The sequence below is a fragment of the Flavobacterium sp. S87F.05.LMB.W.Kidney.N genome, assembly GCF_004366435.1.
Lineage (GTDB): Bacteria > Bacteroidota > Bacteroidia > Flavobacteriales > Flavobacteriaceae > Flavobacterium.
This window is the reverse complement of the sequence record NZ_SODX01000006.1, coordinates 230,686-288,356: the sequence shown is the minus strand read 5'-3', so window position 1 is coordinate 288,356 and position 57,671 is coordinate 230,686. Positions and strand designations below refer to the sequence as shown.

At 32.7% G+C, this 57,671-nt stretch carries 57 protein-coding genes and 1 tRNA gene (2 of these 58 only partly in view); 33 read left to right on the top strand and 25 right to left on the bottom strand.

Annotation, left to right across the window (positions count from 1 at the left end):
- A protein-coding gene (locus tag EDB96_RS18480; protein ID WP_134142501.1) for a TonB-dependent receptor plug domain-containing protein crosses the window boundary here: on the top strand, positions 1-589 show its end. The gene continues 1,265 nt to the left of window position 1, outside the view; 589 of the gene's 1,854 nt are visible here — the last part of the coding sequence; its start codon lies off the left edge, out of view; its stop codon occupies positions 587-589.
- A 3-nt stretch (positions 590-592) separates the two neighbouring features.
- Positions 593-1,627 carry a YncE family protein gene (locus EDB96_RS18475; RefSeq protein ID WP_134142499.1) on the top strand — a complete coding sequence of 345 codons (1,035 nt, stop codon included), beginning with the start codon at positions 593-595 and terminating at the stop codon, positions 1,625-1,627.
- A gap of 79 nt (positions 1,628-1,706) precedes the next feature.
- Here EDB96_RS18475 and EDB96_RS18470 read toward each other — a convergent pair whose 3' ends face one another.
- Positions 1,707-3,164 carry a S41 family peptidase gene (locus EDB96_RS18470; protein WP_057117774.1) on the bottom strand — a complete coding sequence of 486 codons (1,458 nt, stop codon included), beginning with the start codon at positions 3,162-3,164 and terminating at the stop codon, positions 1,707-1,709.
- 167 nt (positions 3,165-3,331) lie between these two features.
- On the opposite strand from EDB96_RS18470, the gene EDB96_RS18465 reads away from it, so the two are divergent.
- From EDB96_RS18465 to EDB96_RS18445, 5 genes are all read left to right on the top strand, one after another.
- Entirely contained in the window at positions 3,332-3,841 is a 510-nt protein-coding gene (locus EDB96_RS18465; RefSeq protein WP_057117773.1) for an RNA polymerase sigma factor, read from the top strand.
- Positions 3,828-4,292: a hypothetical protein gene (locus EDB96_RS18460; protein ID WP_057117772.1), complete on the top strand. Its 465-nt coding sequence runs from the start codon at positions 3,828-3,830 to the stop codon at positions 4,290-4,292. The genes EDB96_RS18465 and EDB96_RS18460 overlap by 14 nt, the downstream gene beginning before the upstream one ends.
- Positions 4,293-4,307: 15 nt before the next feature.
- Positions 4,308-4,835 (top strand): DUF4252 domain-containing protein, encoded by a 528-nt coding sequence (locus tag EDB96_RS18455; protein WP_057117771.1) that lies wholly within the window; start codon positions 4,308-4,310, stop codon positions 4,833-4,835.
- Between the two features lies 1 nt (position 4,836).
- Positions 4,837-5,376: a DUF4252 domain-containing protein gene (locus tag EDB96_RS18450; protein WP_057117770.1), complete on the top strand. Its 540-nt coding sequence runs from the start codon at positions 4,837-4,839 to the stop codon at positions 5,374-5,376.
- A gap of 140 nt (positions 5,377-5,516) precedes the next feature.
- Positions 5,517-6,059 carry a hypothetical protein gene (locus tag EDB96_RS18445; RefSeq protein WP_134142498.1) on the top strand — a complete coding sequence of 181 codons (543 nt, stop codon included), beginning with the start codon at positions 5,517-5,519 and terminating at the stop codon, positions 6,057-6,059.
- Positions 6,060-6,120: 61 nt separating this feature from the next.
- Here the strand turns inward: EDB96_RS18445 and carB are convergent, their stop codons facing one another.
- Together carB and rpmH are read right to left on the bottom strand one after the other, a co-directional pair.
- Complete coding sequence (gene carB, locus EDB96_RS18440) at positions 6,121-8,976, bottom strand: carbamoyl-phosphate synthase large subunit (protein ID WP_057117768.1); 2,856 nt, start codon at positions 8,974-8,976, stop codon at positions 6,121-6,123.
- Positions 8,977-9,124: 148 nt separating this feature from the next.
- Positions 9,125-9,286 (bottom strand): 50S ribosomal protein L34, encoded by a 162-nt coding sequence (gene rpmH, locus EDB96_RS18435; protein ID WP_008464848.1) that lies wholly within the window; start codon positions 9,284-9,286, stop codon positions 9,125-9,127.
- Between the two features lie 167 nt (positions 9,287-9,453).
- Between rpmH and EDB96_RS18430 the strand changes: the two genes are divergently transcribed.
- Entirely contained in the window at positions 9,454-9,969 is a 516-nt protein-coding gene (locus EDB96_RS18430; protein WP_057117767.1) for a hypothetical protein, read from the top strand.
- A 60-nt stretch (positions 9,970-10,029) separates the two neighbouring features.
- Here EDB96_RS18430 and EDB96_RS18425 read toward each other — a convergent pair whose 3' ends face one another.
- The gene (locus EDB96_RS18425; RefSeq protein ID WP_057117766.1) at positions 10,030-10,527 is read right to left on the bottom strand and encodes a hypothetical protein; all 498 of its coding nucleotides are present in this window, start codon (positions 10,525-10,527) and stop codon (positions 10,030-10,032) included.
- Between the two features lie 158 nt (positions 10,528-10,685).
- Positions 10,686-11,345 carry a hypothetical protein gene (locus EDB96_RS18420; protein WP_057117765.1) on the bottom strand — a complete coding sequence of 220 codons (660 nt, stop codon included), beginning with the start codon at positions 11,343-11,345 and terminating at the stop codon, positions 10,686-10,688.
- 290 nt (positions 11,346-11,635) lie between these two features.
- Between EDB96_RS18420 and EDB96_RS18415 the strand changes: the two genes are divergently transcribed.
- Positions 11,636-11,938: a GNAT family N-acetyltransferase gene (locus EDB96_RS18415; RefSeq protein WP_230406408.1), complete on the top strand. Its 303-nt coding sequence runs from the start codon at positions 11,636-11,638 to the stop codon at positions 11,936-11,938.
- Here the strand turns inward: EDB96_RS18415 and EDB96_RS18410 are convergent.
- The 5 genes from EDB96_RS18410 to EDB96_RS18390 all read right to left on the bottom strand — a co-directional run bounded on the left by EDB96_RS18410 (position 11,935) and on the right by EDB96_RS18390 (position 18,257).
- Positions 11,935-13,365: an anion permease gene (locus EDB96_RS18410; protein WP_134142497.1), complete on the bottom strand. Its 1,431-nt coding sequence runs from the start codon at positions 13,363-13,365 to the stop codon at positions 11,935-11,937. The two genes, EDB96_RS18415 and EDB96_RS18410, sit on opposite strands and share 4 nt — an antisense overlap.
- A 20-nt stretch (positions 13,366-13,385) precedes the next feature.
- Positions 13,386-14,543, bottom strand: a complete 1,158-nt coding sequence (locus tag EDB96_RS18405; RefSeq protein WP_134142496.1) for a porin — start codon at positions 14,541-14,543, stop codon at positions 13,386-13,388.
- Positions 14,544-14,770: 227 nt separating this feature from the next.
- The gene (gene abc-f, locus EDB96_RS18400; RefSeq protein WP_057117762.1) at positions 14,771-16,405 is read right to left on the bottom strand and encodes a ribosomal protection-like ABC-F family protein; all 1,635 of its coding nucleotides are present in this window, start codon (positions 16,403-16,405) and stop codon (positions 14,771-14,773) included.
- A 261-nt stretch (positions 16,406-16,666) separates the two neighbouring features.
- A complete protein-coding gene (locus EDB96_RS18395) occupies positions 16,667-17,842 on the bottom strand; it encodes a GlmU family protein (protein WP_134142494.1) in 1,176 nt (391 codons plus the stop codon).
- 160 nt (positions 17,843-18,002) lie between these two features.
- Positions 18,003-18,257, bottom strand: a complete 255-nt coding sequence (locus tag EDB96_RS18390; RefSeq protein WP_011921626.1) for a type B 50S ribosomal protein L31 — start codon at positions 18,255-18,257, stop codon at positions 18,003-18,005.
- 252 nt (positions 18,258-18,509) lie between these two features.
- Between EDB96_RS18390 and EDB96_RS18385 the strand changes: the two genes are divergently transcribed.
- The 5 genes from EDB96_RS18385 to EDB96_RS18365 all read left to right on the top strand — a co-directional run bounded on the left by EDB96_RS18385 (position 18,510) and on the right by EDB96_RS18365 (position 24,742).
- On the top strand, positions 18,510-19,040 hold the full coding sequence (locus tag EDB96_RS18385) for a DUF4199 domain-containing protein (RefSeq protein ID WP_134142493.1): 531 nt from the start codon (positions 18,510-18,512) through the stop codon (positions 19,038-19,040).
- A gap of 8 nt (positions 19,041-19,048) precedes the next feature.
- On the top strand, positions 19,049-20,005 hold the full coding sequence (locus EDB96_RS18380; protein ID WP_057117759.1) for a glycosyltransferase family 2 protein: 957 nt from the start codon (positions 19,049-19,051) through the stop codon (positions 20,003-20,005).
- An 86-nt stretch (positions 20,006-20,091) separates the two neighbouring features.
- Positions 20,092-21,819 carry a phospho-sugar mutase gene (locus EDB96_RS18375; protein ID WP_134142491.1) on the top strand — a complete coding sequence of 576 codons (1,728 nt, stop codon included), beginning with the start codon at positions 20,092-20,094 and terminating at the stop codon, positions 21,817-21,819.
- A gap of 266 nt (positions 21,820-22,085) precedes the next feature.
- Entirely contained in the window at positions 22,086-23,915 is a 1,830-nt protein-coding gene (locus EDB96_RS18370) for an ABC transporter ATP-binding protein (protein WP_134142490.1), read from the top strand.
- A 125-nt stretch (positions 23,916-24,040) separates the two neighbouring features.
- Positions 24,041-24,742, top strand: a complete 702-nt coding sequence (locus EDB96_RS18365; protein ID WP_134142488.1) for a DUF2971 domain-containing protein — start codon at positions 24,041-24,043, stop codon at positions 24,740-24,742.
- 139 nt (positions 24,743-24,881) lie between these two features.
- Here the strand turns inward: EDB96_RS18365 and EDB96_RS18360 are convergent, their stop codons facing one another.
- The 3 genes from EDB96_RS18360 to EDB96_RS18350 all read right to left on the bottom strand — a co-directional run bounded on the left by EDB96_RS18360 (position 24,882) and on the right by EDB96_RS18350 (position 29,847).
- Complete coding sequence (locus EDB96_RS18360) at positions 24,882-25,601, bottom strand: hypothetical protein (protein ID WP_057117755.1); 720 nt, start codon at positions 25,599-25,601, stop codon at positions 24,882-24,884.
- An 89-nt stretch (positions 25,602-25,690) separates the two neighbouring features.
- Positions 25,691-28,156: a carboxypeptidase-like regulatory domain-containing protein gene (locus tag EDB96_RS18355; protein ID WP_134142486.1), complete on the bottom strand. Its 2,466-nt coding sequence runs from the start codon at positions 28,154-28,156 to the stop codon at positions 25,691-25,693.
- Between the two features lie 11 nt (positions 28,157-28,167).
- Positions 28,168-29,847 (bottom strand): M23 family metallopeptidase, encoded by a 1,680-nt coding sequence (locus EDB96_RS18350; RefSeq protein WP_134142484.1) that lies wholly within the window; start codon positions 29,845-29,847, stop codon positions 28,168-28,170.
- Positions 29,848-30,027: 180 nt separating this feature from the next.
- Between EDB96_RS18350 and EDB96_RS18345 the strand changes: the two genes are divergently transcribed.
- From EDB96_RS18345 to rny, 3 genes are all read left to right on the top strand, one after another.
- Positions 30,028-30,318, top strand: coding sequence for a hypothetical protein (locus EDB96_RS18345; RefSeq protein WP_095952164.1), 291 nt, complete (start codon positions 30,028-30,030; stop codon positions 30,316-30,318).
- Between the two features lie 4 nt (positions 30,319-30,322).
- Positions 30,323-30,616: a cell division protein ZapA gene (locus EDB96_RS18340; protein WP_057117751.1), complete on the top strand. Its 294-nt coding sequence runs from the start codon at positions 30,323-30,325 to the stop codon at positions 30,614-30,616.
- Between the two features lie 209 nt (positions 30,617-30,825).
- A complete protein-coding gene (gene rny, locus EDB96_RS18335; RefSeq protein ID WP_057117750.1) occupies positions 30,826-32,385 on the top strand; it encodes a ribonuclease Y in 1,560 nt (519 codons plus the stop codon).
- Between the two features lie 77 nt (positions 32,386-32,462).
- Here rny and EDB96_RS18330 read toward each other — a convergent pair whose 3' ends face one another.
- The 5 genes from EDB96_RS18330 to EDB96_RS18310 all read right to left on the bottom strand — a co-directional run bounded on the left by EDB96_RS18330 (position 32,463) and on the right by EDB96_RS18310 (position 37,312).
- Positions 32,463-33,983 (bottom strand): sensor histidine kinase, encoded by a 1,521-nt coding sequence (locus tag EDB96_RS18330; RefSeq protein WP_057117749.1) that lies wholly within the window; start codon positions 33,981-33,983, stop codon positions 32,463-32,465.
- Between the two features lie 150 nt (positions 33,984-34,133).
- Complete coding sequence (gene xerD, locus EDB96_RS18325) at positions 34,134-35,030, bottom strand: site-specific tyrosine recombinase XerD (RefSeq protein WP_134142565.1); 897 nt, start codon at positions 35,028-35,030, stop codon at positions 34,134-34,136.
- An 81-nt stretch (positions 35,031-35,111) separates the two neighbouring features.
- Positions 35,112-35,693, bottom strand: a complete 582-nt coding sequence (locus EDB96_RS18320; RefSeq protein ID WP_134142482.1) for a porin family protein — start codon at positions 35,691-35,693, stop codon at positions 35,112-35,114.
- Positions 35,694-35,888: 195 nt separating this feature from the next.
- Positions 35,889-36,491: a porin family protein gene (locus EDB96_RS18315; protein ID WP_134142480.1), complete on the bottom strand. Its 603-nt coding sequence runs from the start codon at positions 36,489-36,491 to the stop codon at positions 35,889-35,891.
- 221 nt (positions 36,492-36,712) lie between these two features.
- Positions 36,713-37,312, bottom strand: coding sequence for an outer membrane beta-barrel protein (locus EDB96_RS18310; RefSeq protein WP_134142479.1), 600 nt, complete (start codon positions 37,310-37,312; stop codon positions 36,713-36,715).
- A 284-nt stretch (positions 37,313-37,596) separates the two neighbouring features.
- Between EDB96_RS18310 and EDB96_RS18305 the strand changes: the two genes are divergently transcribed.
- The 3 genes from EDB96_RS18305 (at position 37,597) to EDB96_RS18295 (ending at position 41,338) form a co-directional block, all read left to right on the top strand.
- A complete protein-coding gene (locus EDB96_RS18305; RefSeq protein WP_134142478.1) occupies positions 37,597-38,157 on the top strand; it encodes a porin family protein in 561 nt (186 codons plus the stop codon).
- 124 nt (positions 38,158-38,281) lie between these two features.
- On the top strand, positions 38,282-38,695 hold the full coding sequence (gene aroQ, locus EDB96_RS18300; RefSeq protein WP_057117743.1) for a type II 3-dehydroquinate dehydratase: 414 nt from the start codon (positions 38,282-38,284) through the stop codon (positions 38,693-38,695).
- Between the two features lie 156 nt (positions 38,696-38,851).
- Complete coding sequence (locus EDB96_RS18295) at positions 38,852-41,338, top strand: DUF5686 and carboxypeptidase regulatory-like domain-containing protein (protein ID WP_134142476.1); 2,487 nt, start codon at positions 38,852-38,854, stop codon at positions 41,336-41,338.
- 209 nt (positions 41,339-41,547) lie between these two features.
- Here EDB96_RS18295 and EDB96_RS18290 read toward each other — a convergent pair whose 3' ends face one another.
- The 4 genes from EDB96_RS18290 to EDB96_RS18275 form a co-directional block, all read right to left on the bottom strand.
- Entirely contained in the window at positions 41,548-42,426 is an 879-nt protein-coding gene (locus EDB96_RS18290; RefSeq protein ID WP_134142475.1) for a cation diffusion facilitator family transporter, read from the bottom strand.
- A gap of 82 nt (positions 42,427-42,508) precedes the next feature.
- The gene (murA, locus tag EDB96_RS18285) at positions 42,509-43,822 is read right to left on the bottom strand and encodes a UDP-N-acetylglucosamine 1-carboxyvinyltransferase (RefSeq protein ID WP_057117740.1); all 1,314 of its coding nucleotides are present in this window, start codon (positions 43,820-43,822) and stop codon (positions 42,509-42,511) included.
- A 97-nt stretch (positions 43,823-43,919) separates the two neighbouring features.
- A complete protein-coding gene (locus tag EDB96_RS18280) occupies positions 43,920-44,639 on the bottom strand; it encodes a DUF4290 domain-containing protein (RefSeq protein WP_057117739.1) in 720 nt (239 codons plus the stop codon).
- A 3-nt stretch (positions 44,640-44,642) separates the two neighbouring features.
- Positions 44,643-44,939 carry a DUF493 family protein gene (locus EDB96_RS18275; protein WP_026727611.1) on the bottom strand — a complete coding sequence of 99 codons (297 nt, stop codon included), beginning with the start codon at positions 44,937-44,939 and terminating at the stop codon, positions 44,643-44,645.
- A 272-nt stretch (positions 44,940-45,211) separates the two neighbouring features.
- Here EDB96_RS18275 and EDB96_RS18270 point away from each other — a divergent pair, with 272 nt between their 5' ends.
- From EDB96_RS18270 to EDB96_RS18240, 7 genes are all read left to right on the top strand, one after another.
- The gene (locus EDB96_RS18270; RefSeq protein ID WP_134142474.1) at positions 45,212-46,126 is read left to right on the top strand and encodes an alpha/beta hydrolase family protein; all 915 of its coding nucleotides are present in this window, start codon (positions 45,212-45,214) and stop codon (positions 46,124-46,126) included.
- A gap of 18 nt (positions 46,127-46,144) precedes the next feature.
- Complete coding sequence (locus EDB96_RS18265; RefSeq protein WP_057117737.1) at positions 46,145-46,768, top strand: hypothetical protein; 624 nt, start codon at positions 46,145-46,147, stop codon at positions 46,766-46,768.
- Positions 46,769-47,115: 347 nt separating this feature from the next.
- Positions 47,116-47,649 (top strand): AAA family ATPase, encoded by a 534-nt coding sequence (locus tag EDB96_RS18260; RefSeq protein WP_057117736.1) that lies wholly within the window; start codon positions 47,116-47,118, stop codon positions 47,647-47,649.
- 64 nt (positions 47,650-47,713) lie between these two features.
- Complete coding sequence (locus tag EDB96_RS18255; RefSeq protein ID WP_134142472.1) at positions 47,714-49,609, top strand: ATP-dependent DNA helicase RecQ; 1,896 nt, start codon at positions 47,714-47,716, stop codon at positions 49,607-49,609.
- Positions 49,609-50,556, top strand: a complete 948-nt coding sequence (gene fmt / locus EDB96_RS18250) for a methionyl-tRNA formyltransferase (protein ID WP_134142471.1) — start codon at positions 49,609-49,611, stop codon at positions 50,554-50,556. The genes EDB96_RS18255 and fmt overlap by 1 nt, the downstream gene beginning before the upstream one ends.
- Positions 50,557-50,736: 180 nt before the next feature.
- Positions 50,737-51,009 (top strand): HU family DNA-binding protein, encoded by a 273-nt coding sequence (locus EDB96_RS18245; RefSeq protein ID WP_008464760.1) that lies wholly within the window; start codon positions 50,737-50,739, stop codon positions 51,007-51,009.
- A 128-nt stretch (positions 51,010-51,137) separates the two neighbouring features.
- Positions 51,138-51,698: a YqgE/AlgH family protein gene (locus tag EDB96_RS18240; protein WP_134142470.1), complete on the top strand. Its 561-nt coding sequence runs from the start codon at positions 51,138-51,140 to the stop codon at positions 51,696-51,698.
- On the opposite strand, the gene EDB96_RS18235 is transcribed toward EDB96_RS18240, so the two are convergent.
- Positions 51,695-52,534, bottom strand: coding sequence for an aminotransferase class IV (locus EDB96_RS18235; protein WP_134142469.1), 840 nt, complete (start codon positions 52,532-52,534; stop codon positions 51,695-51,697). The two genes, EDB96_RS18240 and EDB96_RS18235, sit on opposite strands and share 4 nt — an antisense overlap.
- Before the next feature lie 54 nt (positions 52,535-52,588).
- The gene (locus tag EDB96_RS18230) at positions 52,589-52,981 is read right to left on the bottom strand and encodes an START-like domain-containing protein (protein ID WP_134142468.1); all 393 of its coding nucleotides are present in this window, start codon (positions 52,979-52,981) and stop codon (positions 52,589-52,591) included.
- A 150-nt stretch (positions 52,982-53,131) separates the two neighbouring features.
- Here EDB96_RS18230 and EDB96_RS18225 point away from each other — a divergent pair.
- Positions 53,132-53,205 (top strand) — tRNA-Met (locus tag EDB96_RS18225).
- Positions 53,206-53,378: 173 nt separating this feature from the next.
- Here EDB96_RS18225 and EDB96_RS18220 read toward each other — a convergent pair.
- Positions 53,379-54,221 carry a restriction endonuclease gene (locus EDB96_RS18220; RefSeq protein ID WP_134142466.1) on the bottom strand — a complete coding sequence of 281 codons (843 nt, stop codon included), beginning with the start codon at positions 54,219-54,221 and terminating at the stop codon, positions 53,379-53,381.
- A gap of 355 nt (positions 54,222-54,576) precedes the next feature.
- Between EDB96_RS18220 and EDB96_RS18215 the strand changes: the two genes are divergently transcribed.
- From EDB96_RS18215 to EDB96_RS18195, 5 genes are all read left to right on the top strand, one after another.
- Positions 54,577-54,834, top strand: a complete 258-nt coding sequence (locus EDB96_RS18215) for a hypothetical protein (protein WP_057117730.1) — start codon at positions 54,577-54,579, stop codon at positions 54,832-54,834.
- Positions 54,835-55,046: 212 nt separating this feature from the next.
- A complete protein-coding gene (locus EDB96_RS18210) occupies positions 55,047-55,571 on the top strand; it encodes an RNA polymerase sigma factor (RefSeq protein ID WP_134142465.1) in 525 nt (174 codons plus the stop codon).
- Between the two features lie 46 nt (positions 55,572-55,617).
- Positions 55,618-55,827 carry a hypothetical protein gene (locus EDB96_RS18205; protein ID WP_057117728.1) on the top strand — a complete coding sequence of 70 codons (210 nt, stop codon included), beginning with the start codon at positions 55,618-55,620 and terminating at the stop codon, positions 55,825-55,827.
- Positions 55,828-55,838: 11 nt separating this feature from the next.
- Complete coding sequence (locus EDB96_RS18200) at positions 55,839-56,678, top strand: FecR family protein (RefSeq protein ID WP_134142464.1); 840 nt, start codon at positions 55,839-55,841, stop codon at positions 56,676-56,678.
- A gap of 100 nt (positions 56,679-56,778) precedes the next feature.
- Positions 56,779-57,671 carry the 5' portion of a TonB-dependent receptor gene (locus EDB96_RS18195; RefSeq protein ID WP_134142462.1) on the top strand. It continues 1,729 nt past the right edge of the window, so the window shows 893 of its 2,622 coding nt (coding positions 1-893); its start codon is at positions 56,779-56,781; its stop codon lies beyond the right edge, outside the window.

Genomic DNA, 57,671 nt, shown 5'->3' with positions numbered 1-57,671 from the left:
AGGAAATCCGAACTTGAAACCAGAAAACTCTTATCAGGGAGAAATTGGCAATGTGTTTACATTTAAAAATTTCACTTGGACGCAGAATTTTTATTATATAAAAATAAAAGACATGCTGCAATGGGTGCCTGGAACTGGTGGTATTTGGACACCGCAAAACCAAGATAAAGTCAACAGTTATGGCACTGAAACTTTATTAAGCTGGAGAAAAAATTATGGTAAAAACAATTTTGCAGCAAATGCAACGTATGCTTATACCATATCTCAAGATGAAAAAACCAAAAACCAAATCTTTTTTGTTCCTTTTAATAAAGCAACTGGAGCAGTTTCCTACTCAAGAAATAAAGTAAGCGCTTACTATCAAATTCTTTACAATGGTTTTGTTTATACAACCGCCGATAATAGTAAGGATGAAATTATAAACGATTATTTAATTTCAAATATCGGAATCGATTATGATCTTAAATTTTTAGATTCTTTTAAAATAGGTTTTCAGGTTTTAAATCTTTTAAATAAAGACTATGAAAGCCTAGAAAACAGACCAATGCCAGGTCGCAATTTCAATGTGTATTTAACCTTAAAATTTTAATATATGAAGTTCAGTAAATTACTTTTAATAGCGTTAAGCATTTCGTTATTCGTTTCTTGTTCAAGCGATGATGACGATACTCCAAAAGGCGCTTATGACAATGGTTTTTTTATTTTGAATGAAGGAAGTTCAAGTGTTGGTAGTGTTTCATTCTCTAGCAATGATTTTAGTATTTTTACAAAAGACGCTTATAAAGCAGAAAACGGAAATGATTTGGTTGGCGGCTATTTACAGAATATCTTTTTTGACGGAGATAAAGCCTATATCATTGCAGGTGGTTCTAATGTAATCAATGTTGTAAATAGATACACTTTTAAATTGATTGCAAAAATTGATTCAGGTCTTGCAACTCCAAGATATGGTGTGGTGAAAGATGGAAAAGCTTATGTTACCAACGCAAACACTTATTCGTACATTAATCCTGCAACAGGAGATACTGATGATTTTGTTGCTGTCATTAACTTAGCTACTAATAAAGTAGAATCAAAAATTGAATTAAACGCAACTGCAAACAGATTAGTTCTAGAAGATGGTAAATTATACATCACTGAACCGAACAGCAGCAGTAAACTTTTAATTGTAAATATTGCTACAAAAGCAGTTGAAACTTTAGAAATTGGATATAGTGCAGATTGTATCGAAGAAGAAAATGGTAATTTATATATTCTTAGAGCACCATTTTCTGGTAATGGTGAATTAGTAAAAGTTAAATTATCAGACAAATCCGTTTCTAAAATTGGATTCCCAGACAGTTTAGCTGGAGTTGGCCTTATGGATATTGAAGACAACAAAATTTACTACACAGCAGGAACTTCTGTTTATGCAATGGGCATTAACGCAACAGCGCCTTCTACAACAGCAATTGTTACGATAGCTGATAGTTATATATACGGATTTGCAGTAGAAAACAATCGTATTTATGTTGCAGATGCAAAATTCGATAAAGATAGTAAAGCATTCATTTACGACTTAGCTGGAAATCTTCAAAAAGAATTAGCAACCGGTGCAGGATCAAACGGTTTTTACTTTAACGATTAAACTATTTAGAATTAGTTTTTGTTTTTTTACAAAAAAGGCTTTCATTTCTGAAAGCCTTTTTTATTATTTTGAATTTTACTTAATATAGTTTTGGTGCAGTTTTAAGATACATACCATGTTTCAATCCGTTAATGATTTTTGAATCTGTTACGTAAGGAAACTTCGGTTCCAAATCATTAAAAGTTCTTTTAGCAGTTGCTCCCGTAATTTTCGAAATAGCTAAACTAAGTAACGGCTCAGATGTTTCTCCTAAAACGCCATAAGTGCTAACTTGTTCGTTCTGCTCGTATGTTGGCTGTAAACCTTGAGTATAATCTCCAAAATTTGCTGAATTTGTAATCTTTAAAACCAAAGGCTGCATTGCGTATTTATGATTCGGATTAACGTTCTTTTTAGTCAAAGTTTCTGAATCATAAACTGTAAATGAACCTACATTCTTTCCAGTTGTAATTTCTCCAATTTGAACAACATTGATGTAAGGTTTTAACCCATTTATCACTAATTCACTTGCAGAAGCTGTACTTTCTGTTGTAATGATATAAACTGTATTTAAATTTAAACTATTTAATGATTTTCCATCAATATTATTAACGAATCTTTCATTCAGACTTTCTAAGTCATCACCGCTTAGACCTTCCATTTGTTTAGCATTAAACGTCATTTTTGAAAAAATCTGCCCTGGAAACTGTCCCGTAATCATACTTGCAAGTCTAGTTGAAGATGTAATAGCTCCTCCTCCATTATAACGAAGATCTAAAACTAAATCTGTTACTCCTTGTGCTTTTAATTCGCCAAAAGCTTGATTTAATTTATCATCGTATTCAGAATAAAAACCATTATACATCAAATAACCAATTTTATGACTTCCTGAAGTAATCACTTTATTGATGAAAATTGGATTTTCTTCTAAAACTGTTTTCGTTAAAGCAACCGATTTACCATTTAAAACAAAAGTACTTCCGTTATAATCTGCTAGATTTAAAGTATAGCTGTCTTGATTCAATAACAATTGCTGGTAATTAGAAACCGTAAGTTTTGTTCCGTTCACGCTTGTAAACAAATCGCCTCTTTTGATAGCTTTTGTAGAAGCATCAGAATTTGGTATAATATAACGAACATATCCAACAACATCATTTGACCCAGAAGAAATAAGGCTTAGTCTAAAATCGACTCCGTTATTTTTGGTGATACCGCTTAATTCTTGCTCCAAAACAGTATAGTCATCAACAATCCAGCTAAAACGGTCAATAGCCCCTCCGTTCGGGTATTTACTTTCGGGTTTATTCAATAAATCTTCAAACAAATCTTCCGGCTTAGAATAACCTCTTAAAAAAGTATCGAAATCAGGTTGAAGATTACGTCCATCAGCTAAATTAGGCACATCTGCCTGCCATAAATAAACTTCATTTAATCCTCTCCATATAAAATTATTAACTTGTAAGTCTGCTGGAGCTGCAACGTCATCTTGATCTTCACAAGACTGCAAAGAAAAAGCTAGCAAAAAAAGAAAGAGAATACTCTTTAAAGGTGTTTTCATATCAATTGGGTTTCTTAGTGGTATAAACGTAAAAGTAGTATCTTTAGTTTTAGCTTCGTCAAAAAAGCAGTATTTTTTTTACGTAAAAAAAATATTTATTTTTTGTTGTAACAAATATAATTGTACCTCGTCTTGACTATATAAGCTAACGATTAACCATCAGTTTAATGAACCAAGTTGTATTTATAGAATTAATAAATCCTTTTAAAGACAAAGTTTTTCGTCTGGCAAAAAGATTGCTTACAAGTACTGAAGAAGCCGAAGACGCCACTCAGGAAGTAATGGTAAAATTATGGAATAAAAAAGAAAATCTGGAAAACTATAACAGCGTCGAAGCTTTAGCTATGACAATGACTAAAAATTATTGTCTCGACCAATTAAAATCTAAAAGAGCCAGTAATCTGCAGATTGTTCATAATAATTTTACCGACAGGGAACCGCAGTTAGACAAAAAGCTGGAAGATGAAAATAGTCTAGAATGGGTTGAAAAAATTATAAATCAGCTTCCAGAACAAATGCAGCTGCTGATTCAGCTTCGGGATGTTGAACAATATGAATTTGACGAAATAGCGAAAATTGTCAATATGAACGAAACTGCAATACGAGTGGCACTTTCGAGAGCGAGAAAAAAAATTAGAGAATCAATGACAAATACACACCTTTATGGAACTAAATAAAATAGAAAATCTATTAGAAAAATACTTTCAGGGAGAAACAACGATTGCCGAAGAAAAAGAATTAAGAGAATACTTTTCTTCACCAAATGTTGCGCAGCATTTGGAGCAGTACAAGTCTATGTTTGGCTATTTCTCTCTAGCAAAAGAACAGAAATCGACGTATGAAATTCCACTACAAACTAAAAAACGAAATGTGGCGTGGTTATCGATTGCGGCTTCAGCTGTGATTTTGCTGGGAATTGGAACCTATTATTTTGCAAGCGAACAAAGTACTACTACTACTGCCGTAGCTTCTAAAACAGAATTAGGAACCTACGATGATCCCGAAGAGGCGCTAAAAGCGACACAAAAAGCTTTGGCTTTATTATCAAACAATGTTAATGTAGGTATTGAAAGTGTACAGTACATTAAAGAATACGAACAATCAAAAAACAAAATTTTTAAACAGTAATTAAATTTAAATCAAATGAAAAATTTCATCATAACTCTAGTTTTCGCATTTGTTACAAACGTTTTTTATGCACAAGGTGCTTTTGACAAATTTGATGGTCAAGACGATGTAACCTCTGTAATTGTAAACAAAAAAATGTTCGATTTAATGAGCAAGGTAAAAGTTGATGCTTCTGATAAACAGACACAACAATACATTGCTTTAATTAAAAAATTAGATTATTTAAAAGTGTTTACCACTAAAAATCCAAAAATTGAAGCAGAAATGAAAGCTTCAGCAGACAAATACATTAAAACTGCAGGCCTTGAAGAATTGATGCGTGTAAATGACAGTGGTAAAAATGTTAGAATCATGGTAAAATCTGGCGCATCAGATACGCAGATAAGAGAATTGTTAATGTATGTTGACGGTGCTAAAAACGATGAGACTGTTTTATTATCTTTAACTGGTAATTTTGATCTAAACGAAATCTCAGTATTAACAGATAAAATGCAGCTTCCAGGAGGTTCTGATTTAAAGAAAGCTTCTAAAGGCAAAAAATAAAATGAAGACAACTATTTTCACCTTAGCACTTATAGCTTTGCTAACTTTAGGAAGCTGTAACTCTGAACCAACATTACAAAAGTATTTTGTTGAAAACACAGAAAATAAAGATTTTATAGCATTGGATATTTCTCCCAATATTTTAAATCTTGAAAAAACGAAACTTTCAGCAGAACAAACTGAAGCGGTAAATTCTTTCGAAAAAATGAATATTCTGGCTTTTAAAGCAAATGATAAAAATCAGGCGCAGTTTGAGACAGAGAGAACAAAAGTCAATGCCATATTAAAAAATCCAAAATATGAACAATTAATGAAATTTGGATCTGGTAAAGACGGAGCTTCTATTAGTTATGTAGGATCAGAAGACAACATTAAAGAATTTGTTATATTCCTTAATCGAAAAGAAACTGGCTTTGCTGTAGTCCGTGTTTTAGGTGAAGATATGAATCCGAATAATATTATGACATTAATGTCTGTTTTACAAAAATCTAAAATAGATATGGATCAATTGAAACCATTAGAACAACTTATTAAAAAATAACATCTTACTTTTTAAACCAAAAAAGCTCCAATAAATTGGAGCTTTTTTTATAGCCCGTTAATAACAAGGCTTTTACAAAATCACAATATTAACAAATATTTTTCTACATTTACATCCAACATAACCTTTAAATACCACTAATGAAAACACCAAAAATTCTCTTTCTTTTTTTAGTTTTAGTTCTAAACAGCTGTTCAAGCGATAACAGTGAAAATCCAGAAGATCCAACCGTTCCAACATCAAAATTTGCAATGACTGCTAAAATTGATGGAACTTTGTGGGAAATGAACAATCCGTTCAATTCAAATTTTGCAACAAAACCATTATATACCTACTATCCTACATCTGAATATATTCAATTACAGGGGAGAAAAGGTGTAGATGAAATAATTTTATATATTAAAAGAAGCGATCTAAAAATTGGCACTTATACTATCACGCCAGAAACTTATGATGCCTCAAAAACCCAAATTCAATTTATCTTTAATACAAAACCAAAAAACCAATATGTCGCCAAAGGAACTTTGTCTATAACTTCAATTGATTTAAATACAAAAATCGTCGCAGGAACCTTTTCTTTTAATTGTGTTGAAGATTATTCAAAGCCAATTGGTGCAGATAATCCAGTTACAACACAAGTTACAGATGGTACTTTTAATTATAAATATGATGTTGCCTACTAAGGAACAAAAAACAAAAAAGCTCCAATGAAAATTGGAGCTTTTTTTATATTAGAATTTGAGATTATTTACTCAAATACATTTTTCTTCTAGAGTACAATTCATAGAATTGATCGTCTTTTAAGTCATCAATAAACAAGATGCTTTCTCCTGTTGATTTCATTTCTGGTCCTAACGCTTTGTTTACGTTCGGGAACTTGCTGAAAGAGAAAACTGGCTGCTTAATTGCATATCCTTTTAATTGCGGATTAAAATCAAAGTCAGTTACTTTATTGTGGCCTAACATTACTTTTGTAGCATAGTTTACATAAGGTTCTCCGTATGCTTTTGCAATAAACGGAACCGTTCTAGAAGCTCTTGGGTTTGCCTCGATAATGTAAACTGTATCGTCTTTTATCGCAAACTGAATATTAATTAGACCTACAGTTTTTAAAGCTCTCGCAATTTTATGTGTATGATCTTTAATTTGCTGCATTACAAATTCTCCTAAGTTAAAAGGAGGTAATGTCGCGTTACTATCTCCAGAGTGAACTCCACAAGGCTCAATATGCTCCATAATACCAATGATGTAAACATTTCCATCAGCATCACAAATGGCATCAGCTTCAGCTTCAATCGCTCCAGCTAAATAGTGATCCAAAAGTAATTTGTTTCCTGGAATTGTTTTCAACAAATCGATAACGTGTTCTTCAAGTTCTTTTTTGTTGATTACAATTTTCATTCCCTGACCTCCTAATACATAAGAAGGACGAATTAAAAGTGGGAAATCTAAACTATCAGCTAAGTTCGAAGCTTCGTCTGCCGTTTCAGCGATTCCGAATCTTGGGAAAGGAATATTTAATTCAGTTAATAAGTCTGAGAATCTTCCTCTATCTTCAGCTAAATCAAGTGCATCAAAACTAGTTCCGATGATTTTTACACCATATTTAGATAATTTGTCTGCTAATTTAAGAGCTGTTTGTCCACCAAGCTGTACGATTACACCTTCTGGTTTTTCGTGCTGGATGATATCGTAAATATGTTCCCAGAAAACTGGCTCAAAGTATAATTTATCAGCAGTATCAAAATCTGTAGAAACCGTTTCAGGATTACAGTTAATCATAATTGTTTCGTAACCGCATTCTTTTGCTGCTAAAACTCCATGCACACAAGAATAATCAAACTCAATTCCCTGACCAATTCTGTTTGGTCCAGAACCTAGAACGATAACTTTCTTTTTATCTGTAACAATACTTTCGTTATCAACAAAACGTTCTCCGTTTGCTTTTTCTATTTCAGCCTCAAAAGTTGAATAGTAGTAAGGAGTCAGCGCTTTAAACTCAGCTGCACAAGTATCAACCAGTTTAAACACGCGGTTAATGTTTTGTTCCATACGTAAAGAATGTACTTCACTTTCTAGACAATTCATCATGTGAGCAATTTGTCTGTCTGCAAAACCTTTTTGTTTTGCTTCAAGTAATAATTCTTTAGGAAGATTAGAAACTTTATAGTTTGAAATTTCTTTCTCTAAAACATAAAGTTCTTCGTATTGTTTTAAGAACCACATATCGATTCTTGTAATTTCATGAATTCTGCTCAACGGAATTCCCATTGCGATTGCATCATAAATTACAAATACTCTATCCCAGCTTGCGTATGTAAGCTTTTCGATAATCTGCTCGTAATCTTTATATCCTTTTCCGTCAGCTCCTAACCCATTTCTTTTAATTTCTAAAGATTGAGTCGCTTTGTGAAGCGCTTCTTGGAAAGAACGCCCGATTCCCATAACCTCACCTACAGATTTCATCTGAAGACCTAAAGTTCTGTCAGATCCTTCAAATTTATCGAAGTTCCAACGTGGTATTTTCACGATTACATAATCTAAAGTTGGTTCAAAAAGAGCCGAAGTAGATTTTGTAATTTGATTTTGTAATTCATCTAAGTTGTATCCTAAAGCTAGTTTAGAAGCAATTTTAGCAATTGGATATCCCGTTGCTTTTGATGCTAATGCAGAAGAACGAGAAACACGAGGGTTGATCTCGATTGCTACGATATCTTCTTTTTCGTCTGGCGAAACTGCGAATTGTACGTTACATCCTCCAGCAAAGTTTCCGATACTTCTCATCATCAAGATTGCGTAATCTCTCAGTTTTTGGAAAGTTGTATCAGATAAAGTCATTGCAGGCGCAACTGTAATCGAATCTCCAGTATGGATTCCCATTGGGTCCATATTTTCGATTGAACAGATAATTACAACATTATCGTTTTTATCTCTTAAAAGCTCTAATTCGTATTCTTTCCATCCCATCAAAGCTTTATCAATTAAAACTTCGTGAATTGGCGAAGCTTCAAGACCTCTTGTTAAAAGCTCATCAAAATCTTCTTTTTTGTAAACTACTGCAGCCCCTGTTCCTCCAAGTGTAAACGATGGACGAATTACAAGTGGAAAACCAAATTCCTGAGCAATTTCTTTTCCTTCTAAATATGAAGTAGCCGTTTTTGCAGGTGCAGTTGGGACATTGATTTTTTCTAAAAGCTGTTTAAACTGCTCTCTGTCTTCTGTAATATTAATTGCGTTTACATCAACTCCAATTAATCTTACTCCGAAATCCTGCCAGATTCCTTTTTCTTCCGCTTCCAAACACAAGTTCAAAGCTGTTTGTCCTCCCATTGTTGGTAAAACAGCATCAATTTGTGGATGTTCCTTAAGAATCTCAATAATCGATTTTGTCGTTAATGGTTTCAAATAAATATGATCGGCCATAGATGGGTCGGTCATAATCGTCGCTGGATTTGAGTTAATCAAGATAACTTCAATTCCTTCTTCACGAATAGAACGTGCAGATTGAGAACCTGCATAGTCGAATTCGCAAGCTTGACCAATAACAATAGGTCCCGAACCTATTATTAAAACGGATTTAATTGATGTGTCTTTAGGCATTTTGTATGTATTGTGTAGTTATATAAAGTACTTCTAAAAAACATTCGTAGTCTATTCTAAACTAGAATGTTGCAAAAATTTTTACCGACAAGGTATAAAAAAAGGCGATACTAAAAAAGTAATCGCCTTATGTATGTTTATACAAACATTATTTTTTGTGTCTAGGTTCGCTAGAAACAGTTAATTTATGTCTTCCTTTTGCTCTTCTACGCGCTAGAACTTTTCTTCCATTCGCAGAAGCCATTCTGTCCATAAATCCGTGCTTATTTCTTCTTTTTCTTTTCGATGGTTGAAATGTTCTTTTGCTCATTGTTTTGTATCTTTAAAATGGTATCTAATATCTCTTTTTCTAGTTTTCAATATCGTTGCTCAAAAACCGAGTGCAAATATACAAAGACTTTTTTTTCTGGCAAGTAGTTTTATAAAAATATTTTTAATTCCTTTTACTATCTTTGCAATCACAAATTTACATTAATTATGTTTCACAAAAATATTAAACTTATTTTGGCCGGACTTCTTGTTGTAGCTGGCATTTGGCAATTTACAGAAAGTAATATCGGAAATGGTATTTTCCTTATTTTACTAACTGCGATTCCAATTTTTCTTTATTTTAAAAACGAATTTATCCTTTTAGCTTTCCTAAAATTAAGAAAACAAGATTTTGAAGGTGCTAAAAAATGGCTATCATATATTAAAAATCCAGAAGGGGCATTAGTAAGAAAGCAGCAAGGTTACTTAAATTATTTACAAGGAATCATGCTTTCTCAAACAAATATCAACCAAGCTGAGAAACATTTCAAAAAAGCTATCGAACTTGGACTATCAATGGACATGGATTTAGCTGTAGCTAAATTGAACCTTGCAGGAGTTGCCATGTCACGCAGAAGAAAACTTGAAGCAACTAATTTATTAAACGAAGCTAAAAAATTAGACAAACAAGGAATGCTGAAAGAACAAATTTCTATGATGAAAGAACAAATGAAGAAAATCTAACGATTTTTAAATTTCAATATTTAAATCCCAAATTCCAATTTACTGGTTTTGGGATTTTTTTTATTGCAAAGTATCCTTACGAGGTACAAATTTCATTTGAGAAATAACCATTTTATTAATTTCTTTGAAATCTATTTTTTTATTTATTTGAGCAAATTGCAGTTGGCGCTTAAGCCTATCTAATGTTTCTCCAAAAAGCCAAAATTGTTTAGGACCTGAAATACCATGAATTTTAAGCTTTCTAGTCTGTTCACCCTTATTCAATAGAAAAACATTAGTTTCTCCATCATTAACTAAATCATTAAAAACTTGATTCTTTGGAAAAGTTAGAGTATCTAATAAATTTTGAATTCTTTCTTTTTGCTCTTTATTTAAAATTGCAAAAGAAGTCTCTTGTTTAATTCCATAAGCACCTACACAATAGAGCGTATCTGAAGAATTAAACTTCAAATAATAAGATTCATGAATATTCCATTTGAAAAAAGTAAAATCATAATCTTTCTTTGGAGATTCACAGCCAACTAAAATTAGCCCCAAAACAATTATCAATATTCTCATATTTTATTAATTCTCTTTATAGATTTACTTGCGGAGATTTCTCTCCCGAAGCCTCGGGATCGAAATGATAAGATTGCGGATAATCTTCATGACAAAACCTCTATCAAAATTTTGACAAAGCCTGAAAACTTAAAACATTCAACTTGGAATTTGGAATTTTAGTCTTCCAATATAATCGAAGGCAAATTCTCATTCAGCCATTTATACTTATTGAGAATCATAATATGTGTTCCGCCTTTTACGATAATACACTTATTAATGTATTTGATTGGAAAAACCTCGTCTTGATCTCCGTGAATGTGAACTACATTTTCATCAATTTGATTTCTGTCCCAGCGAATCACACTTTCTACAGCCCATTGCAGATAACCCAAATCACGTACAGATAAAAACTTCTCATAGAGTTTAATTCTCTTATTGACTTTTTCGCCAAATGAAAATTTAGCTAGTTTTTCAATATTTAAAATCAACTGCATCGGAATTAGCTTGTATGCTTTTGTGGTTTTCCCTATTTTCATTCTTCTAGGAAATTCAACATTGCTTCTCACACTCGATATAATAATAACTTTTCGAGTTTTGATATATTTCGCCATTTCCTGAACTAAAATCCCGCCAAAAGAAACTCCAATTAAAACAGGATTTTCATGTTTTATATTTTTACTGATTCGAAGTGCGTAATCGGCTAGTGTTTCTTTAGGTTTTGGGATTTCCCATTCTAAAAGACACATTTCAAAAACATCTTCATCTAATTGTATTCTTTCAAAAATAGATGAACTTGCTGCCAGACCTGGCATAAAATAAACTGGAATTTTACTCATACTATTAAAATGAAATTACCTTGTGACATTTATTTTAAAAAAAATAAAGTTACTTTTTAATATCATCTTAATCAAATTTCGCTCCATATTATTACTTCAACTTAAAAAAATAAACTTAGAAACAATTGCTTAAAGTTTATCTCTTCAAAAAATAATTTAATATTGAAAATCAAATGATTACCTTTGTATTTGAAATATTTTTTGGCTTTAAAATCTTATAAAGAATTTTCTGTCAATACTATTTCAATTCCCAAATTCAATTTATAAACATAACCTTAAAAGAAATTACTATGGAAACTTTTGTAACTATGGAAATCAAAGACAACACTTTTGCACGCCAATTTGAAACTGTCGTACCTGAAGGAATGCTGGCAGTTGAATACTCATTTCAAGAAAAAAAAATCTTCTTAACCAAAATCAACACACCAGATTCGTATCAAAATGAAGAAGCGATCAATGCTTTGCTTAAAAACATCCTAGAATTAAGCTCTGAGAAAAATTACAGAGTTGTTCCAATTCACCCAAAGATTGTTTCTTTTTTCAAAAAAAATCCTAGATACAAAGAACTGCTTCCTCCAGGAATTAGAATCTAAAAATATCCAATAATTCGGAGCCACAATCCTCCAATTACCATATAAATAAAGAGCATAACCAATCCCGTCACAAGTCCTTTGACCCACCAGCTCTTTAAATCGACGTAGCCGCTCCCAAAGAAAACGGGTGCCGGACCGTGACCATAATGCGTTAAAGTTCCGTAAAGCGAACCTATAAATCCAAGCATAAAAGCAAGCAGTAATCCTGGAATTCCAAGCGAAACTCCAACGCCAAGCAAAGCCGCATACATTGCCGCTACGTGTGCTGTTGCACTTGCAAAAAGATAATGACTAAAAAAGTAAACAAGAACAATAATCGGAAAAGCCATCTGCCAGCTTAATCCCCCAATTTCTGTTTTTACAAGATCACTAAACCATGCAATAAAACCCAATTCGTTGAGCGAACTGGCCATCATTACTAAAACAGAAAACCAAACTATTGTATCCCAAGCCCCTTTTTCGGCTTTTACATCATCCCAAGTTAAAACCGAAGTCAGCAATAAAATCACTAATCCTATAAATGCTGTTGTTGTCGCATCAATAGAAAATAAATCTCCTGTCATCCAAAGAAAAAGAAGTATAAAAAACGTCAGCAGCATCATCCATTCGTTTCGGGTTATTGCTCCCATTTCTTTTAATTTCTGAGATGCAATCTGCGGTGCATCGGCTGTTTTTTTCAATTCCGGCGGATAAATTTTATACAACACAAACGGAATGACAAAAAATGCACATAAACCTGGAACTATCGCCGCAGCTGCCCACGACATCCAAGTAATTTTTATTCCTAAATTAAGCGCAAATTTTTGACACATCGGATTACTTGCCGTTCCTGTTAGAAACATGGAAGATGCTATCAAATTCATATTATAACTGTTTAAAGTCAAATATGAACCTAATTTCCTGTGTGTCTCGGGCTGATCTGGCATCGAGCCAAAACTCATAGACATTGACTTCATTATAGGATAAATAATCCCTCCCCCTCTTGCCGTGTTACTTGGAACGGCTGGCGCTAATACCAAATCGGCCAATCCTAAGCCGTAAGCCAATCCTAAAGAACTTTTTCCAAATATTTTAATGAATAAAAAAGCAATTCTATTTCCTAAACCTGTTTTTATAAAACCTCTGGCTATAAAGAATGAAATTCCGATTAACCAAATTACTTTATCTCCAAAACCTCTCAAGGCCAAAGTAATCGATTTTCCTGGATCGCCTGGAGCCAAAACCTGTGACATTGCCGTTAATGCAATTGCAATCATACACATAGTCCCCATAGGAGCTGCTTTTAGAATAATTCCTAAAATTGTAGCTACGAAAATGGCAAATAAATGCCACGCTTCTATTACAACGCCATTTGGTGCAGGAATAAACCAAATTGCAATTCCAATTGCCAGCGTTATCAGGGTCTGAGGAATTTTTACTTCTTTCATAAAAATAAAATTTAGGTGAATTAAAGTCGGAGTTGTAATTGAATTAAAAATAAATCATCATTATAGGTTGATGTATCTGGAATACTTTTATCAAATCGATCAATTTCAAATCCTAATTCTATTCGACCCGTATAGGCTTTTCCAAATTCTAAACTTATCATTGGTGTATAAGTCTGCCTTACATTTGAATTGATCTTATAACTTGGATCAAATGTTTCGTAACGGCATGACAATTCTAATGCAGTCAATTTTTTATAGTTTACAACATATCTTAGATTTGGCAGAAAATAAATACCACGCATTTGATAATCGGCAACATTATCTGTTCTGCTTTCTACTGGCAGAGAAAAATATAAGTTATGATTTGTTCCTTGTTTGTATTCGATTTGAAGATCAAAAGTAAATCTGTCTGTAAGTTTAAAATCACTTGTTATATCAGCACCAATTGCAAAAACATCTTCTTTAAACACTTTCCCAAAACCTCCGTTTAAACCTAAGTTAATTTTATGTTCTCTTGATAATTCGAAAACCCATCTTGTAGAATATTGTTTTCCGTTATCCTTATCCATTTCTACATTTTTCCCATTTCCGTTTAAGACAGAAACAGCATAACTAACTGGAATTTTTCCGATATCGAAAGCTCCAGTTGCCGAAGCTCCAATTTGAAAACTTGTCCATCCATTTTTTCCGAATTCGTAATATTGATTGGAAAAGTCAAATGATTTAATGATATCTACCGGAACTAGTTCTTCTATACCAAATGCGGGACGGAATTGTCCTCCTGTAAGGGCGATATATTTACTAAAAGTATATTTTCCGTAGGCATTTTCAAGAACTTTACCTTTTGTATCCGATTTAAAATCGGCTAAATTAACTAGGATCACTACTTCTGTTGCTTCACTTAATTTGGTATTTAAACCAACACGCATTCTTTTAATATCAAAAGACTGCTGTGTAACATCGCCAGTAGAGTGGTGAACCCCTAAAACATCAACATTATCACCAAAACTTTCTAGATATCTTGCCTGCAAAAGACCTTTAATTTGGTATTGTGGATATTTTACCTCGCTTTCTGGTTTTTCAGTTTTTCCACTTTCATTTACATCGTCTTGGGCTTGCAGCAAAATCGGAGTCAAAAGGAAGAAAAAAACAATTGGAACTAGTAGAATTTTATTCATAGACTTCAAATAGATAAAATATTAGTTTTTATACAACTGAATTCAAATCAGAATTATACTTTTTGAAGATCAAAAAGCTAACTACTTATTGCTAAGACGAAATGGGAGTACTAAAATAACAAAAAAACGTATTTGTTGTAAAAAAAGTTGCATTAAAATAGTGTTATCAAAAATAAAAAAGGCACAAGAATGAACTTGTGCCTTAAATTTAGAATGTATTTTTATTTTTATTTTTCGATCTCTCTCATAGAATCCATTTTCTTATGAGCAAGGAAACCTGCAACATCTTCAAAGTGTTCTTTTACTCTTTTGTTTCCGAACTCAAAAACTTTAGTTGCTAAACCGTCAAGGAAATCACGGTCGTGCGACACTAAGATTAAAGTTCCGTCAAAATCACGAAGTGCATCTTTAATAATGTCTTTCGTTTTCATATCCAAGTGATTCGAAGGCTCATCCAGAATCAATAAGTTTACTGGTTCTAACAATAATTTTATCATTGCCAAACGCGTTTTTTCTCCTCCAGAAAGCACTTTTACTTTTTTGGTAATATCATCACCTTGGAACATGAAAGCACCTAAAATATTTTTAATTTGTGTTCTAATATCTCCAACTGCAATACTGTCAATTGTTTCAAAAATCGTTGCGTTTTCATCTAGTAAAGCCGCTTGATTTTGAGCAAAATATCCAATTTGTGCATTGTGACCGATTTCAACACTTCCAGAATCAACACCAATTTCTTTCATAATCGCTTTGATCATGGTCGATTTTCCTTCACCATTTTTTCCAACAAATGCTACTTTCTGTCCACGTTCAATTACAATATTTGCATCTTTAAAAACAACATGATCTCCGTAAGATTTAGACATTTCTTTTACAATAACAGGATATTGTCCTGAGCGTGCTGCAGGCGGGAATTTTAAACGCAATGCCGAAGTATCTACTTCATCAACCTGAACAATTTCAAGTTTCTCCAGCATTTTTACACGAGATTGTACAGCATCTGTTTTAGAAAATGTTCCTTTGAAACGATCAATAAAAGCACGATTTTCTGCAATCATTTTTTGCTGTTCATCGTATGCTTTCTGCTGATGAATACGACGGTCTTTTCTTAGTTCTAAATAATGAGTATATTTTGCTTTATAATCATAAATTCTTCCCATAGTAACCTCAATAGTACGATTTGTAATATTATCTACAAATGCTCTATCGTGCGAGATTACTACAACAGCTTTAGCTTGATTCAACAAGAAATCCTCTAACCATTGAATACTTTCGATATCCATGTGGTTCGTTGGCTCATCCAGTAAAATTAAATCTGGTTTTCTTAATAAAATCTTAGCCAGTTCGATACGCATTCTCCATCCTCCAGAAAATTCAGAAGTCTGGCGTGTAAAATCTTCGCGTTCAAAACCTAAACCAACTAATATTTTTTCAACTTCAGCTTCGTAATTTACTTCTTCAATAGCATAAAATTTTTCGCTTAAGTCAGAAACTCTTTCGATCAATTTCATGTATTCGTCACTTTCATAATCTGTACGAACCGTTAACTGTTCATTGATTTCGTCTATTTCAGATTTCATTTTAAAAATCTCACTAAAAGCTTTTGATGCTTCTTCCATAACAGTCGCACCATCTTCAGTAAGCAAATGCTGCGGCAAATAAGCAATTACCGCTTCTTTTGGAGCAGAAATACTTCCAGTTGAAGGTTTATTTACACCAGCAATTATTTTTAAAAGTGTCGATTTTCCCGCACCATTTTTACCCATAAGGGCAATTTTATCATTTTCATTGATAGCAAAAGAAACATCGCTAAAAAGTGTAGTTCCACCAAACTGAACCGAAATATCGTTAACTGTAATCATTTAGATTTTTAGATTTTAGACTGCTTAGATTTTTAGATTTCTAAGCAAGTATTTTTTTGAAAGCGCAAAGATAGATTTTAATTGTATAATGTACCAATTAGGGAATTAGAAAATGTGACAATTTGATAATTAGATCATTTGTTTAATTTGAAAATGTGTCGTTTTTAAAATTCACAACAAAACAAAACCCGACAGGTTTCAAAAACCTATCGGGTTTGCTAAAATTATCTCATTCTCAAATTGACTAATTCTCTAATTAAATCAGTCTTTTCTCCATTTTTTGGTTTCTTCAAAAATGTGTTCTAAAATTGCGGCTTCAGTTTCATCAAACTCAATGTTTCTGCGTCCCATAACCAGTTTGGCCGTTTCAAAAGCTTTTTTGGTTACATAAGTTGTAAAACCCGCTGCGCCTCCCCAAGAGAAACTCGGAACAAAATTACGCGGGAAACCAGATCCAAAGATATTGGCACTTACTCCAACAACAGTTCCAGTATTAAACATTGTATTAATACCGCATTTACTGTGATCTCCCATCATTAAACCACAAAACTGAAGTCCGGTTTTTGCAAAACCTTCTGTTTCATAACTCCACAACTTAACCTCTTCGTAGTTATTTTTCAGGTTTGAATTATTAGAATCGGCCCCTATATTACACCATTCGCCTAAAACAGAATCTCCTAAAAATCCTTCATGTCCTTTATTCGAATTTGCAAAAAGTACAGAGTTCTTAACCTCTCCTCCTATTCTAGATCCCGGCCCTACAGTTGTCGCTCCGTAAACTTTGGCAGACATTTTTACTATTGCATTTTCGCATAAAGCAAAAGGCCCTCGAATTACAGTTCCTTCCATGATCTCCGAATTCGCACCTATATATATAGGACCATTTGAAGCATTTAAAGTTACAAACTCCAATTTGGCTCCTTCTTCGATAAATATATTTTCGGGTGCAATTACATTAACACTTTTTGGAATTGGCTGCGATTTTCGATCTTCTGTCAAATAATTAAAATCCTGACGGATCGCTGCATCATTTTTAGAAAAAATATCCCAAGTATGTTCAATAGTTATACAGTCATCATTGTACTGAATAATTTCATAAGAATCAAAATCGACTTCTTCTTGGTTTTCGGTTGCAAAAAATGCAATTACATCTTCTCCTTTAAAAATGGCCTGATTTTCAGTTAAGTCAGAAATCATCTCTACGAGTGTATCATTTGGCAAATACGCTGCATTGATCATTACATTTTCTTCCATTTCAACCATTGGAAATTTTTCCGATAAATATTCTTCGGTAATAGTGGTAATTGTTGAACCTAAACGTTTTTCCCATTTTTGACGGATGGTCATAATTCCGACCAAAATATCAGCCACAGGCCTCGTAAAGGTAAAGGGTAATAACGCATTCCGAACGGGCCCGTCGAAAAGAATGTAGTTCATAAATAATTGAGTGTTTGTTAAAATTTGATTTGGTTACCTGACCCCAAAGTTACAAATATTTTACGGGTTTACTAAAAAACCACTTTAACGAAAAGTAATATTTAACGCATAAAAAAAGCCTTCCAGATCTGGAAGGCTTTTGTATAATGTAAAACAGCTATTATTTTTTAGCGTGTTTAGCGTATTTAGTTTTGAATTTATCAATACGTCCTGCAGTATCGATAAGTTTAGATTTACCAGTATAAAAAGGGTGAGATGTTCTAGAAATCTCCATTTTTACAACTGGATACTCAACTCCGTCAACTTCAATTGTTTCTTTTGTATCTGCAGTAGATTTAGTGATAAAAACGTCATCATTTGACATGTCTTTAAATGCAACTAATCTGTAATTTTCTGGGTGAATTCCTTTTTTCATCTTTATCTTTTTATTTATTGTTTGGAGTATTTTTATTTTGAAGCTTTTTCATGGTTAGAAAAAGGTGTAAACAAATGATACTCTTTTTGTTTAAAAACTTTTAATTATTTTTGAGTGTGCAAATTTACAATTCTTTTTTAATAAACAAATACTTAGCCCACTTTTTTTTAGTTTATTTCGAAAAGCTTTTTTTATCTCCGATTATAGTGGGAATTACTATATTTGTGGATTAATTTTAAAACATATAGAAATATGATTAATGAAGTTATAAAAAAGAACGGTATTACTTATGGTGTAATGATTGGTATTGCATCTGCTTTGGTTACTGCAACAATATATGCTGTTGATTTAAACCTATTTACAGCTTGGTGGATGGGTATAATTGGAATAGCAATTAGTCTTACAATAAGTATTATTTTGCTTTCTAAAACAAAGAAGGAATTAAATGGCGTTTTTACTTTCAAAGATGCTTTTACCACTTATTTTATAGCTGCAGTAATCGGTATTTTGATTTCTACAACTTTTAATATTATTCTATTTAACGTAATTGATCCAGGAGCTAAAGACACTTTAAGCGAAATTATGATCAAATACACTGTAAATATGATGCAGAAATTTGGTGCTCCAGCTTCAGGTATTAACGAAGCAGTTGCTAAAATGAAAGAAAGCAGTCCGTACTCTACTATAGAACTAGCAAAAGGATCTGTTTTTGCAATTGTTATCAGTGCCATTTTTGGATTGATTTTCGCTGCATTTTTTAAAAGCAAAACTACACAAGAATAAAAATATAAATGAATTTATCTATACTTATACCGCTTCTAAACGAGGAGGAATCACTTAAAGAACTCTATACTTGGATCATTAAAGTGATGCAATCTAACAATTACTCTTATGAAATCATTTTTGTAGATGATGGTAGTACAGATAATTCTTGGCAGATAATTGAAGGTTTTTCTAATGAAAATCCGAATGTAAAAGGCATTCGTTTCATGAAAAACTTTGGAAAATCGCAGGCTTTACATGCTGGTTTTGCTAAAGCAAAAGGCGACGTTATCATTACAATGGATGCCGACCTGCAAGACAGTCCTGATGAAATTCCTGAATTGTACGAAATGATTACAGCTCAGAAATACGATTTGGTTTCAGGCTGGAAAAAGAAACGTTACGATTCTGTTGTAGCAAAAAATCTTCCTTCAAAATTATTTAACTGGGCTGCCAGAAAAACTTCTGGTGTTGAGTTAAACGATTTTAACTGCGGATTAAAAGCATATAAAAATGTTGTTGTCAAAAACATTGAAGTTTCTGGCGAAATGCACCGTTACATTCCTGTATTGGCTAAAAATGCCGGTTTCGGAAAAATAGGCGAAAAAGTGGTAATTCACCAAGCTAGGAAATATGGTGAAACCAAATTTGGAATGGAACGTTTTATTAACGGATTTCTTGATTTGATCACTATTTGGTTTTTATCACGTTTCGGAAAAAGACCAATGCACTTATTTGGCGCAATGGGATCAATAATGTTTATAATCGGATTTTTGTCTGCCGGATATATAGGCGTTTCAAAACTATACCATATGTATAACGGAATGAAATATACTTTGGTTACAAATAATCCGTGGTTCTATATTGCTTTGACTACAATGATTTTAGGAACTCAGCTTTTCTTAGCTGGATTTTTAGGTGAAATTATTTTAAGAACCAAAAACAACGAAGAAAGATATAAAGTAGCACGTGAAGTAAATTTTTGACACAAATCAGGAAAAAAAAATCTTTTTGAGTCAAATTAATTTTTGAAGAAAAACTACCTTTATTTAAAACATAAAAGAAAATTTACATGAATATAGCACCTAATATTTTAAATGCTGTAAATGAATGGCTGACACCAACATTCGATCAAGAAACACAAGCTGCTGTTAAAGAATTAATGACTACTTCACCAAAAGAACTTGAAGAAAGTTTTTATAAAAACTTAGAATTTGGAACTGGAGGTATGCGTGGCGTTATGGGCGTTGGAAACAACAGAATTAACAAATATACGCTTGGAAAAAACACTCAGGGTTTATCTGATTATTTACACGAAGTTTTCCCAAACGAACCTTTAAAAGTTGTCATTGCTTACGACTGTCGTCATAACAGTAATACTTTGGCAAAAGTGGTTGCAGATGTTTTCTCTGCAAACGGAATTCACGTTTATTTGTTTTCTGACTTAAGACCAACTCCAGAATTATCTTTTGCACTTAAATACCTAGGGTGTCAATGCGGAATCGTTCTTACAGCTTCTCACAATCCGCCAGAATATAACGGATATAAAGTGTATTGGCAGGATGGCGGACAAATTGTACCTCCACAAGATGCAGCAATTATTAATGTAATCGAAAATCTAGATTACGACAAAATTAAATTCAACGCTAACGAAAGCTTGATCCAGTATATTGATACTGATATTGATAAAGCATTTATTAAGTCATCTATCGAAAACGCAAGTTTTAATACTCCTGCAGAAGCTAAGGACAATCTTCATATTGTTTTTACTTCATTGCACGGAACTTCAATAAAATCAATTCCAGATACTTTATCTCAGGCTGGCTACAAAAATGTTCATATTGTACCTGAACAGGCAGTTCCAGACGGAGATTTCCCAACTGTAAAATCACCAAACCCAGAAGAGCCAGAAGCTTTAACAATGGCTTTGGCATTAGCAGATAAAACAAATTCTGATATTGTTGTAGGAACAGATCCTGATTGTGACCGTTTGGGTGTTGCCGTTAGAAATAATGACGGCAAAATGATTTTGCTTAACGGAAATCAAACTATGGTTTTAATGACTTCTTTCCTTTTGAAACAATGGAAAAAAGCAGGTAAAATAAACGGAAAACAATTCGTTGGTTCAACAATCGTTTCCACTCCAATGATTATGGAATTGGCTACAAGTTATGGTGTTGAATGTAAAGTTGGTTTAACAGGATTTAAATGGATCGCAAAAATGATCAAAGATTTTCCTGAACTTGAGTTTATCGGTGGTGGTGAAGAAAGTTTCGGATTTATGGTTGGCGATGCGGTTAGAGATAAAGATGCCGTTGCTGCTACTTTGCTAATATGCGAAGTTGCCGCACAGGCAAAAGCTGCCGGAAGCTCTGTTTACAAAGAACTTTTACAACTTTATGTTGAAAATGGTTTTTACAAAGAATTTTTAGTTTCATTGACTAAAAAGGGAATGGAAGGGTTACAAGAAATTAATCAGATGATGATTGATTTACGTAAAAATCCTTTGAAAGAAATCAATGGTCAGCGTGTGATTATGGTTGAAGATTATCAATCATCTACTGCATTGAATTTGTTGACCAATGAAGAATCTACGATGGATATGCCGAAATCGAATGTATTAATTTATTATACAGAAGACGGTTCTAAAATTTGCGCAAGACCAAGTGGAACAGAACCAAAAATTAAATTCTACATCAGCGTAAATGCCGAATTAGAATCTGTTCAAGATTTTGACGCTGCCGAAAGTTTCTTAGATCAAAAAATACAGAATATCATTGCAGATATGCAATTGAATTAAATAAATTCTTTTTTTTGAAAATATTGCCATTTGCAAATAGTCTTTAAAAACAAGGAGTTCAATATTTAAAACTCTGATTTGCATCTTTAAGAATGCAAATCAGAGTTTTTTTTTTATAAAAAAAACCTAAAAGAAATTGAAAACAATCCAATTGGATTAATTTTGTGCAGTAAAAATTCGTTAACGCGAATTCATTGTAACAAAAAAATATAATGCTAAAACTCAAGCAAGCATAACCAAGCAAAAAAAATAACATCCAAAAATAAATGAGTAATTTTAAAAAAATAGTTCCTTTTATATACCCATATAAAAAATACGCTTTCTTAAATATTTTCTTTAATATACTGTATGCGCTTTTCAGCACACTTACTTTTATGTCATTGATTCCAATGTTGCAGGTTTTATTTGGCAAAGGCGAGAAGATTACCAAAATGCCATCTTTTGAAGGAATTACGCATATAAAAGAGTACGGAGAAAATTATGTCAACTATTATATCACAACACATAATGACCCAAACAATCCTGGCTTTATACTTTCAATAATGGTAGGTGTAATTATTTCGATTTTTTTATTAAAAAATTTGGCTGATTACCTGGCAATGTTTTTCATTAACTTCTTAAGAAATGGTGTTTTGAGAGACATGCGAAATGCACTTTACAAAAAAACACTGGAACTGCCTCTATCTTTTTATTCTGAAAAAAGAAAAGGAGATGTAATTTCAAGAATCTCCGGTGATGTAAATGAGGTACAAACTTCTTTTTTAGCAATTCTGGAGCTGATCGTAAAAGAACCTTTGACAATTCTATTTACAATAATCGCAATGTTGATCATTAGTTCGAAGCTAACATTATTCGTTTTTATCTTTATTCCTGTTTCTGGATACATTATTTCTCTAATCGGAAAACAGCTTAAAAAACAATCTACAAAAGCACAGGAAGAACAAGGCGCTTTCTTGTCTACAATTGAAGAAACTATTGGCGGTCTAAAAGTAGTAAAGGGATATAATGCCGAAAATTATTTTAATAAAATCTTCACAGGCTCTACTGAACGCTTTTTCTCTTTATCAAACAGCATTGGCAATCGTCAGAATCTTGCATCTCCTGCTAGTGAGTTTATGGGAATTACCGTTATTGCCATATTACTTTGGTACGGAGGTCAAATGGTTTTAATTGACAAAACTCTAGAAGGCGCTTCGTTTATTGCCTATATGGGATTGGCTTATAATATTTTAACCCCTGCAAAAGCAATTTCTAAAGCTTCTTATGGAGTAAAAAAAGGAAACGCAGCAGCAGAGCGTGTTTTAGAGATTTTAGATCAGGAAAATCCTATTACAAGCAAAACAGACGCAATCGAAAAAACAACTTTTGACGATACTATATCTGTTCAAAATATCAACTTTAAATATGAAGATGAAACCGTTTTAAAAGACTTTTCTCTTCAAATTAAAAAAGGACAAACTGTTGCTCTTGTTGGACAATCTGGAAGCGGAAAAAGTACCATCGCCAATTTGTTAACTCGTTTTTACGATGTTAATGACGGATCAATTTCTATTGACGGAATTAATATTAAAGACATGAACCTGAAGTCTCTTCGAGGTCTAATGGGCTTGGTAACTCAAGACAGCATTTTATTTAATGACACGATAAAAGCCAACATTGCATTAGGAAAACTAGATGCTACAGACGACGAAATCATTGAAGCTTTGAAAATCGCAAACGCATACGAATTTGTAAAAGATCTGCCAGCTGGTATTTACACCAATATTGGCGACAGCGGAAACAAGCTTTCTGGCGGCCAAAAACAGCGTTTATCTATTGCGAGAGCAGTATTGAAAAATCCACCAATTATGATTCTGGATGAAGCAACATCTGCATTGGACACAGAAAGCGAAAAATTTGTTCAGGTTGCACTAGAAAACATGATGCAGAATAGAACTTCTATTGTAATTGCCCACAGACTTTCGACAATTCAAAAAGCAGATATAATTGTGGTGATGCAAAAAGGAAGAATTGTAGAACAAGGAACTCACGAAGAACTAATTGCAAAAAATGGAACTTACAACAAATTGGTAACCATGCAGTCTTTCGAATCTTAAGACACACATACAATTAAATAATCTACACAGATTAAGGAAATATTAAAACTCAGTTTAATTTCTTTAATCTGTGTTTATTTTTATAACTTTAGGTGAGTTAAAGAATAAATTTTAATCTCCATAAAATGTATCTTAACCATCCGAACATTACACTTCCTGAAGATCCTGACACTATAGTTTGGAAATATCTTGACTTATCTAAGTTCTTAGACTTATTACTTTCTAAGAAATTATTCATGTCTCGTTCAGACAAATTTGAAGATCAATACGAAGGCACTTTCAGCGAGCCTACTTACGAAGAGATTAAAAAGCTTGCAATAAACAATCCTGACTTTTTAAAATACTACAAAACACAACGAGAACAAGTTGCTATAAGCAGCTGGCATATTAATGAATATGAATCGTTTGCCATGTGGCAGATTTTTACACAAAACAGCGAAGGTTTAGCGATTCAGTCTACTATTGGAAGATTACAAAAAGCTTTAAAACCAGAAAATAATTTTGACCAGTATATTGGCGAAGTAAATTATATCGATTACAAAAAAGAATATATTCCGTTTGATGATTTATTTTTTCCCTTTTTATTCAAAAGAAAAAGTTTTCAATACGAACGCGAAGTCCGCATTATTACTGATACTTCAAAAAGCGACATAAAACTAAACGACGGATTAAAAATCAATGTTGACATCAATCAACTAATTGAGAAAATATACATTCATCCAAAATCTGAAAACTGGTATAAAAAACTAGTTATCGAATTGGTCGAACGTCTGGATTTTGGTTTTGAAATTGAAAAATCTGATTTGGAAAGTGATATATTGATATGAAGGTACTAAGATTCTGAGGCGCTAAGATTCTAAGTTTTTTTTCTTACTGAACAAAAAAGCCGTTTAAAAATTATTGAAATAATTTTTAAACGGCTTTTTATAAAACCTTAGAATCTTAGCGCCTCAGAACCTTAGCAACTTAGATCGGTTTATAACTTTTAACTTCCCATTTTTTAGAAGTCAAATCTATATAATTATAATGTAGTACATCATTTTTATCGAATTGTCCGTTTTGGTTGGTATCTTCAATAGTTCTAAAATACAAACGGTTTTTAGATTCAATTAAATTCCAATCTACCAACTCTTGAAGATCAGCAGAAACTTTTGTAAAGTTTTCTCCGCTGATATCACTTAAATATAAAGTTTTAATATCGCTGGTATCTATTTTTCCATCTTTGTTTGTATCTGAATCTGTCAGCGTGTAAACCATAACATTATTATGGGTTTTATCTGCAACAGTTTTTAAATAAGTGGCAGTTAAAATCAAAATTGGTTTATCTGATAAAGGACGAATAGAATCTGAATCTACTTTTTGAAATTTCAAATTTTGCAAATAACCCGTGATTTCATATTCACCTAAGTTCGAAATAGTAAAACTAACGTCGTTTACAGTTGAGGAACCAAATCTTGCTTTAGAACCTTTTTCATATACTCTTAAATCTCCAACTGGATGAATTAAATAATCCGTCCCCTGCATTTGAATAGGCAGATCTGCAACTTCTACCTGCGTAGAATCGGCTTTCGTGACACTTACCTTATTTGATACGTCGTAACTTACTTTTGGTTTTTTAACTTCTTCGCGGCAGCTTATAACTGTTCCAACGATTACCAAGGCTATATATTTAAAATACTTTTTCATCTAGGCGGATTATATTCGATTATCAAATATACTATTTTTGATTGTAATTTTGGTTTTTATTGAATTTTACTAAAAAATTAGAAAAGACTTTACAGTCTCGCATTAATCTTAACGTTAAAAACCCTAGAAGTCATATAATTTGGAATCGCATATTGATTTTTAGAATACACATCACGAACCCAAGTATTTGTAATTGCATTTTGATTATTAAAGAGATTGAAAATTTCTAATCCTACTGCTAATTCTTTGAAGTTTTTCAGCCAGCTTGTTTTAGTATTCTGCGTACTGCTGTCTACGAAAACTTTTGCAAAACCAATATCCGCTCTTCTATAATCGTTTAATCGGTTTTGGTACAAATAAGGATCCGTGTATGACGGCGCGCCGCCTGGCAGACCCGTATTGTAAACCAAATTCAGATATACTTTTACACTTGGAATATTCGGCATATAATCCTGAAACAACATTGCAAACTTTAAACGCTGGTCTGTCGGGCGGGCGATATAACCTTTGTTTTCGTAGTTTTCTTCAGTTTTCATGTATCCGAAACTTACCCAAGATTCTGTTCCCGGCACGAATTCTCCATTCAACCTAAAATCAAGACCTTGCGCGTATGCTTTCGCATTATTATTGGCCACATATCGAATTCTAACATTATCAATTGAATACACATTGACATCAGAAAGCGATTTATAATAAACTTCTGTAACCCATTTAAAAGGTCGATTCCACATCTTAAAATTATAATCATTCCCCAAAACCACATGAACAGCTTCTTGAGCTTTCACATTCGGATTCACAACGCCGTCCAAATCGCGAAGTTCTCTATAAAATGGCGGCTGATGATACAATCCACCAGAAATTCTAAAAACCATATCTTGATCCCAATCTGGTTTTATGGCAAATTGCGCACGCGGACTTACAACAGTCTGATTTTTCCCTTCTTCTACAGCTCCTGAAACATTCCAGCTTTGAAAACGCGCTCCTAAATGATACCAAATTCTACTGGAACCAATTTCAGATTGTTTATTCCATTGCACATATCCAGAAAAGCGATTGATAGTATTAAAATTTGTCGCACGAATATCCTGATACGGCAAAAGAGGACCAGTATAAGGAGTGTATGGCTGATTGTTTTCTGGCAGAATAACCAACGGCGGGTTTATAGAAAACCCTGCTGAGTCAATCATCTCCCACTCTACTACTCTATCTCGTATAGATTCTCTAGTATATTTCAAACCAAATTCTAATTGACTATCTCTCCAGTCTTTTGAACCTTTCAACTCGATATTTGCAATTAACGCATCCAGATCGTTACGGGCATGATTTAACTGCGAACCAATTCCGCGTGTAAAATCAATAGTCGATGGATTTGCAGGATCATCAGCATCAACATTTCCTAAACGGTATTGTGCTAGAATATCAAAATGCTCTTTTTCTGTTGTATGAAATATAGATCCAATTAATTTTAAAGTCAGCGACGGAGAAACTTTATAAGTTGTTTTTAAAGCACCGAAATAAGTATCATATTGGTCTTTTTCCTGACCTTGATAATAAACAGCAAGCGCCATTGGCTGATCAACGGTACCAAATTTTGTTTCACGGGTTAATGGCTGATATAAATATTTATTCTGCGAAATATTCCCTAAAAAACTCATCTGCCATTTTTCAGAAATATCATAATTAATATTCGTTTGAACATCTGCAAAAGTTGGCGTATAATTCGTTTGCGTATCTTGACTATTTACGAGCAGACTATTGTTTCGGTAACGAACTCCAGTAACTGCAGACCATTTTTTGTTTTTAGACACCAAATCTACAGAAGCGCTTCCGCCAAGAAAACTCGCTTCAAAAGAAGCGCCAAACTGTGTTGGCTTTCTATAAGTAATATCTAAAACGGACGATAATTTATCTCCAAACTTTGCTTGAAATCCGCCTGCAGAAAAATCAACATTTTGAACCAGATCTGTATTCGTAAAACTTAAACCTTCCTGCTGACCCGAGCGAATTAAAAACGGACGATAGACTTCGACCTCGTTTACATAAACCAGATTTTCATCATAATTCCCGCCTCGAACCATGTACTGCGTGCTTAATTCGTTATTCGAATTGACACCTGGAAGCGTTTTTAAAATATTTTCAATTCCTGCATTTGCACCAGGAATTTTTTTTATGGTTTCGGTATCGATCGTTGCAATTCCCTGAACACGTTTTCTATTTCCCGAAGAAACAAAAACCTCTCCCATTTGTTCCTGCGAATTATTCATTATCGGATTAAAAATAAAAACTTCATTAATTTTTAAACTAACCGTTAAACTCATCGTCTTTAAAGAAACGTGGGTAAATATCAACGAAACTTTTTTGTTTGAAGGAATTTCGATTTCAAAAAAACCATTTGAATCTGATTGAACGGAATTTCCCTGCGAAGAAATATTTACGCTTGGAACAGGATGTTTTTCTGTATCTAAAACTACACCTTTAACAAAAGCATTTTGAGCTAATGAAATACAGCTGAAGAATAAAAAAAGAAAAGCGAATATAAACCTATTGTTATTCAAAGATTACGGTTTTATTTTTGACTTCTAAAAAAATGAGTTTCAAAGATAGTAGTATTTCCTACATTATCAACAACTTCTATTTTTAAAAAGTTTTCGCCTTCGGTCAAATATTGATCATCAAAAGTGTGTGTAATTTTTCTGTTTTTATTTTCATATTCAAACAAAACCCAGCTTCCGTTTAAATAGCCATTATAGGACTTAATTCCAGATAAAGAATCGCTAATTACAAACTCAATTTTTTTCTGATCACTAATCCATTTTCCTTCAACTGGTTTAGTGATTTTTACAACTGGAGCAATTGTGTCCAGAACCAAACCATACTGCCCCAATATTTTTGCTTTTGCCGTAAAAACATCATCTTTTCTAATGGTCCCATTATAACTATTTCCTTTTCCTATGTAAAGTTTATCACGTAAATTTTCAGGATAAGAATCATCTTTTATCGTAATCGTAAAGTTTGAATGAACAGGAACGGTATCGTCGTGAATATAGATCTTATTATTTCTAACATCGAAATTCATATTAAAATCCTCATAAAAAGTTCCCGCAGGAATAAACACAGACATATTATCTTTTTCGAAATTAGAATCTTTATTGTATCGCACAAAGTACGGTCCTGTAACAGGTTCTGCCTGCGCGAGCGGTGTTGCCGTGTCGTATTCAATTGGCACTGTTATCGAATTTAAATTTCCAAAATAATCTGAAACTTCAATTCTGTAATTCGAAGCCAAGTTTGGTTCCGGCGTGATAACTCCGTACTGCGAATCTGTTTTAATTATACTTAAAGCGAAAGGCGTTTTCATAAAGAGCTTCTGAACTCTCTGACTTGTTTTTTTATACCTCGCATAATCGATAAAAGCATTGATATAACGCATTTCATCAAACGAATACGTATTAAACTGATAATTGTAATTCGGATTTCCGTTTAAAAAAGTTGAAACATTAAAAACTCCATTTTTATTAAATGAAACATCATCAGTATCTGTTGCATTGATTCCGAAACCAATTTTTCCGTTTGCTTTTACTTTTGAAGCCAGATAAGTTCCATCTTTTTGCAGCGCCAGGCTAAGCAACAAGGGCTGTTTGGACTGATTAACAGTTGCATTGTCCAGCGGATAAACATACAAACTTGACAAAGTAGGTTTTTTAGAATCTTTTATATTTTGGTCAAAGCCAAAGAAAATCGGATTGATTACGAATTCCGTTTTAGTATCGCGAATTTCAAAATGAAGATGTGGTCCTTCTGAAGAGCCAGTATTACCAGAAAGTCCAATTATTTCTCCTTTTGTAACAGGAAGTTCATCTGGCTTTGGAAACATTTCAATTTCATATGCTTTTTCTTTGTAATGTGTATTTTTTACATAATCCAAAATTGGACCTACAGGAGTTTGTAAATGACCATAAACAGAAGTATAACCGTTTGGATGTGTAATGTAAATGCATTTTCCGTTTCCAAAAGTCGAAATTTTAATTCTCGATACATAACCATCTGCAATTGCATGAACACTCAATCCTTCTCTTTGATTTGTTTTTAAATCAAAACCCGCATGAAAATGATTGGGTCTTAACTCCCCAAAATTCCCAGAAAGCTGCATTGGAATATCGAGCGGGGCACGAAAATAATCTTTAGGATATTGTGTTTGGGCAAATAGAAAATGACAGGATAAAAGGGCAAGTATAGATAATTTCATATAAAAATATTTTTGCTAAAATAAAAAATTAACAGGTAAAAACCTAAAAAACAAACATTATAACACAATATACTGAATTTCATTTATTTGTCTCTTTTTAATGTAAAAAATTCGATAAAAAATTGCATTAATAAAAAGGAATACTAACTTTGTAGGATTAAGTAATGAATAGGATGTATAATGAGTGTAATTGCAGAAATAATTGATACTCTTGAATATAAAGTCGAAAAGCTTTTTGAAAAATCAAAAGGTTTGGAGAAAAATAATCAAGCACTACGATTAGAACTAGCCAAAGCTGCGCAAATTATCCAGAAACAATCTGAAGAAATTGAAGCTTTGAAAAAGCAAAATGAAACACTTAAGATAGCCAATTCGTTGCTTGGCAGCGACAATAACAAGAGAGAGACAAAGCTTAAAATAAATTCATTAATTCGCGAAATCGATTACTGTATAGCGCAATTATCAGATTAGTAATATGGACGGAAAGCTTAAAATAAAAATATCAATTGCCGACCGCGTTTACCCGTTAACGGTTGAACCAGCTCAGGAAGAAGGCCTTAGAAGCGCTTCTAAAAAAATTGATGCTATGATTAAGCAGTTCGAAGAAAATTACGCAGTTCGTGACAAACAAGATGTTCTAGCTATGTGCGCATTGCAATTTGCATCGCAAGTAGAACAAAAACAAATTGATAACGCAATCGATGGAGAAGAAACCATTGAGCGAATTAAAAAATTAAATCTGCTTTTAGATCAATATCTCGAAAATTAAACGTTCTTTACAAGAAACTAAGATACTGCCTACATTAGTTCACAATTGGTAAACTCAACACTAACAATTTAGAATGAGCAAATCGTCGCTACTATAGTATGCCCAGCTTTGACCGGGAAACTTGAACAGTGAGTTAGCTCAAAACTTGTCTTTACGAGTTTATTCAAGCAATTAATGTAGGCTTTTTTTATATATAAACCCTAATAAACATGGACATCATAACGATCATCATTGGTATTGTAGGTATTGCAGCAGGATTCGCAATAGCTAAAATTATCGAGAAAAGTAATATTTCAAACCTAATTAAAAACGCTAAAAAAGAAGCAGCTTCAATTTTAAAAGACGCTAATTTAGAAGCTGAAAATATTAAAAAAGATAAAATTCTTCAGGCAAAAGAACGCTTTATCGAATTAAAATCAGAACACGAACAAGTTATTTTAGCAAGAGATAAAAAAGTTGCTGAAGTAGAAAAACGCGTACGTGATAAAGAATCTCAAGTTTCAAATGAACTTTCTAAAGCTAAAAAAGTAAACGATGACTTTGAAGCTAAAACTGCTGAGTACAATAATAAAATTGAAATTTTAGACAAAAAACAAGCTGAAGTAGATAAACTTCACAAAAGCCAATTACAGCAGCTTGAAGTAATTTCTGGTCTTTCTGCTGAAGAAGCAAAAGAACAATTAGTTGAAGGTTTAAAAGCTGAAGCTAAAACTAAAGCAATGTCTCATATTCAAGAAACAATTGAAGAGGCTAAACTTACTGCACAACAAGAAGCTAAGAAAATTATCATCAATACTATCCAAAGAGTTGGAACTGAAGAAGCCGTTGAAAATTGCGTTTCTGTTTTCAATATCGAATCTGATGATGTAAAAGGTAGAATTATTGGTCGTGAAGGACGTAATATTAGAGCTCTTGAAGCTGCAACTGGAGTTGAAATCATTGTTGACGATACACCAGAAGCTATTATCCTTTCTTGTTTTGATCCTGTGCGTAGAGAAATTGCTCGTTTGTCATTGCACAAATTAGTAACTGACGGACGTATTCACCCAGCGAGAATCGAAGAAGTTGTTGCTAAAACAGCAAAACAAATCGACGACGAAATTATTGAAGTTGGAAAACGTACAGTAATCGACTTAGGGATTCACGGTTTACACCCAGAATTAATCAAAGTTGTAGGTAGAATGAAATACCGTTCTTCTTACGGACAAAACTTACTACAACACTCGAGAGAGGTTTCTAAACTTTGCGGTATCATGGCTGCAGAATTAGGATTGAATGTAAAACTAGCTAAAAGAGCAGGTTTACTACACGATATTGGAAAAGTGCCAGATACAGAAAGCGATTTACCACACGCACTTTTAGGTATGCAGTGGGCTGAAAAATATGGTGAAAAAGAAGAAGTATGTAATGCGATTGGAGCTCACCACGACGAGATCGAAATGAAATCTTTATTATCGCCGATTATCCAAGTTTGTGATGCTATTTCTGGAGCAAGACCAGGTGCAAGACGTCAGGTATTGGATTCTTACATCCAACGTTTGAAAGATCTTGAAGATGTAGCTTACGGATTCAGCGGTGTTAAAAACGCTTATGCAATTCAAGCAGGTAGAGAGCTTCGTGTAATTGTAGAAAGTGAAAAAGTTTCAGACGATAATGCGGCAAACTTATCTTTCGAGATTTCACAAAAAATCCAAACAGAAATGACTTATCCTGGCCAAGTAAAAGTTACAGTTATTAGAGAAACTAGGGCTGTAAATATTGCGAAATAATAGAAAAGAAAGATTATATATAAAAAAGAAAGGCTGTCGTAATCGACAGCCTTTCTTTTTTATCATTTATTTCAATTTTAAACATCATTAAAAACAATTTTAAAGCTCGTTCCTACTCCCACTTCACTTTCTACTAAAACTGTTCCTTTCATCGCTTCTATTTGATTTCTTGTAATATAAAGTCCAATTCCACGTGCTTCGTCATGTTTGTGAAAAGTTTTATACATTCCAAACAATAAATCTCCGTATAACTTTAAATCAATTCCAAGTCCGTTATCTGTAATTTTAAGAGATTTAAACCCTTCTGGCTCTATAGCAAAATCAAAAGTTATTACAGGATCACGATCTGGATGCGCATATTTAATTGCATTTGTTGTAAAGTTCAATAAAACACTTTCCATATAAGCCGGATTAAAATTAATCGTCAAATATTTCGGCACATTGTTTATAATTGTCACTTTACGCTGTTTATCATAACCTTTAATAGTCGAAATTGTTTTTTCGATATACTCACACAACATTAGCGGTACAACTGCAATATTGATGTTGCTCTGCGTTTTTACAATCTGTGTAAGATTTGAAATTGTTTCATTCAAATCATTAGAAACAGTACGCAAATGCTCCAGCATTTCTTCGACTGTTTGTTTATTTACATCGGCATCAATAAAATCCAGGATCGATTTTATATTTCCAGCCTGAGTATTTAAATTGTGTGAAACAATATGCGAAAAATTCAACAAACGACTATTTTGGTCGCTGTATAGTTTCATCGTTTTTATGAGTTCTAGCTCCTTTTCTTTTTGAGCAGAAACATCCGTATGTGTTCCAATTACACGCAACGGTTTTCCATTTTCATCCCTTTTAATCACTTTCCCGCGGTCTAAAATCCATTTGTAATTACCACTTGAAGTCATTACGCGATGGTAATTTTCATAATACGGAATCTTATTATCAAAATGTTCCTGAATATCCGAGTAATATTTCGGAAGGTCATCAGGGTGCACAATTTTATCCCAGCGTTCCGGATCATCAAAAATATCAGTAGATTCTAATTCTAAAATTTTCAGCGATAAAGAGGAATAAAAAACACTATTGGTAACCATATCCCAATCCCAAATGCCCGCAGTTGAAGCATCGAGGGCAAATTGAAAACGTTCTTCAGATATGCGAAGTTTTTCTTCTTTATCTTTTAACTCTGTAATATCCGAAACATGACCATAAAAGATCACTTTACCATCTATAGTCGATTCTGTTTTCGAAGTTATTTTAAACCAGCGAATTCCTTTTTTAGGCAAAACTGCCCTAAATTCAATTTCCCATGGTTTTATTTCTCTCCTAGCTTTGACCAAAGACTGAAAAAAATAATCACGGTCTTGTGGTACAATTCGATCGTAAATTATAAATTTTATATCATCAGTAAAATCTAATGCAGAAAGTTCAAATATTTCATCAGCTGACTTACTTACAAGAGGAAATGAATAATTATTATCAGCATCAATAATAAACTGAAAAAGCAAATCAGGCATCTCAGCCAACAATTTCTTATAAAAATTATTTACCTCTAAGCAATCGTCATTTCCATATAAATCAAAAACCATATACTTCTTTTTATGTAAATAAAATATTCATACTTTTTATTCTAAAAAACAAATCAAAATCACAAAATGAGGCTAAATTGTTTTTATTAAAACAAAAATTTAACACAATATATTATTTTTTACGACAAAATAAACGCAATAATGATAAAATTATTTTCTAGGATGAAAACTATGCATCACTTCTTTTAAAAAGCTGCGATCTAAATGAACATAAATTTCTGTTGTTGTGATTGATTCGTGACCCAGCATTAATTGAATGGATCTTAAATCTGCACCGTTTTCTAATAAGTGTGTTGCGAAAGAATGACGTAATGTATGAGGACTGATATTTTTCTTTAATCCCATTTTCTGAGCTAGATCTTTAATAATTGTAAAAACCATAGCTCTAGTCAATTGATTTCCTCTTCTATTCAAGAACAAAGTATCTTCTGCTCCTTTTTTAATATTTAAATTCGAACGAACAGCATTTTTATAAATATCAATATATTTTTGAGTCAATGGACCAATTGGAACAAATCTTTCTTTATTTCCTTTCCCGGTAATTTTAATAAAACCTTCATCAAAAAACAAATCAGAAATTTTAAGCGAGATCAACTCAGAAACCCTAAGTCCGCATCCGTAAAGAGTTTCAAGCATTGCTCTATTTCTTTCACCTTCATTGCTGCTCAAATCTATAGTTTCAATAAGCGCATCGATTTCTTGAAGTGATAAAGTATCAGGTAATTTACGACCAGTCTTTGGCGCTTCAATTAACTCTAACGGATTATCATTTCGATAATCCTCAAAAACAAGATAATTAAAGAAGCTTTTTAATCCCGAAATGATACGCGCCTGCGATCTCGGATTTACTTCCTTTGCTACAGAATATATAAACTGCTGTAATGTTTCGTCTGAAATTTTTATTGGAGAAACATCAATTTGATTGGTTTCTAAAAAAAGACACAGGCGCTCAATATCAAAGCCATAGTTCTCAATCGTATTTTTAGACAAACCTCTTTCTATCCTTAAATACGACTGGTAATCTTTTATATATCTGTTCCAATTCATATGTACAAAGTAAACCATTTTTAATCATAAAAAAACCTCCCTGAATCAGGAAGGTTTTTGAAATATTTTTATTCTGAAATATTAGAATTTATAAGATAAAGATAGTGCAAGATTACTGTTTTTTGCACTGTCATAATAATCATCGGTATTATCTACATCTTCATCCGTCAATGGAGATAAACCAATAGTATATCGAAGACCTACTGCAAGATTATCTGTAAAGTTATATCCAGCACCAATGTTAAAACCAAAATCCACTGATCTAGTAAAATCTTTAATGTCTTCATCTTCAACTTTAGCAGATAGCAAAACACCTAGCTGAGGACCAGCTTCCACACTAAATTTATTATCTACAATATAGTATTTCGCTAGTACAGGGATATTCAAATAATTTAGTTTAAAATCAGCATCTCCTCCAAAGCCTCCATCAACTTTTGTTCCTTGAGCTGAAAATAAAAGCTCTGGCTGTATAAAAAATTTCTCTACAATATTGATCTCAGCAAATCCTCCAACATGAAAACCTACTAAAGTTTTTGTATTTTCAACATCTCCACCAACTACCGTCGAAAGATTAAGACCTCCTTTTACTCCAAATCTTGTTTGTTGTGCATTAGTAAATGCAAATGCCATTACCGCTATAGCAGTTAAAATAATTTTCTTCATTTTAATTTGTTTTGGTTAAATTTTAATAATCAAATATAAAAATATTCTTCATAAAAACTAATTTGGAATTTAACAAATAAAATAGTATTATGTATATAAGTTGTTAAATTAACATCACTTAGAGTTTAATCTAAAATGTGATAAACAAAAAAACCTTCCAAAAGGAAGGCTTAAAAAACTAAATTATGTTCTGTTTTAGAATTTATATCCAACAGATAATGAAACTACATTATTATGGATTTTAGCATCGCTGTCAAAATCAGAAATATTCGATAAACCAAAATTATATCTTACTCCAACTGATACATTCTCTGTAAAATCATATCCCGCTCCCACATTTAAACCAAATGAAACTGATTTAATATCATCTTTTGCATCATCAGTCCCAGAATTTTTTTCTCCATAATACATCTCTTCCCATTTATCTTTAGCTGATAGTAAAAAACCAATTTGAGGCCCCGCTTCAACACTAAATTTACTTGCAACATAATACTTAGCCATAACTGGAACGTTTAAATAGTTCGTATTGATTTTTTCTTTATAAAAGTAGTTCACCTCTGATTCCTCAAATTTAGCTCCTTGTGTAGAATACAAAAGCTCTGGTTGGATAGAGAATTTATCTGTAAGTTTAAATTCTGCAAAACCTCCCACTTGAAAACCAACTTTAGAAGATGCATCTTCAATGTCTCCCGAAAAACTTGAAAGATTTATTCCCCCCTTTAATCCAAACTTTACATCTTGAGCATTTGCAAATCCAAACGCCATTACTGCAATAGCAGCTAAAATAACTTTTTTCATGTTTTATATTTTTAATTACGAAAGCCAAAAATAAGATTAGACTTATTAAAAAATAATCCCTATAAGTTTAAAAAACATTAGAATAAGACAGAAAATCATTAATTAAACAATATTTTAATCCAAACATATATTACACATGAATTAGCATATAAATTTTTTTAAATAAAAAAGCCTCTCTCAAAATGAGAAAGGCTTTAAAAAAAAACTAACTTATTATTTTTTTAGAATTTGTATGTTAAACCAAATGTAGCAGTACTGAAGAAGTTGTTGAAAACATTTAAATTTGCATTAAAATCAGAAACGGCTTTACCACCTTTATACTTATTAGTATCATAAGCTAAAATATCAGTTAATCCAAAATTAATTGCAAAACTGTTAGATACAAAATAATTGATTCCTAGACCTGCACCAAATCCAACTCCTGAATATTTAGCTTCACCCTCTTTTCCGGTATTTAATCCAACTCCAGCTTCCGCATAAGTTTTAAATCTTTGACCAAGATCTAAGAAATAATAACGTCCAAAAACTCCAACATTGAAATTTGAGTTTTTATCAGCATCTGTTCCAGCTACTTTTTTCTTATCAGAACCAATCCCTAAATCAAGTCCAAGAGCAAATTTATCTGTTAAAAAATAACCAGCCTTTGGATTAAATTCAAAAGAATTAGTTTTAACATCTGTGTTTTTGTCATTGTTTGTTGAGAAACCTAAATTACCTTCTAAAAGAATGTTTCCTTTAGAAAATCCATATGATCCAGAATCTTGTGCATTAGCAGCGCTAAATCCCATTACTGCAATAGCAGCTAAAATTAATTTTTTCATGTTTTATATTTTTTAATTACAAAACACAAAACTAAGATTAGACTTACAAAATATAATCCACAATAAGTTTAAAAAGTATCAGAATAAGACAGAAAAAAAGGACTAAATAGAAATCTGATAATCAAGTATCTAAAAGACTTTTCAATGTTTTTTTGTTAAGAAAAATGAGTTTCGGTGGGAATTTTATTAATTATTTAATCCAAAATATAAGGCAATAAAATGCTAAATAAGTAGTTTTGAATTTTAAATAACGTTTAAAATACCAAACTTTAAAAACATTTTTTATGAAAAAAATACTTTTAGCAGCTGTTTTGTTCATTGCAACATCAGCTACAATCAACGCTCAATTTGTACAAATCGGGGTTAAAGCAGGGGTTAACTTTGCGAACCAAACTGGAGGTTCTGACTTTGATGGAATTTCTGTTGACAAAGAAGGTATTACAAGTTACCATGCAGGTCTTGTAGCAGAACTTAAATTATTAGAAAAATTCTCAATTCAGCCAGAGCTTTTGTACACTACACAAGGTGCTACCTATAAAAATGCTGTTTCAGAATTTAAAAACGAAATGGGTTATATCGCTATTCCAGTAATGGCAAAAATCTACATGACTAAATCGCTTAGTTTAGAACTTGGCCCGCAAGCTTCATTCCTTGTAAGTAAGAAAAAGGAATTTGATGTTGCAGATCCAAAAACATTTGACTTTTCTCTTAACGCAGGTTTAGGATTAAAAGTTGTTGGAGGTCTTTTTGTTCAAGCTCGCTACGGAATAGGTTTGACTGAGATTTCAGAAGAAGCTGATTTTAAAAACTCTGTATTCCAACTTTCAGCTGGATACATGTTCTAAAATATATCACATACTTTTATAAAAACCGCTCTATTAATTGGAGCGGTTTTTTTATTTTTACAAAGTTCAATGGCAATGGCAAATCAATGGCAATGTCAACACATAATTACACAAAAAAATAAATATGAAAATCTGCATTATCAACGGACCCAATTTGAATCTTTTAGGAAAACGCGAACCAGAAGTTTACGGAAGCCAGACTTTTGAAGATTATTTTGAGACGCTGCAACAAAAGTTTCCAAATATTGAACTTTCATATTACCAAAGTAATATTGAAGGAGAATTGATTGGAAAAATTCAAGAATGCGGTTTTACATACGACGGAATTATTTTAAATGCGGGCGCTTACACTCATACCTCAATTGGTTTAGGCGATGCGATGAAAGCTGTGACAACTCCTGTAATCGAAGTTCACATTTCTAATACTTATGCACGTGAAAGTTTCAGACATCAATCGTATTTATCTGGAAATGCTAAAGGTGTTATTTTAGGTTTTGGCTTGAAAAGTTATGAGCTGGCAATTCAGTCGTTTTTATAATTTTAAACTAAACACCACCACCACAGTATGGTATAGGAAAGTGGTTTCGACTCCGCTCAGCCTGACAGTGCAAACAAAACTGAATCTCTTTAATTTAACATATTATTAATAAGCTCATTTTCAAGTTCTTTTATTTTTGTAAGAGAAACCACTTACATGAAAAACTTTACATTATTTGCCTTTTTAATTTTTTCAATTTCCAATTTTGCCCAAATCAAAGGAACTGTAACCGATGAAAAGGGAAATCCACTGCCGTTTGTTTCTATTTTTGAAGAAGGGACTTATCGAGGAACCACTTCAAATGAACAAGGCAAATACCAATTGCAGGTAAAAGAAATTGGTAAAAACCGAATTGTCTTTCAGTATTTAGGTTTTAAAACACAGAAAATCACAATTTCTCCAGATTCAAATACAACTTTAGATATAAAAATGGAGGAAGAAAGCTTCTCTCTAAATGAAGTTGTGATTGATCCTAAAAATAATCCCGCAAATGCCATTATAAAAAGTGCAATTACCAACAAAAAAGAAAACTCCGATAAAACAGGAAGATATACAGCCGACTTTTATTCTAAAGGAATGTTTAAGGTTAAAGATCTTCCTAAAAAAATCTTAGGTCAAAAAGTTGATCTTGGTGAGGACATGGCATCCAATTTAGATTCTACCGGAACAGGAATTTTATATTTATCTGAAACTGTTTCTAAAATTACTTTTGAAAAACCTGAGAAGTTAAAGGAGAGAATTATAGCTTCGAAAATTTCAGGAAACAATCGTGGATACAGCTACAATACTGCTGCTTTATCAACTTACGATTTTTATGATAATACACTCGACTTTGATGTTAAAATGATTTCTCCTATTGCAGACAATGCTTTTAATTACTACAAATACAAACTCGAAAGTAGTTTTTACGACGACAATAAACAGCAGATTTATAAAATTAAAGTGACTCCAAAACGCGACAAAGAACCTGTGTTTGAGGGTTACATTTATATTGTTGATGACAGTTTTGCTATTTATGCTATAAACCTAGAAATTAAAGGCTATCGCATGAAAAATGAGTTTACCGAAGTAATGAATCTAAAACAGAGTTTCAGCTATAATGTAAAAAATAAAATCTGGTCTAAAAATGCACAGACACTTTCGTTTAATGCGGGTATTTTTGGAGTAAAATTTTCTGGGAACTTCAATTATGTTTATTCTAATTATGAATTTCCATCTTCTTTCGAGAAGAAAACTTTTGGAAATGAAATTGTTTCTTTTGAAGCAAATGCCAATAAAAAAGATGACGCATTCTGGAACGAAATCAGACCAATTCCGTTAACTATTGAAGAAAGCACTGATTATAGTAAAAAAGACAGCCTCTTAGTAATTCGAAAATCAAAAAAATATACGGATTCTACTGATGCTAAAAATAATAAGTTTAAAGTTTGGGATATTTTAATGGGCTATGACTATAAAAATACGTTCAAAAAATATTCTTTCAATTATCAAGGTTTACTGAATATTTCCTCTTTGAGTTTTAATACCGTTCAGGGATTTAATTTGGATTCTGGTTTTTCATTTAAAAAAGAAAATGAAGAAGAAGGAAAAACAACCTCTCTTGGTACCACTTTTAATTATGGTTTTTCAGATCAGCGATTTAGAGTTGTTGGACAATTTAGTCATAAATTCAACAATATAAATTATGCAACATTGGGAGTTACGGGAGGAACAAAAGTTGCGCAGTTTAACAGTGCGGAACCTATTACTAAATTGGTCAATTCTATAAGTTCTTTATTTTTTAAAGACAATTATATGAAGTTGTATAACTTAGAATATGCACAGGTAAATTATTCGCAAGACGTTTTAAATGGCGTTAATCTGTTTGCAAAAGTGGCTTATGAACAGCGAAAACCTCTTTTCAATACAACTGATTATTCTTTCTTTAAAAGGGATGATCTATATTCTTCAAACAATCCTCTTGCACCAAATGATTTTACTACGGCGCCATTTGAACAGCATAATTTGTTTAAAGTTGGTCTCAATGCCAGAATTAACTTTGGAAATAAATATATTTCAAGACCTGACGGAAGATATAATTTTAAAGATGATAAATATCCGACTGTAGTTTTAGGTTTCGAAAAAGCTTTTGCTGCAAGCGAAAAGAAATACGAATTTGAAAGAATCGGCGCTTCTGTACAATATGATTTACGACTTGGAAATAAAGGTCTTTTAGGCACTAATTTTAGAGCCGGGAAATTCTTTAATGCCGAAAATATTTCTTTTATAGATTACAGACATTTCAACGGAAACCAAACTCATATCGGTACAAGCGGCCGCTACTTAAATGTTTTTAATTTAATGCCATACTACGCCAATAGCACAAATGACAGTTATTTTGAAATGCATCTAGAGCACAATGACACAGGATTTATTATGAATAAGATTCCATTACTAAATCTGTTAAAATCTACGATGAATATTGGTTTTCACTCGCTGGCGATTCCAGATCGAAAACTTTATACGGAATTCACTGTTGGTTTGGATAATTTAGGTTTCGGTAAATTTAAATTATTTAGAGTGGATTACGTACATTCTTATCAAGGAGGCATTCAACAAAATGGTGTTGTGTTTGGATTGAAGATTTTGAATGTGTTGGACTAAGGTTCTGAGGTTCTAAGATGCTAAGATACTAAGTAAAATAATTGAATGTTCTCGACGTCGCTCAAACTGACAAACATCACAAAAAAAATCCGTTTATTCCCGAAGGAGAATAAACGGATTTAAATTTAATCTTTGTCAAAGTTTTAAACTTTGACAAAGGTATGTATATAAAAAACTTAGCATCTTAGAACCTTAGCACCTCAGAACCTCTAACAATGATAATCATCTGGCTCTATGTGGATTAAAACATTTCCTAACTGTGGAATTTGTTCTTTTAATGTATCTTGTAATTGGTGTGATAAATCGTGTCCTTCTTTTACTGAAATTGCAGCTGAAACTATTGCGTGCAAATCTACGTGATAGCGCATTCCTGCTTTACGAATGAAACATTTTTCTGTTCCCAAGATTCCGGGAACTGTCAAAGATACTACACGAATCTCTTCTACTAAATCATCATTTAGGTTTTCATCCATGATTTCGCCAAGCGCAGGTCTGAAAATTTTATAACTGTTATACAGAATAAAAAACGCAGCAAAAAGTGCTGCCCAATCATCTGCAGATTCGTAGCCTTTTCCCATAATCAAGGCGATCGAAATTCCGATAAACGCTGCCACAGAAGTTATGGCGTCACTTCTATGATGCCACGCATCAGCAGCCAATGCTGAACTATTTGTTTGTTTACTGCGTTTCATTACCAAACGAAAAGAATATTCTTTCCAGATAATAATAGCGCCTAGAACATATAATGTCCAAGATTTAGGTAAATCGTGTGAAGTCCCAATATTGGCAATACTTTCATAACCAATAATTGTTGCCGAAGTAATTAAAAATCCGACCACCAAAAATGTAATTAAAGGTTCTGCACGACCGTGGCCGTATGGATGATTTTCATCTGCCGGTTTATTAGAATATTTGATTCCGAATAACACGAGACACGAGGAAAATATATCCGTAGTCGATTCGATGGCATCTGCAATCAAGGCGTATGAATTGCCAAAAAAACCTGCGAGACCTTTTACTAGGGCCAGGCAGGTATTTCCAGCTATACTAAATAGAGTAGCTTTTATAGCTTTTTGTTCATTTGTCATTTAGACTATTTTTTTCGCCGCGAATTCACGAATATTTGATAATCTTGAAGATTTAAATTCGTGAATTTGCGGCTAACTTTCTTTAAGCTCTCACTATTTTTGCACCGATTGCTCTTAAACGCTCGTCGATACGTTCATATCCACGGTCAATTTGTTCTATATTTTGAATTGTACTTGTTCCTTTTGCAGAAAGTGCCGCAATCAATAATGAAATTCCCGCACGAATATCAGGAGATGACATAGTTGTTGCTTTCAATTGAGATTCAAAATTATGCCCCATAACCACAGCTCTATGCGGGTCACATAACATGATTTTCGCTCCCATATCGATTAACTTATCCACAAAGAACAAACGGCTTTCGAACATTTTTTGATGAATTAAAACATCTCCTTTTGCCTGAGTTGCCACAACCAAAACGATACTCAATAAGTCAGGCGTAAATCCTGGCCAAGGTGCATCTGCAATTGTTAAAATAGAACCGTCGATATCTGTTTTTACTTCGTATCCGTCTTTGTGAGCTGGAATGTAAATATCGTCGTTACGTTTTTCAATTGTAATTCCCAATTTTCTAAATGTATTCGGAATCAAACCTAAATTTTCCCAGCTTACATTTTTGATCGTGATTTCGCTTTTTGTCATAGCCGCAAGACCAATCCAAGAACCAATTTCGATCATATCCGGAAGAATAGTGTGTTCGCATCCTCCAAGGCTTTCAACACCTTCAATAGTCAGTAAGTTAGAACCAACTCCAGTGATTTTTGCTCCCATAGAGTTTAGCATTTTACACAATTGCTGTAAATATGGTTCGCACGCAGCATTGTAAACTGTAGTTTGTCCTTTTGCTAAAACAGCAGCCATTACAATGTTTGCCGTTCCGGTTACAGAAGCCTCGTCTAAAAGCATATCTGTTCCCTGAAGTCCTCCTTCGGGAGTTTCTACTCCGTAAAAATGATCTTCTCTGTTATATCTGAATTTTGCTCCAAGGTTAATAAAACCTTCAAAGTGTGTATCTAATCTACGACGGCCAATTTTATCTCCTCCTGGTTTTGGAATATAACCTTTTCCGAAACGAGCCAAAAGCGGTCCAACAATCATAATAGAACCACGAAGCGCTCCACCTTCTTTTTTGAAAGCTTCGGTTTCTAAATATCCAACATTAACTTCATCGGCTTGAAATGTGATAGAACCTGGTTCGTTACGTTGAATTTTAACCCCTAAATTACCCAATAGAGTGATTAATTTATTGATGTCAATAATATCGGGAATATTATTAATTTTTACTTTATCCCCCGTTAGAAGCACGGCACATAAAATTTGTAATGCCTCGTTTTTTGCTCCTTGCGGAGTGATTTCTCCTTTTAAAGGAGTTCCTCCTTCGATTTTAAAAATTCCCATAGATTTTTTTTAAGGTTCTAAGGTTCTGAGATTCTGAGGCTCTAAGGTTTAGCTAAAATCTTAGCAACTTAGACGCTTAGTATCTTAGCAACTTCTTCTATTTTTGATTATTGTTTTTTTGAAATGTTTTTTTTTGGCCTCCTTTATTGTTTTTGTTGTTTTGAATTTTTGGCTGTCCAACAGATGCTGTTTTATTAGACATACGTTTGTTGGTACGCATTAAATCTGTTGTGTTCAACAATTCTTCTGTGCTGTGAAGCAAGTTTATTTTTCCACCAGACAATTCATATAAATGCTCAAAAATCACATCATCTTTGACTGTGTCTTTGTTCCAGCTTAAGAAAGATTTTTTCATGTGGTTGGCAATTACCATAACCAATGCATTTTTCATTTCTCCATCTTCCCACTTATTAGCAACATCGATCATGTATTTGATATTGTTACCATAAAATCTGTATTTTGGAAAGTTCTGCGGATATTGCAGCACATCTGGTTTTAGTTCCAAAACTTCTCTTGACGGAATAGGATATGGCGATTCTACATTCAGTTTAAAATCAGACATTATAAAAAGCTGATCCCAAAGTTTATGTTGAAAATCTGGTACATCGCGCAAATGCGGATTCAAACTTCCCATAACCTGAATGATATATTTCGCCGCTTTATTGCGTGTTTCATCATCTTCTATTGCGGTAGCCTGATCGATCAATTTTTGTAAATGACGACCATATTCCGGAATAATCAAACGCTGTCTTTCAGAATTATATTCTAAGTTAAAAACAACGTCATTTGCGACTTCTTTTTTATATTTTTCGACCATAAGTTATAATGAAACTATACCTTCTATTGTAGAAACTTCTTTGTATTTACTAATCACATCATCTGAACTGTTCATAGTAACATCTACAGAAACGCTGGTAAATTTACCCGTTTTAGATTTTGTTGTTTTAATAACCGCTCCCATTCTATCAAAAGCTTTTTCAACTCGCTCCACATTATCCGCAACAGATGGCACAATAAATTTATACAAATATTCTGCTGGCCAAGTGTTTGCGTTATCTAGCTCTAATTTTAATCTTTCGTAAAATTCGGCGGTATTTTTTTCTTTATCGTTCTCCATTCGTAATTAAAAATAAACGCAAATATACGTTTTTGATTTCAGATATTAGATTTTAGATTTTAGATTTTTTCTATTGTAAAGACAGCTGTTTTTTCGCCACCAAATTCACTAATTTACACTAATTATATTATTGCAAATCTCTTGATTAAATCGCACTAGTTTTTGACTGCTTTTACAATTTAAATTCGCAAAAATTCGCAAAATTCTTGACAAAACTTTATATTTGAAATATTTCGCAACTCTTCGACTTTGCAAAATTAAAATACCTTACAATGAAAAAAATCATCTTCTTCCTTTTTACAATCTGTACTTTTTCCAACATTAAAGCGCAAGAAATCAAAACGCTGACTTATTTCCAGAACGATACTTTAAAACTAGACTTAGATTTATATCTGCCGAAGAAAAAATCTAATGAAAAAATTCCGTTGATCCTATTCGCTTTTGGCGGTGGATTTTCTGGCGGAGAGCGTACAAGCGAAAAAGAGTTCGGCAAATTTATGGCTCAAAATGGCTATGCCGTTGCCAGCATTTCGTACAGTTTATATATGAAAGGAAAAGATTTTGGATGTAAAGGAACTTTAACCGAAAAAATAAAAGCAATCCAAATTGGCGTGAGCGATATGTGGCAGGCGACTGGTTATTTAATCGAAAATGCCGATAAATACAATCTGGATACTTCTAAAATATTTATTTCTGGAATCAGCGCGGGTGCAGAAATTGGATTTCATGCTTCTTTCTGGGATTATAAATTAATGAATTTATATAAAAACAATCTGCCTGAAAATTTTAAATACAAAGGTTTTATTGGAGGCTCGGGAGCAATTCAGGATATTAATTTAATTACAAAAGAAAAAGCAATTCCCATGTTATTAGCGCATGGAAGTAATGACGATACGGTTCCGTATAATGCTGGTTCGCATCGCTCGTGCCCGACAAATGCTTCGGGCTGGCTGATTCTTTTTGGTTCTTATGCCGTTTACAATCATATGCAGGATTTACATAAAGATGTTGAACTAATTACTTTTTGCGGGGGCGGACATGAATTCTCCGGTTATCTTTTCCATGAAGGACAGCAGTATGTTCTTGATTTTGTGAATGATGTTTTAAACGGTAAAAAGTTTCAATCGCATTTGATTGTTCCTTCTAAAAAAGGAAAAGGTTCTGGGAAGTATTTGTTTTGTGAGTAATTAATTTTAAACCAAAATATGAAAATTGATTATAATAATTTTGAAATAGAAGTTTTTGACGACCAAAATTACACTTTGAATTCACCAGAAAATTCATTTCATTATCAAAAAGTTTATTTCGAAGGAAAATATCAAGAGAAAAATTTTTACTCAACCAGCAAGCATGCAATTGTTATTAAAAAAAATGAAGCAGAAATTTCAAGCGCAATAATATGCGCAACTGGAGGAGCAACCGGAATTTATGAGAATTCATTTATTATTGAAGATAAAAAAATATGGATTCGCGTTTGTAATACATTATATTGTTTACAAATTCCTTCACTTGAAATTGTCTGGCATAAAGAATTTGATTTTGCCACAAACTTTGGTATTTACAAATTAGAAAAGGATTTTATTATTTATGGCGAGGTAGAAATATTTAGAATTACAAAAGAAGGAGAAATAGTTTGGCGCTTCGGAGGAAGAGATATCTGGGTAAATCTTGAAGGCAAAAACCCTTTTAATATTGAAAGTGATAAAATACGTCTAATTGATTTTGAATCGAACGAATATGTTCTCGATTTTAATGGAAAACAAATTGAAGACAACCAAAGAGTCGTTCTTCCTAAAGTCAAAAGAAAATGGTGGCAAATATTTGGCTAAAGCCAAAATATAAAAAGCCTTTAAATTCGTTGGTTAAAACCAACGGCAATTCATAAATCAATTTAATTTATTCCAAAATTGCTCCAGCGGAGCAAAATATGTATAGCAAATTCAATTTTCACACCAATCAAAAGCTCCAGCGGAGCGACATATAAACTATTTAAATTATGTCGCTCCGCTGGAGCTTTATATTTATCGTGTATATTTTTTCTATAAATATATCGTACCTATCGGGACTTTAAAAATAAGAACTTTTGTTTATCAAAATATCAAATCTTTCGTTTCTGATAAATATTCTTTTTAATTACGAATAAGTTTAGGTAAATTTGCGCTTTATTTTTAGAATAGTGCAAAAAGAAATCATAGTCTTACTTGGCGGTCCTGGTACTGGAAAATCAACACTTATTAACGAATTGGTAGCTCGTGGCTTTTGCTGCTATCCTGAAATCTCTAGACAGGTAACCATGAAAGCTCAGCAGGAAGGTATCGAACAACTGTTTTTAGAACAACCGCTTTTGTTTAGCGAAATGCTTCTGGAAGGCCGCATCGAACAATACCAAAATGCTCTTGAAGAACCTGATAATGTAGTTTTTATAGACAGAGGAATTCCCGATGTTGTAGCCTACATGGATTATATTGGAGATGAATATCCAGAGCGTTTTACAAAGGCTTGTGAGGATTATAAATATTCTAAAACTTTTATTCTGCCGCCTTGGGAAGAAATTTACCAAAGCGATACAGAGCGTTACGAAAATTTTGAACAAGCGGTTAAAATTCAGGAACATCTTATTGAAACCTATAAAAAATATGGTTACGAATTGATTGAAGTTCCAAAAGATACGGTTGAAAACAGAATTCTTTATATCTTAGATAAAATTTAGCGACGCGTTTTTAGCTGTAAAACTAGAACCTGTTTTCTGAATTTTTAACTTTAAAACTAAAGCAATGCTCGGAGCACAGGATATTCTTCTAAAATACTGGAAACACGACAGTTTTAGACCGTTGCAAAAAGAAATTATCGATTCTGTTCTTGAAGGACAGGATACTTTTGCTGTGCTTCCGACCGGGGGCGGAAAATCGATTTGTTTTCAGGTGCCCGCGATGATGCAGGAAGGAATCTGCTTGGTAATTTCTCCTCTTATTGCATTGATGAAAGATCAGGTAATGAATTTGCAGAAGCGGGAAATTAAAGCGATTGCTCTTACAGGAGGTATCCATACAGAAGAAATCATAGATCTTTTGGACAACTGCCAGTTTGGTAATTATAAATTCCTTTATCTTTCGCCAGAGCGTTTACAGTCGGATTGGATTTTGGAGCGAATCAAAAATCTTCCTATAAATTTAATCGCTATTGATGAGGCACATTGTGTTTCGCAGTGGGGTCACGATTTTAGGCCGGCATATCTTAAAATTTCGGAATTGAAGAAATTCTTTCCGAAGATTCCTTTTTTAGCTTTGACCGCAACGGCAACTCCGAGGGTTATTGAAGATATTAGAACGCAGTTAGAATTAAAAAATCCGAGACATTTTCAACAATCTTTTGAGCGAAAAAATATTGCTTACATGGTTTTTGAAGTCGAAGATAAATTATACCGTACGGAACAAATTCTTAAAAAAAATCCGCAGCCTTCTATAATATATGTCCGAAACCGCAAATCTTGTTTGAACATTTCTTCGCAATTGCAATCTTTAGGTTTTACGGCGACGTATTATCACGGCGGACTTTCGTCTAAAGAAAAAGACAAAAACATGCAGTTGTGGATGTCGGAGCAAGCGCAGGTTATCGTGGCTACAAATGCTTTTGGAATGGGAATTGACAAAGACAATGTTAAAACCGTTATACATACCCAGCTTCCAGAAAATTTAGAAAATTATTACCAAGAATCTGGAAGAGCGGGACGAAATGGCGAAAAAGCTTTTTCAGTTTTACTCTACAATAATTCTGATGCAACACAAACAGAACAGCAGTTTTTAAGCATTCTTCCCGACAAGAAGTTTCTAAAAACAATGTATATCAAACTTTGCAACTATTTTCAAATTGCTTACGGAGAAGGTTTAGATGATTCTTTTTCGTTTAAACTGAATCATTTTTGCAACAAGTACGACTTCCCTACCCTTAAAACATACAATGCTTTACAATTTTTGAATCAGCAGGGAATTATTACGATGTCGCAGGAATTCTCTGAAAAAATCAATATTCAGTTTTTGATTGAATCCAAAGAAGTAATTCGATACATGAGTTTGAATCCGAATGACGAGGAAATTATACTGGCAATTTTGAGAACTTATCCAGGAGTTTATGAGGTAAAATCAAATCTGAATCTGGGATTGATTGCTAAAAAATCGAATCGCTCTGAAGAGCAGGTTACAGCACTTTTAGAAAAATTAAAAGAAAAAGAAATTATAGAATACAAATCTAAAAACAACGACGCTACTATATTATTTAATGAAGTCCGCGAAGACGACCATACTATAAATAGAGTTTCGAAATATTTAGAGAAGCAAAATCAAGTAAAAAAAGAACAGCTTTTGTCTGTTTTGCATTATATAAAAGATTCTAAAACCTGTAAAAACAGATTGGTTTTGGATTATTTTGGTGAAGAAACAAATGAAAACTGCGGTATTTGTTCGTACTGCATTACCCAAAAAGGAAAAATAACAGAAGCCGATTCGATTGCTGATAAGATTCTATCTTTACTCAAAACTGCTTCTTTGACTTCGAGAGAAATTGAAAACCAAATAAAAATGGATACCAAAGATATTATTTCGGTTCTTCAGGAATTACTCGAAAACAATCATATTATCATACAAGCGAATAATAAATACACTTTAAAATTATAATGGAGAAATTGAAAATTATATTTATGGGAACTCCAGAATTTGCTGTAGGCATTTTGGATACCATTATAAAAAACAACTATGATGTTGTCGGCGTAATAACAGCTGCAGATAAACCAGCAGGACGCGGACAAAAAATAAAATATTCGGCTGTAAAAGAATATGCGCTTGCCAACAATTTGAACTTATTACAGCCAACTAATTTAAAAGACGAAAATTTCTTAGCAGAATTGAAAGCTTTAAATGCCAATTTACAAATTGTAGTTGCGTTTAGAATGCTGCCAAAAGTAGTTTGGGAAATGCCAAGCTTAGGAACATTTAATCTTCACGCTTCCTTACTTCCAAATTATCGGGGTGCCGCTCCTATTAACTGGGCGATTATTAATGGAGAAACTAAAACTGGCGTTACGACTTTCTTTATTGATGACAAAATTGATACTGGCGCCATGATTTTAAATTCTGAAATCGCAATTGAGCCAGAAGAAAATGCAGGACAATTACACGATAGATTAATGCATTTAGGAAGTTCTACCGTAATTGATACTTTAAAAGTTATTGAAAACGGAAATGTAACTACTACTATTCAAGAAGATAGTGCAGAAATCAAAACGGCTTATAAATTGAATAAAGAAAACTGCAAAATAGATTGGACAAAATCTGGAGCAGAAATCAATAATCTAATTCGAGGCTTGAGCCCGTATCCTGCTTCTTGGTGTTTTTTAAAGGATCAAAATGAAGAGCTGAACATTAAAATATACGAGGCAAAATTGATTTCGGAACCCCATTCTTACGAGGTTGGAAAATTAATTAGTACTAAAAAAGAAATCAAGATTGCAATAAAAGATGGCTTTATTCAGTTATTAAGTCTACAATTTCCAGGAAAAAAGAGAATGCTTGCTTCAGAAATATTAAATGGAGTCAGTTTTTCAGATGTTGCAAAAGTGTATTAAGGTCAGTAAAACAGGGGTTTGCACCTGTTTTTGATCGATAAACAACACTCTTTATGAACAAAAAAAGCAAGTTATCAACAATTTTTGCTAAAATTAAAGAAAACACTTGCACGCAACGGATTTCCTACTAAATTTGTGTATTAACAATTTTTTTTAACCAACAATTAATAACTAATTATTATGAACAAATCAGAATTAATCGATGCTATCGCTGCTGATGCAGGAATCACAAAAGCTGCGGCGAAATTAGCTTTAGAGTCTTTTTTAGGTAATGTAGGAACTACTTTGAAAAAAGGTGGAAGAGTTTCATTAGTAGGTTTCGGATCATGGTCAGTATCTTCAAGAGCTGCTAGAGACGGTAGAAACCCTCAAACAGGAAAAACTATCAAGATCGCAGCTAAAAATGTTGTAAAATTCAAAGCTGGTGCTGAATTAGAAGGTGCAGTGAACTAAGTAAGAAAGTTCTCTAAACTTATAATATAATTAAAACCTTCCTCGTGGAAGGTTTTTTTTTGCGGTTTAACGATTTTTTTTGTGATTTTAATTTTTTTATGATTAAATTTAATAAAAATTGTAACCGTATGATTTCAGAAAAATTAAAAAAAGGACACCTGCTTATTGCCGAGCCTTCAATAATTGGAGATTTATCATTTAACAGATCGGTAATTTTATTAGCAGACCATAACAAAGAAGGATCAATAGGTTTTATCATTAATAAACCATTAAAATACACTATTAATGATTTAATTCCTGAGATTGATGCCAACTTTAAGATATATAACGGAGGCCCAGTTGAACAAGACAATTTGTACTTCATTCATAATATTCCAGATTTAATCCCGAATAGTGTCGAGATTTCTAACGGAATTTATTGGGGAGGAGATTTTGAATCAACTAAAGACCTAATAAATGACGGATCGATTAGCAAAAATAACATTCGTTTTTTCTTAGGCTATACCGGTTGGGACGAAAATCAGCTCGAAAATGAAATGCAGGGAAACTCTTGGATCATTGCCGATAATAATTACAAAAATAAAATTATCGGAAAATCTACTACCCATTTTTGGAAAGAGCAGATTATTGAGCTGGGAGGCGATTATCTTATATGGTCTAATGCACCCGAAAATCCATATCTGAATTAATTTTCAGAAATGGATTCATTCAACTTCTGCACTAGTAAATGAGCCAGATTTGTTACAAACTCCTTTTTTCGATATTTGGTTATCGGCTGTATTCCCATGACTACATTTGTCATGAATAATTCGTCTGCTTTTTGAAGATCAAACGGCGAAATTATTTCCTCAGAAATTTCTATGCCTTCTACTTTTTTAGCCAATGCTAAAATTTGTTTACGCATTATTCCGTTTAAAGCTCCTTCTGAAACTGGAGGCGTAACCAGCTTTTTACCAACAACCATAAAGATGTTTCCTTGAAGTGCCTCTACCACATTCTTACTGTCATTCAATAAAATACAATTGGCAAGATCATTTTCATGTGCATATATACTTCCCGTAATATGAATCATCTTATTAGTCGTTTTAAGAGACGATAATAATTGTTTGGTTACGTAGAAATCTTTATACAAATCTACTTCGTATTCGTTTGTATTTATCGCGTAAGAGACATTTTCAAGTGGCGCTGCTTTGATTAAAAAAGAAATTTCATTGGTTTTTGGAAGATATAAACCGCCGTCATTTCTAAAAACAGTAATTCTAGCTCTAGCCGAAGAGGAAATACCTTGCTCTTTTACTAAATTAAGGATTTGCTCTTCGAAATATTCCATTGTAAAATTCATTGGAATCATCATTCTAACCACGCGCATAGAAGCCATTAATCTAAAATAATGATCTTCAAGAAACAAGATTTTTCCATTGATTATTTTTACTGTTTCAAAAATGCCGTCACCGTATAGAAAAGCGCGATTTTGAGTTAATATATTACTATCTTCCTGCGCTATATTTCCGTTAAAATTAATCATAAAAAAACCCTGAATTTTGTTCAGGGCAAATATAAGGTATAAAATAGACTTTTACTAAACAGATCCTATAAGATGTTTTAGATCTGAGATTTGATTCTCCCACAATTGTTTAGCTTCGCCAATTTCTTCTTTTTCAGCAAAATCAACTACCATAAGCGAAACGTCTTTAGTCAATTCATCGACTAAAATATGAAGTTCGAAAAAGTATTCAGTATCCTTACTACTTTCATCTACCCATTTAAACTTAACTTTTTCTCCTGTTTTTTTTGAAGCCAAGCGTGCTTTTTCCTGCGAATCATTCCAGATGAAAGTAAAAAATTCACCTCTTGAATTAACATTGTCAGCAAACCATTCTGATAAACCTGACGGAGTTGATATATATTGATACAATAATTGCGGCGAAGAATTGATCGGAAACTCGATTTCGTAACGTATTTTTGAATCCATGTGCTACTTTTAATTTTTTCGAAATATAAGAATATATGTCCAAAAACAATGCGTTTTTAAAAATATTTTTTTTTCTTCAAAATATTCTTGTACGCTTTAATATTATTTCTATCTTTGCACCCGCAATCAGGAATTCATGATAGCAGTCCAGGCGAGGTAGCTCAGTTGGTTAGAGCGCAGGATTCATAACCCTGAGGTCACGGGTTCAACTCCCGTCCTCGCTACAAAAAGGCAAAACCCTTAAACAGAAATGTTTAAGGTTTTTTTATTTAAAACAACTTCTCAATTAATGAAAATCTCTACTAAAGAAATTACAAAAACACATTAGTAAAGCATTCAGAATGTAAACAATAAAAAACAAACCTCAGGTTAAAGAAAACCATTTTTAATATACAATCTACAAACTATTCATTGGATAACAATCGTCATAATATAGATTTTTAATGTTGCTCAGATCAATATTAGATATTTGGTTTCTTATTATTTGAGCCTCCTTTAACTGATTGTAAAATCTATTCCCATTTATAAGTTCTATAGAAAATTGTTCTGCTACAGAATATACTCCTCTCTGAAAATCAGAAGCACATACAAACATTCCTGTTTTATATCCGCTTATCATTAATGCCCCCAATAAAGATCTTATCTGTTCTAACTTAATTTTATTCTTCGATCTTTTAACTTGTATGCCTACAGTTAAATCATCTTTTATCAAAATAACATCTATTCCACCATCATTTGAATAACCAGTACAAATAGTCTGATATCCAAAATCTCTATAAACATCTGCAACTAATTCTTCAAAAAGTCTTGGATTTACATTAAACCTATTTTCATAATTTCTCACTAAATAATTTCTTACTTCAGACAAGGGCAAATTTGACTTATTGTAATCTAAGTTTTTCAACGATCCATTTAAACCAAAGAAAACATCCCACATTTGCCACTCAGCACCCATCCAATATCTTTCCAAAATTTTCCACCATCCACAAACCAAACAACTTCCTAAAATTGTGCTATCATAGTTCAAATCCGAAATAATTCTGAAATAATTTTTATCAAAACTTCCATGAATATTCTCCATTATTATTCTATGTCCATTAAATCGACGTTTAATATCACTTAAACAAACATCTAAAATTTGATCAATTTTTTGAATTGAAAGTTCAGTTTTACAGTAAATACATTTAGTATTATGTCCGCAGTCGGATGTGAATTTTGGATTTATAAAATCAAGATACATGACGTTTACTAATTTAAAAACAAAGGATTTAATTCATGTAATGCAATACAAAAATAATGTAAATACTTAAGTAATAAACTTCATAAAACCCAAAACAGCAGAAACCAATTCCCACAAAATACTTAGTACTTTAAAAGTCAAGTCATTTAAAAAAAACAAATAATATTATTTAAATTTCATAACCTTAAGATCATAAGTACAACTCCCGTCCTCGCTACAAGATAAAAAACACCACTTATTCAAGTGGTGTTTTTTTTGTTATAATACTTTGCAATAGAAGAAAATTTGTAGTTTACATTTGGTACAAGCGCAATTAAAAATACTATTTTTGCAAAACTTAAGTAATATACACAATATGGATATAGTTAAATTTAAAATCACATCAAAAACGATTAAAGTAGAAGTACGCAATTCGAATAATTATGTTTTTAATTTTAATACTGCCTTAGATATTGCAAAAGAAGACAAAGATGTTTTATTAAAACTCTATAATGCATTGGATCTTCTGTTTAAGAAAGAAACTCCTGCTGAAGTAAAAAACTACATTTCGCCTAACCAGACCAATATACTGGACCAAATTTCTGCTGTCGAAGATATTGATGGTGAGAAATAAGCAATCAATAACTTGCTGCCAATACTTTTTATTAGAAATAAAAAAGAACTTGATTTTCTGTAACATTTTCCAATAACAGCGTCAAAATATAAAATTAAATTACGGTTCTTTGTAACTTATTACATTCTTGATATCAAATTCGTGTTTTTTGAATGCAATAATAGTAAGACCAATGAGTTGTTATTAGTTAAACAAGTCGCGATATTTTCGTTATGGACAATAAAAAGTTTATTCTTAGTTTGAAAAAAGGGAATGAAGCCGCTTTTAAAGAGGTTTACTTCACTTACTACGATAAACTGATAAATATTGCCAAACGTTTTAATCTGACAGTCCTTACTCCCGAGGACTTTGTTCAAGAAAGTTTTTTACGACTCTACAATAAAAGAGAACTGCTCAACGAGGATGTTCTATTGGACAAGCAATTGTACACTATCTGCAAAAACATTATTCTCAATCACATTAACAGAGAAAATAAAATAGTTCAGCTTGACTCTTTTCAAGCTGATATCTTGGAAGAGCAAGATTCCGATTCTGGAATTTTTGAAGAAAGACAAGAAAAACTACAAAACTTCATCAATCAGCTTCCGGAGCAGCAGCAAAAAATATTTACTTTACACAAATTGGAAAACCTTAGCTATAAGGAGATTGCAGCAATTACAGATCTTTCTGAAAAGACCATTGCCAATCATATTTATCTCGCCAGTAAATTTATTCGAAAAAAAATCGAAAACCATTAGGAACTTTTCTGTTCTCGTTTGTTATATATAAAAACAAGAACAAAAAATGCACATTGAAGCGTATAAAACAAATGTTAGAACTAAAAAAGATGCCAGCTTAATTGTGGTGCTTTTGCAGTTCATTATTTCCGATTGTATTATATATTTTGATTTCAAAAATCGCGAGAGAATTCTAAGAATCGAAACCAACAGAGACATTAAGGAAATGGTTTATGGTGTTTTTAATAAACAAGGATTTTATTGCCAGAAACTCTAACACCAAAAAAAATGGACAAGGAAAATTTAGACGAAGAGTTTAAAAAGTTATGGAATGAAACTCCATCTTCTCATTCAGAAAGCACTAAAGAAGCTTCTTGGGAAGAATTCCAAGCAAAAGCTTTTCCTAAAAAACGAAAAATTAAACTTTGGCGCTATTATGCAGCGGCATCTGTTTTACTTTTTGTTCTTATTGGAACTGGAATTTATTTTAACAATAACTCTGTAACAGAAACAGCTGTTCTGGCAGGAAATGTAATTGAGAATACTACCCAGAAAATAAAATATGTAGTCCTGCCGGATAATTCAAAAGTAGAATTAAGTCCGAATTCTAAAATTTCTTATGGAGATAATTTTGCTTCAAACAGAAAAATTGAAATTGATGGTGAAGCTTATTTTAAAGTTAAAAAAGACAAACAGCATCCTTTTCAGGTTTTTTGTAACGAAACAACAACAACTGTTTTAGGAACTTCTTTTATAGTAAAAGAATCAAATCGAAAAGAAGTAACGGTTGAATTGTATGAGGGAAGTGTCCAAATGAACGTAAACGGTCAAGAACAAAAATGGATTCTAAAACCTGGCGAGAAATTTATTTACGGAAATCAAACTGCAGCAGTTACTGCATTCAGCCGTTTTATAGATTTTGACAATGCTAAATTAAGCGCTTTAGGAACTTATGTCGAAGAAAATTATGGTTACAAAGTAAATATCCCTCAAGAATATTCTACTCAAAAAATTACCATTCGAATCAACAAAAAAGAAGATTTAAATACAATTGTACAATTAATAGCAGAAATGTATAACCTAAATTTTGAAATAAATGAAGATCTAAAACAGATTACTTTTCAATAATAAACAAAAAAGGATGTAAGCCGCGAAACTACACATCCTCCTCTTAATCAGGATAACACGAAGTTATTCCATTTAATAATATTCAAAAATACAAAATTTCATGAAGCATATAATTTCAGCATGCTTTTTTTTATTCAGCTTATGTATGTCCGCTCAAAGCGTTACGATAACTGTAGATCAAAATGTCACTTTAAAAGAATTCTTCAAGCAAATTGAAAATCAAACCGATTATAAATTTGCTTTTACAGATCAAATCGATACTGGGAAAAAATATTTTACTCAAAAAAATACTTTTAAGCAGACTACTATTGAAAAACTTATTTCAGAATTAAATAAAACTGCCACTTTACAATTTTCTATAGCAGGCAATAATATTTTTGTGAAGCAGAGAGCCCAAACTCCTAAAGCGACGGCCAAAAAAAAAAGCAGGCTAAGAGGTCAGATTCTTGATGATGAAAAACAACCTGTTATTGGCGCTAACGTTTATATCACAGAATTACAGACTGGCACTGTAACAGATGTCAATGGAAAATACAGCATCGAAGTTCCAAATGGAACTTATACCGTTTCGATTAGTTATGTTGGTTTTCAGAATAAGGAAAGAAAGATAAATATTAATGATGATACTACCCTAAATTTCAGTATAGAATCGGACAGCCAGCAATTAGGTGAAGTAATTGTAATGAACAATAAAGCCGTTGATGTTAAAACCACTCAAATGAGTGTGAACAGACTTTCGATGCAGGAAATTAAAAAAATTCCTGTGGCAATGGGCGAACCAGATCCTCTAAAATCTATCTTAACGCTTCCTGGAGTTACGAATGCCGGAGAAGCTTCTTCTGGTTTTAATGTCCGCGGTGGTGCAGCCGATCAGAATTTGATTCTTTTAGACGGTGCTCCTGTTTATGCTGATTCGCATATGTTTGGATTCTTCTCGATTTTTAATGCTGACATTGTTAATGGTTTAGATTTATATAAAGGCGGAATTCCATC

Excerpts from the sequence above, each read along its gene's own strand:
- EDB96_RS18475 (WP_134142499.1), top strand. The coding sequence starts at position 593 with ATGAAGTTCAGTAAATTACTTTTAATAGCGTTAAGCATTTCGTTATTC.
- EDB96_RS18470 (WP_057117774.1), bottom strand. The coding sequence starts at position 3,164 with ATGAAAACACCTTTAAAGAGTATTCTCTTTCTTTTTTTGCTAGCTTTT.
- EDB96_RS18465 (WP_057117773.1), top strand. The coding sequence starts at position 3,332 with ATGAACCAAGTTGTATTTATAGAATTAATAAATCCTTTTAAAGACAAA.
- EDB96_RS18460 (WP_057117772.1), top strand. The coding sequence starts at position 3,828 with ATGGAACTAAATAAAATAGAAAATCTATTAGAAAAATACTTTCAGGGA.
- EDB96_RS18455 (WP_057117771.1), top strand. The coding sequence starts at position 4,308 with ATGAAAAATTTCATCATAACTCTAGTTTTCGCATTTGTTACAAACGTT.
- EDB96_RS18450 (WP_057117770.1), top strand. The coding sequence starts at position 4,837 with ATGAAGACAACTATTTTCACCTTAGCACTTATAGCTTTGCTAACTTTA.
- EDB96_RS18445 (WP_134142498.1), top strand. The coding sequence starts at position 5,517 with ATGAAAACACCAAAAATTCTCTTTCTTTTTTTAGTTTTAGTTCTAAAC.
- carB (WP_057117768.1), bottom strand. The coding sequence starts at position 8,976 with ATGCCTAAAGACACATCAATTAAATCCGTTTTAATAATAGGTTCGGGA.
- rpmH (WP_008464848.1), bottom strand. The coding sequence starts at position 9,286 with ATGAGCAAAAGAACATTTCAACCATCGAAAAGAAAAAGAAGAAATAAG.
- EDB96_RS18430 (WP_057117767.1), top strand. The coding sequence starts at position 9,454 with ATGTTTCACAAAAATATTAAACTTATTTTGGCCGGACTTCTTGTTGTA.
- EDB96_RS18425 (WP_057117766.1), bottom strand. The coding sequence starts at position 10,527 with ATGAGAATATTGATAATTGTTTTGGGGCTAATTTTAGTTGGCTGTGAA.
- EDB96_RS18420 (WP_057117765.1), bottom strand. The coding sequence starts at position 11,345 with ATGAGTAAAATTCCAGTTTATTTTATGCCAGGTCTGGCAGCAAGTTCA.
- EDB96_RS18415 (WP_230406408.1), top strand. The coding sequence starts at position 11,636 with ATGGAAACTTTTGTAACTATGGAAATCAAAGACAACACTTTTGCACGC.
- EDB96_RS18410 (WP_134142497.1), bottom strand. The coding sequence starts at position 13,365 with ATGAAAGAAGTAAAAATTCCTCAGACCCTGATAACGCTGGCAATTGGA.
- EDB96_RS18405 (WP_134142496.1), bottom strand. The coding sequence starts at position 14,543 with ATGAATAAAATTCTACTAGTTCCAATTGTTTTTTTCTTCCTTTTGACT.
- abc-f (WP_057117762.1), bottom strand. The coding sequence starts at position 16,405 with ATGATTACAGTTAACGATATTTCGGTTCAGTTTGGTGGAACTACACTT.
- EDB96_RS18395 (WP_134142494.1), bottom strand. The coding sequence starts at position 17,842 with ATGAACTACATTCTTTTCGACGGGCCCGTTCGGAATGCGTTATTACCC.
- EDB96_RS18390 (WP_011921626.1), bottom strand. The coding sequence starts at position 18,257 with ATGAAAAAAGGAATTCACCCAGAAAATTACAGATTAGTTGCATTTAAA.
- EDB96_RS18385 (WP_134142493.1), top strand. The coding sequence starts at position 18,510 with ATGATTAATGAAGTTATAAAAAAGAACGGTATTACTTATGGTGTAATG.
- EDB96_RS18380 (WP_057117759.1), top strand. The coding sequence starts at position 19,049 with ATGAATTTATCTATACTTATACCGCTTCTAAACGAGGAGGAATCACTT.
- EDB96_RS18375 (WP_134142491.1), top strand. The coding sequence starts at position 20,092 with ATGAATATAGCACCTAATATTTTAAATGCTGTAAATGAATGGCTGACA.
- EDB96_RS18370 (WP_134142490.1), top strand. The coding sequence starts at position 22,086 with ATGAGTAATTTTAAAAAAATAGTTCCTTTTATATACCCATATAAAAAA.
- EDB96_RS18365 (WP_134142488.1), top strand. The coding sequence starts at position 24,041 with ATGTATCTTAACCATCCGAACATTACACTTCCTGAAGATCCTGACACT.
- EDB96_RS18360 (WP_057117755.1), bottom strand. The coding sequence starts at position 25,601 with ATGAAAAAGTATTTTAAATATATAGCCTTGGTAATCGTTGGAACAGTT.
- EDB96_RS18350 (WP_134142484.1), bottom strand. The coding sequence starts at position 29,847 with ATGAAATTATCTATACTTGCCCTTTTATCCTGTCATTTTCTATTTGCC.
- EDB96_RS18345 (WP_095952164.1), top strand. The coding sequence starts at position 30,028 with ATGAGTGTAATTGCAGAAATAATTGATACTCTTGAATATAAAGTCGAA.
- EDB96_RS18340 (WP_057117751.1), top strand. The coding sequence starts at position 30,323 with ATGGACGGAAAGCTTAAAATAAAAATATCAATTGCCGACCGCGTTTAC.
- rny (WP_057117750.1), top strand. The coding sequence starts at position 30,826 with ATGGACATCATAACGATCATCATTGGTATTGTAGGTATTGCAGCAGGA.
- EDB96_RS18330 (WP_057117749.1), bottom strand. The coding sequence starts at position 33,983 with ATGGTTTTTGATTTATATGGAAATGACGATTGCTTAGAGGTAAATAAT.
- xerD (WP_134142565.1), bottom strand. The coding sequence starts at position 35,030 with ATGAATTGGAACAGATATATAAAAGATTACCAGTCGTATTTAAGGATA.
- EDB96_RS18320 (WP_134142482.1), bottom strand. The coding sequence starts at position 35,693 with ATGAAGAAAATTATTTTAACTGCTATAGCGGTAATGGCATTTGCATTT.
- EDB96_RS18315 (WP_134142480.1), bottom strand. The coding sequence starts at position 36,491 with ATGAAAAAAGTTATTTTAGCTGCTATTGCAGTAATGGCGTTTGGATTT.
- EDB96_RS18310 (WP_134142479.1), bottom strand. The coding sequence starts at position 37,312 with ATGAAAAAATTAATTTTAGCTGCTATTGCAGTAATGGGATTTAGCGCT.
- EDB96_RS18305 (WP_134142478.1), top strand. The coding sequence starts at position 37,597 with ATGAAAAAAATACTTTTAGCAGCTGTTTTGTTCATTGCAACATCAGCT.
- aroQ (WP_057117743.1), top strand. The coding sequence starts at position 38,282 with ATGAAAATCTGCATTATCAACGGACCCAATTTGAATCTTTTAGGAAAA.
- EDB96_RS18295 (WP_134142476.1), top strand. The coding sequence starts at position 38,852 with ATGAAAAACTTTACATTATTTGCCTTTTTAATTTTTTCAATTTCCAAT.
- EDB96_RS18290 (WP_134142475.1), bottom strand. The coding sequence starts at position 42,426 with ATGACAAATGAACAAAAAGCTATAAAAGCTACTCTATTTAGTATAGCT.
- murA (WP_057117740.1), bottom strand. The coding sequence starts at position 43,822 with ATGGGAATTTTTAAAATCGAAGGAGGAACTCCTTTAAAAGGAGAAATC.
- EDB96_RS18280 (WP_057117739.1), bottom strand. The coding sequence starts at position 44,639 with ATGGTCGAAAAATATAAAAAAGAAGTCGCAAATGACGTTGTTTTTAAC.
- EDB96_RS18275 (WP_026727611.1), bottom strand. The coding sequence starts at position 44,939 with ATGGAGAACGATAAAGAAAAAAATACCGCCGAATTTTACGAAAGATTA.
- EDB96_RS18270 (WP_134142474.1), top strand. The coding sequence starts at position 45,212 with ATGAAAAAAATCATCTTCTTCCTTTTTACAATCTGTACTTTTTCCAAC.
- EDB96_RS18265 (WP_057117737.1), top strand. The coding sequence starts at position 46,145 with ATGAAAATTGATTATAATAATTTTGAAATAGAAGTTTTTGACGACCAA.
- EDB96_RS18255 (WP_134142472.1), top strand. The coding sequence starts at position 47,714 with ATGCTCGGAGCACAGGATATTCTTCTAAAATACTGGAAACACGACAGT.
- fmt (WP_134142471.1), top strand. The coding sequence starts at position 49,609 with ATGGAGAAATTGAAAATTATATTTATGGGAACTCCAGAATTTGCTGTA.
- EDB96_RS18245 (WP_008464760.1), top strand. The coding sequence starts at position 50,737 with ATGAACAAATCAGAATTAATCGATGCTATCGCTGCTGATGCAGGAATC.
- EDB96_RS18240 (WP_134142470.1), top strand. The coding sequence starts at position 51,138 with ATGATTTCAGAAAAATTAAAAAAAGGACACCTGCTTATTGCCGAGCCT.
- EDB96_RS18235 (WP_134142469.1), bottom strand. The coding sequence starts at position 52,534 with ATGATTAATTTTAACGGAAATATAGCGCAGGAAGATAGTAATATATTA.
- EDB96_RS18230 (WP_134142468.1), bottom strand. The coding sequence starts at position 52,981 with ATGGATTCAAAAATACGTTACGAAATCGAGTTTCCGATCAATTCTTCG.
- EDB96_RS18220 (WP_134142466.1), bottom strand. The coding sequence starts at position 54,221 with ATGTATCTTGATTTTATAAATCCAAAATTCACATCCGACTGCGGACAT.
- EDB96_RS18215 (WP_057117730.1), top strand. The coding sequence starts at position 54,577 with ATGGATATAGTTAAATTTAAAATCACATCAAAAACGATTAAAGTAGAA.
- EDB96_RS18210 (WP_134142465.1), top strand. The coding sequence starts at position 55,047 with ATGGACAATAAAAAGTTTATTCTTAGTTTGAAAAAAGGGAATGAAGCC.
- EDB96_RS18205 (WP_057117728.1), top strand. The coding sequence starts at position 55,618 with ATGCACATTGAAGCGTATAAAACAAATGTTAGAACTAAAAAAGATGCC.
- EDB96_RS18200 (WP_134142464.1), top strand. The coding sequence starts at position 55,839 with ATGGACAAGGAAAATTTAGACGAAGAGTTTAAAAAGTTATGGAATGAA.